The 56,569-nt window shown below is 70.7% G+C and carries 57 protein-coding genes, 4 tRNA genes and 1 pseudogene (1 of these 62 cut by a window edge); 56 read left to right on the forward strand and 6 right to left on the reverse strand.

Features of this window, described 5'->3' with window-relative positions; genetic code table 11:
- The first annotated feature begins 213 nt into the window (after positions 1-213).
- The 6 genes from AR3_RS12200 to htpX all read left to right on the forward strand — a co-directional run bounded on the left by AR3_RS12200 (position 214) and on the right by htpX (position 7,326).
- Positions 214-846 carry an NADH-quinone oxidoreductase subunit J family protein gene (locus tag AR3_RS12200; protein ID WP_067913226.1) on the forward strand — a complete coding sequence of 211 codons (633 nt, stop codon included), beginning with the start codon at positions 214-216 and terminating at the stop codon, positions 844-846.
- Positions 846-1,229 carry an NADH-quinone oxidoreductase subunit NuoK gene (nuoK, locus tag AR3_RS12205; RefSeq protein ID WP_067913229.1) on the forward strand — a complete coding sequence of 128 codons (384 nt, stop codon included), beginning with the start codon at positions 846-848 and terminating at the stop codon, positions 1,227-1,229. Before AR3_RS12200 ends, nuoK begins: the two co-directional genes overlap by 1 nt.
- Complete coding sequence (locus AR3_RS12210; RefSeq protein ID WP_067913232.1) at positions 1,226-3,217, forward strand: NADH-quinone oxidoreductase subunit 5 family protein; 1,992 nt, start codon at positions 1,226-1,228, stop codon at positions 3,215-3,217. The genes nuoK and AR3_RS12210 overlap by 4 nt, the downstream gene beginning before the upstream one ends.
- A gap of 11 nt (positions 3,218-3,228) precedes the next feature.
- Positions 3,229-4,830 (forward strand): complex I subunit 4 family protein, encoded by a 1,602-nt coding sequence (locus tag AR3_RS12215; RefSeq protein WP_067913369.1) that lies wholly within the window; start codon positions 3,229-3,231, stop codon positions 4,828-4,830.
- Positions 4,831-4,867: 37 nt separating this feature from the next.
- Positions 4,868-6,361, forward strand: a complete 1,494-nt coding sequence (locus tag AR3_RS12220; RefSeq protein ID WP_067913235.1) for an NADH-quinone oxidoreductase subunit N — start codon at positions 4,868-4,870, stop codon at positions 6,359-6,361.
- A 110-nt stretch (positions 6,362-6,471) separates the two neighbouring features.
- Positions 6,472-7,326 (forward strand): zinc metalloprotease HtpX, encoded by an 855-nt coding sequence (htpX, locus tag AR3_RS12225; protein WP_067913238.1) that lies wholly within the window; start codon positions 6,472-6,474, stop codon positions 7,324-7,326.
- Positions 7,327-7,336: 10 nt separating this feature from the next.
- Here the strand turns inward: htpX and map are convergent.
- A pseudogene (gene map, locus AR3_RS12230) lies at positions 7,337-8,103 on the reverse strand (type I methionyl aminopeptidase).
- 38 nt (positions 8,104-8,141) lie between these two features.
- Between map and AR3_RS12235 the strand changes: the two are divergent.
- The 6 genes from AR3_RS12235 (at position 8,142) to AR3_RS12260 (ending at position 13,833) form a co-directional block, all read left to right on the forward strand.
- On the forward strand, positions 8,142-8,408 hold the full coding sequence (locus AR3_RS12235; protein ID WP_067913241.1) for a helix-turn-helix domain-containing protein: 267 nt from the start codon (positions 8,142-8,144) through the stop codon (positions 8,406-8,408).
- 198 nt (positions 8,409-8,606) lie between these two features.
- Positions 8,607-9,824: a helix-turn-helix domain-containing protein gene (locus AR3_RS12240; RefSeq protein ID WP_067913244.1), complete on the forward strand. Its 1,218-nt coding sequence runs from the start codon at positions 8,607-8,609 to the stop codon at positions 9,822-9,824.
- A 145-nt stretch (positions 9,825-9,969) separates the two neighbouring features.
- Complete coding sequence (locus AR3_RS12245; protein WP_169803820.1) at positions 9,970-11,187, forward strand: helix-turn-helix domain-containing protein; 1,218 nt, start codon at positions 9,970-9,972, stop codon at positions 11,185-11,187.
- Positions 11,188-11,598: 411 nt separating this feature from the next.
- Positions 11,599-12,807, forward strand: coding sequence for a helix-turn-helix domain-containing protein (locus AR3_RS12250; protein WP_083951382.1), 1,209 nt, complete (start codon positions 11,599-11,601; stop codon positions 12,805-12,807).
- 74 nt (positions 12,808-12,881) lie between these two features.
- Positions 12,882-13,133 (forward strand): hypothetical protein, encoded by a 252-nt coding sequence (locus AR3_RS12255; RefSeq protein ID WP_067913253.1) that lies wholly within the window; start codon positions 12,882-12,884, stop codon positions 13,131-13,133.
- Between the two features lie 460 nt (positions 13,134-13,593).
- Positions 13,594-13,833 carry a hypothetical protein gene (locus AR3_RS12260; RefSeq protein WP_157406658.1) on the forward strand — a complete coding sequence of 80 codons (240 nt, stop codon included), beginning with the start codon at positions 13,594-13,596 and terminating at the stop codon, positions 13,831-13,833.
- A 912-nt stretch (positions 13,834-14,745) separates the two neighbouring features.
- Here the strand turns inward: AR3_RS12260 and AR3_RS12265 are convergent.
- Positions 14,746-15,237 (reverse strand): YajQ family cyclic di-GMP-binding protein, encoded by a 492-nt coding sequence (locus AR3_RS12265; protein WP_067913258.1) that lies wholly within the window; start codon positions 15,235-15,237, stop codon positions 14,746-14,748.
- Positions 15,238-15,580: 343 nt separating this feature from the next.
- Between AR3_RS12265 and AR3_RS12270 the strand changes: the two genes are divergently transcribed.
- From AR3_RS12270 to folP, 4 genes are all read left to right on the forward strand, one after another.
- Positions 15,581-16,003, forward strand: a complete 423-nt coding sequence (locus AR3_RS12270; protein WP_227023234.1) for a lamin tail domain-containing protein — start codon at positions 15,581-15,583, stop codon at positions 16,001-16,003.
- Positions 16,004-16,634: 631 nt separating this feature from the next.
- Positions 16,635-16,719: transfer RNA gene (locus AR3_RS12275), tRNA-Tyr, on the forward strand.
- 395 nt (positions 16,720-17,114) lie between these two features.
- A complete protein-coding gene (locus AR3_RS12280) occupies positions 17,115-18,110 on the forward strand; it encodes a hypothetical protein (protein ID WP_146150316.1) in 996 nt (331 codons plus the stop codon).
- Positions 18,111-18,200: 90 nt separating this feature from the next.
- On the forward strand, positions 18,201-19,106 hold the full coding sequence (folP, locus tag AR3_RS12285) for a dihydropteroate synthase (protein ID WP_067913267.1): 906 nt from the start codon (positions 18,201-18,203) through the stop codon (positions 19,104-19,106).
- A 1,103-nt stretch (positions 19,107-20,209) separates the two neighbouring features.
- Here the strand turns inward: folP and AR3_RS30485 are convergent.
- Both AR3_RS30485 and AR3_RS12300 read right to left on the reverse strand, forming a co-directional pair.
- Positions 20,210-20,521: a hypothetical protein gene (locus AR3_RS30485; protein WP_146150317.1), complete on the reverse strand. Its 312-nt coding sequence runs from the start codon at positions 20,519-20,521 to the stop codon at positions 20,210-20,212.
- Between the two features lie 96 nt (positions 20,522-20,617).
- Complete coding sequence (locus AR3_RS12300) at positions 20,618-21,358, reverse strand: GntR family transcriptional regulator (RefSeq protein WP_067913277.1); 741 nt, start codon at positions 21,356-21,358, stop codon at positions 20,618-20,620.
- A gap of 90 nt (positions 21,359-21,448) precedes the next feature.
- On the opposite strand from AR3_RS12300, the gene AR3_RS12305 reads away from it, so the two are divergent.
- From AR3_RS12305 to AR3_RS12395, 21 genes are all read left to right on the forward strand, one after another.
- Positions 21,449-21,817: an SCO3933 family regulatory protein gene (locus tag AR3_RS12305; protein ID WP_067913280.1), complete on the forward strand. Its 369-nt coding sequence runs from the start codon at positions 21,449-21,451 to the stop codon at positions 21,815-21,817.
- Between the two features lie 11 nt (positions 21,818-21,828).
- Positions 21,829-23,190 (forward strand): FtsK/SpoIIIE domain-containing protein, encoded by a 1,362-nt coding sequence (locus AR3_RS12310; protein WP_067913283.1) that lies wholly within the window; start codon positions 21,829-21,831, stop codon positions 23,188-23,190.
- An 88-nt stretch (positions 23,191-23,278) separates the two neighbouring features.
- On the forward strand, positions 23,279-23,560 hold the full coding sequence (locus tag AR3_RS12315) for a hypothetical protein (RefSeq protein WP_067913286.1): 282 nt from the start codon (positions 23,279-23,281) through the stop codon (positions 23,558-23,560).
- Positions 23,557-24,444, forward strand: a complete 888-nt coding sequence (locus tag AR3_RS12320; protein ID WP_067913288.1) for a DUF2637 domain-containing protein — start codon at positions 23,557-23,559, stop codon at positions 24,442-24,444. Before AR3_RS12315 ends, AR3_RS12320 begins: the two co-directional genes overlap by 4 nt.
- Positions 24,445-24,464: 20 nt before the next feature.
- Positions 24,465-24,974, forward strand: a complete 510-nt coding sequence (locus AR3_RS12325) for a hypothetical protein (protein ID WP_067913291.1) — start codon at positions 24,465-24,467, stop codon at positions 24,972-24,974.
- Positions 24,975-24,990: 16 nt separating this feature from the next.
- Positions 24,991-25,146: a hypothetical protein gene (locus AR3_RS31085; RefSeq protein ID WP_169803821.1), complete on the forward strand. Its 156-nt coding sequence runs from the start codon at positions 24,991-24,993 to the stop codon at positions 25,144-25,146.
- 152 nt (positions 25,147-25,298) lie between these two features.
- A complete protein-coding gene (locus AR3_RS12330; protein WP_067913372.1) occupies positions 25,299-26,639 on the forward strand; it encodes a replication initiator in 1,341 nt (446 codons plus the stop codon).
- A 56-nt stretch (positions 26,640-26,695) separates the two neighbouring features.
- Positions 26,696-26,905 carry a helix-turn-helix domain-containing protein gene (locus tag AR3_RS12335; protein WP_067913376.1) on the forward strand — a complete coding sequence of 70 codons (210 nt, stop codon included), beginning with the start codon at positions 26,696-26,698 and terminating at the stop codon, positions 26,903-26,905.
- Positions 26,906-27,000: 95 nt separating this feature from the next.
- Complete coding sequence (locus tag AR3_RS12340) at positions 27,001-28,068, forward strand: tyrosine-type recombinase/integrase (RefSeq protein WP_217998525.1); 1,068 nt, start codon at positions 27,001-27,003, stop codon at positions 28,066-28,068.
- 912 nt (positions 28,069-28,980) lie between these two features.
- Positions 28,981-29,274 carry a hypothetical protein gene (locus AR3_RS12345; RefSeq protein WP_067913296.1) on the forward strand — a complete coding sequence of 98 codons (294 nt, stop codon included), beginning with the start codon at positions 28,981-28,983 and terminating at the stop codon, positions 29,272-29,274.
- 809 nt (positions 29,275-30,083) lie between these two features.
- Complete coding sequence (locus AR3_RS30490; protein WP_146150318.1) at positions 30,084-30,380, forward strand: hypothetical protein; 297 nt, start codon at positions 30,084-30,086, stop codon at positions 30,378-30,380.
- A 112-nt stretch (positions 30,381-30,492) separates the two neighbouring features.
- Positions 30,493-31,233, forward strand: a complete 741-nt coding sequence (locus AR3_RS12350) for a protein phosphatase 2C domain-containing protein (RefSeq protein ID WP_067913298.1) — start codon at positions 30,493-30,495, stop codon at positions 31,231-31,233.
- A gap of 31 nt (positions 31,234-31,264) precedes the next feature.
- Positions 31,265-32,392, forward strand: coding sequence for an acyl-CoA dehydrogenase family protein (locus AR3_RS12355; protein WP_067913300.1), 1,128 nt, complete (start codon positions 31,265-31,267; stop codon positions 32,390-32,392).
- A gap of 128 nt (positions 32,393-32,520) precedes the next feature.
- Positions 32,521-32,596: transfer RNA gene (locus tag AR3_RS12360), tRNA-Thr, on the forward strand.
- Between the two features lie 272 nt (positions 32,597-32,868).
- Positions 32,869-32,942: transfer RNA gene (locus AR3_RS12365), tRNA-Met, on the forward strand.
- Positions 32,943-33,079: 137 nt separating this feature from the next.
- Positions 33,080-33,244, forward strand: coding sequence for a 50S ribosomal protein L33 (gene rpmG / locus AR3_RS12370; RefSeq protein ID WP_067913303.1), 165 nt, complete (start codon positions 33,080-33,082; stop codon positions 33,242-33,244).
- A 307-nt stretch (positions 33,245-33,551) separates the two neighbouring features.
- Positions 33,552-33,989 (forward strand): MaoC family dehydratase N-terminal domain-containing protein, encoded by a 438-nt coding sequence (locus AR3_RS12375; RefSeq protein WP_067913379.1) that lies wholly within the window; start codon positions 33,552-33,554, stop codon positions 33,987-33,989.
- Positions 33,989-34,414, forward strand: coding sequence for a MaoC family dehydratase (locus AR3_RS12380; RefSeq protein ID WP_067913305.1), 426 nt, complete (start codon positions 33,989-33,991; stop codon positions 34,412-34,414). Before AR3_RS12375 ends, AR3_RS12380 begins: the two co-directional genes overlap by 1 nt.
- A gap of 377 nt (positions 34,415-34,791) precedes the next feature.
- The gene (locus tag AR3_RS12385; RefSeq protein WP_067913309.1) at positions 34,792-35,874 is read left to right on the forward strand and encodes a UDP-N-acetylmuramate dehydrogenase; all 1,083 of its coding nucleotides are present in this window, start codon (positions 34,792-34,794) and stop codon (positions 35,872-35,874) included.
- Between the two features lie 231 nt (positions 35,875-36,105).
- Positions 36,106-36,690 (forward strand): TMEM165/GDT1 family protein, encoded by a 585-nt coding sequence (locus tag AR3_RS12390; RefSeq protein ID WP_067913313.1) that lies wholly within the window; start codon positions 36,106-36,108, stop codon positions 36,688-36,690.
- A 162-nt stretch (positions 36,691-36,852) separates the two neighbouring features.
- Positions 36,853-37,593 carry a GntR family transcriptional regulator gene (locus tag AR3_RS12395; RefSeq protein ID WP_217998526.1) on the forward strand — a complete coding sequence of 247 codons (741 nt, stop codon included), beginning with the start codon at positions 36,853-36,855 and terminating at the stop codon, positions 37,591-37,593.
- Positions 37,594-37,622: 29 nt separating this feature from the next.
- Here the strand turns inward: AR3_RS12395 and AR3_RS12400 are convergent, their stop codons facing one another.
- Entirely contained in the window at positions 37,623-38,702 is a 1,080-nt protein-coding gene (locus tag AR3_RS12400) for an adenosine deaminase (protein ID WP_067913316.1), read from the reverse strand.
- A gap of 230 nt (positions 38,703-38,932) precedes the next feature.
- Here AR3_RS12400 and AR3_RS12405 point away from each other — a divergent pair, with 230 nt between their 5' ends.
- The 3 genes from AR3_RS12405 to AR3_RS12415 all read left to right on the forward strand — a co-directional run bounded on the left by AR3_RS12405 (position 38,933) and on the right by AR3_RS12415 (position 41,314).
- Positions 38,933-39,964: a hypothetical protein gene (locus AR3_RS12405; protein WP_146150319.1), complete on the forward strand. Its 1,032-nt coding sequence runs from the start codon at positions 38,933-38,935 to the stop codon at positions 39,962-39,964.
- An 81-nt stretch (positions 39,965-40,045) separates the two neighbouring features.
- Positions 40,046-40,555 (forward strand): SigE family RNA polymerase sigma factor, encoded by a 510-nt coding sequence (locus tag AR3_RS12410; protein WP_067913322.1) that lies wholly within the window; start codon positions 40,046-40,048, stop codon positions 40,553-40,555.
- A 3-nt stretch (positions 40,556-40,558) separates the two neighbouring features.
- On the forward strand, positions 40,559-41,314 hold the full coding sequence (locus AR3_RS12415; protein WP_067913325.1) for a hypothetical protein: 756 nt from the start codon (positions 40,559-40,561) through the stop codon (positions 41,312-41,314).
- Positions 41,315-41,503: 189 nt separating this feature from the next.
- Here the strand turns inward: AR3_RS12415 and AR3_RS12420 are convergent, their stop codons facing one another.
- Entirely contained in the window at positions 41,504-42,715 is a 1,212-nt protein-coding gene (locus AR3_RS12420) for a pyridoxal phosphate-dependent aminotransferase (protein ID WP_067913327.1), read from the reverse strand.
- Positions 42,716-42,974: 259 nt separating this feature from the next.
- On the opposite strand from AR3_RS12420, the gene AR3_RS12425 reads away from it, so the two are divergent.
- The 16 genes from AR3_RS12425 to AR3_RS12500 form a co-directional block, all read left to right on the forward strand.
- A tRNA-Trp gene (locus AR3_RS12425) sits at positions 42,975-43,047 on the forward strand.
- A 111-nt stretch (positions 43,048-43,158) separates the two neighbouring features.
- The gene (gene secE, locus AR3_RS12430; protein ID WP_067913331.1) at positions 43,159-43,407 is read left to right on the forward strand and encodes a preprotein translocase subunit SecE; all 249 of its coding nucleotides are present in this window, start codon (positions 43,159-43,161) and stop codon (positions 43,405-43,407) included.
- 128 nt (positions 43,408-43,535) lie between these two features.
- A complete protein-coding gene (nusG, locus tag AR3_RS12435; protein ID WP_067913334.1) occupies positions 43,536-44,312 on the forward strand; it encodes a transcription termination/antitermination protein NusG in 777 nt (258 codons plus the stop codon).
- A gap of 319 nt (positions 44,313-44,631) precedes the next feature.
- Positions 44,632-45,060, forward strand: coding sequence for a 50S ribosomal protein L11 (gene rplK / locus AR3_RS12440; RefSeq protein WP_067913337.1), 429 nt, complete (start codon positions 44,632-44,634; stop codon positions 45,058-45,060).
- 84 nt (positions 45,061-45,144) lie between these two features.
- The gene (gene rplA / locus AR3_RS12445) at positions 45,145-45,861 is read left to right on the forward strand and encodes a 50S ribosomal protein L1 (RefSeq protein WP_067913340.1); all 717 of its coding nucleotides are present in this window, start codon (positions 45,145-45,147) and stop codon (positions 45,859-45,861) included.
- Between the two features lie 522 nt (positions 45,862-46,383).
- The gene (locus AR3_RS12450) at positions 46,384-46,932 is read left to right on the forward strand and encodes a hypothetical protein (RefSeq protein ID WP_146150320.1); all 549 of its coding nucleotides are present in this window, start codon (positions 46,384-46,386) and stop codon (positions 46,930-46,932) included.
- 166 nt (positions 46,933-47,098) lie between these two features.
- Entirely contained in the window at positions 47,099-47,947 is an 849-nt protein-coding gene (locus AR3_RS12455) for an SCO4651 family lipoprotein (protein ID WP_067913346.1), read from the forward strand.
- Between the two features lie 129 nt (positions 47,948-48,076).
- Entirely contained in the window at positions 48,077-48,964 is an 888-nt protein-coding gene (locus tag AR3_RS12460) for an SCO4651 family lipoprotein (protein ID WP_067913349.1), read from the forward strand.
- A 338-nt stretch (positions 48,965-49,302) separates the two neighbouring features.
- A complete protein-coding gene (rplJ, locus tag AR3_RS12465) occupies positions 49,303-49,878 on the forward strand; it encodes a 50S ribosomal protein L10 (protein WP_067913351.1) in 576 nt (191 codons plus the stop codon).
- A gap of 81 nt (positions 49,879-49,959) precedes the next feature.
- The gene (rplL, locus tag AR3_RS12470; RefSeq protein ID WP_067913354.1) at positions 49,960-50,355 is read left to right on the forward strand and encodes a 50S ribosomal protein L7/L12; all 396 of its coding nucleotides are present in this window, start codon (positions 49,960-49,962) and stop codon (positions 50,353-50,355) included.
- 399 nt (positions 50,356-50,754) lie between these two features.
- Positions 50,755-51,879 (forward strand): ABC transporter ATP-binding protein, encoded by a 1,125-nt coding sequence (locus tag AR3_RS12475; protein WP_083951389.1) that lies wholly within the window; start codon positions 50,755-50,757, stop codon positions 51,877-51,879.
- Positions 51,879-52,730 (forward strand): MlaE family ABC transporter permease, encoded by an 852-nt coding sequence (locus AR3_RS12480; RefSeq protein WP_067913382.1) that lies wholly within the window; start codon positions 51,879-51,881, stop codon positions 52,728-52,730. Before AR3_RS12475 ends, AR3_RS12480 begins: the two co-directional genes overlap by 1 nt.
- Before the next feature lie 80 nt (positions 52,731-52,810).
- The gene (locus AR3_RS12485) at positions 52,811-53,662 is read left to right on the forward strand and encodes an MlaE family ABC transporter permease (RefSeq protein WP_067913356.1); all 852 of its coding nucleotides are present in this window, start codon (positions 52,811-52,813) and stop codon (positions 53,660-53,662) included.
- Positions 53,663-53,669: 7 nt separating this feature from the next.
- Complete coding sequence (locus tag AR3_RS12490) at positions 53,670-55,028, forward strand: MCE family protein (protein WP_067913358.1); 1,359 nt, start codon at positions 53,670-53,672, stop codon at positions 55,026-55,028.
- Positions 55,029-55,058: 30 nt separating this feature from the next.
- On the forward strand, positions 55,059-56,114 hold the full coding sequence (locus tag AR3_RS12495; RefSeq protein ID WP_217998527.1) for an MCE family protein: 1,056 nt from the start codon (positions 55,059-55,061) through the stop codon (positions 56,112-56,114).
- On the forward strand, positions 56,115-56,569 hold the beginning of the coding sequence (locus tag AR3_RS12500) for an MCE family protein (RefSeq protein WP_067913362.1). 634 nt of this gene lie beyond the right edge of the window; only the first 455 of its 1,089 coding nucleotides appear in the window; its start codon is at positions 56,115-56,117; the stop codon falls past the right edge of the window.

A 56,569-nucleotide genomic window follows, 5' to 3' on the forward strand; every position in this document is an offset into this window, starting at 1 on the left:
CGGCGCGGCCAGGGCGACGGCGCGCGGACCCGCCGCCCGCAGCGCGCCCGGCGCCGGCGATGAGGGCGTGTCCGACCGTCCCCCGCCCGTCCGACGCGAACGCGGCCGAGGCGCGCCGGGGGACGGTGAAGGCGGCCGAACCGTAGACGGCCGTGACGCCCCCCGCCGAGGCGGGACGGGGCACGGCGGCGAGGATTCCGGCGGGAGAGACGCATGACCGGGCACGAATTGATCTTCACGCTGCTCGGCGTGGTCGCCGTCGGATCGGCCGTCCTGGTGGTCACCACGCGGCAGCTCGTGCACGCGGCGCTGTGGCTGGTGGTGTCGTTCGGCGCCCTCGCCGGCGGCTATCTGGTGCTGACCGCCGAGTTCGTGGCGTGGGTGCAGGTGCTCATCTACGTCGGCGCGGTGGTCGTGCTGCTGCTGTTCGGGATCATGCTGACCCGGGCGCCGATCGGCCGGTCGGCCGACCTGGACTCCGGCAACCGGTGGGTGGCGCTCGGCGTCGCCCTCGCCACGGCGGGCGTGCTCGTGTCGGTGCTGGTCGTGGGGTTCCGGGACGCGTACCTGCCGTTGCGGGAGGGCGGCGGATCGGCCGACGCGCTCGGCTCCGCCGTGTTCCGGACGTGGGTGCTGCCGTTCGAGGTGCTGTCGGTGCTGCTGCTCGCGGCGCTGGTCGGCGCGATCGTGCTGTCCCGCTCCGACGTCGGCGGGCCCGAGCAGGCGCCGCCGAAGCGGGCCGCGCAGGCGAAGGGCGCGCCGGAGAAGGGCGCGCCGGAGAAGGGCGCGCCGGAGAAGGACGCGCACGAGGAGAAGGAACTCACGACGAAGCGGGGCGAGGGCTGATGCATGCCGCATATCCCGCGGTCGTCGCGGCGCTGCTGTTCTCGGTGGGCGTGTACGGGGTGCTGGCCCGGCGCAACGCCATCCTGGTGTTGATGTCGGTGGAGCTGATGCTCAACGCCGTCAACCTCAACCTCGTCGCCTTCGACATGTGGTGGCGCGACCGGTTGCACGGCGGCCAGGTGCTGACCCTGTTCACCATCGTGATCGCCGCCGCGGAGGTGGGGCTGGGTCTGGCGATCGTCCTGCTGGTGTACCGGAACCGCAGGACGATCGACGTCGACCGGCTGCGGACGCTGGCCGAGGACGGCGCGTCCCGGACACGGCCGCCCGACGGCGACGACGCGGCGGCCGCCGTGCGCGGCGGCGAGGGGAGCGCCACGTGATCGCGTCGATCTCCGTCGTCATCCTGCTGCCGTTCGCCGCGGCGTTCGCCGGGATGCTGCTGGGCCCCCGGCTGTCCGACCGGCTGCGCCCGCGCCGGCCCGCCGGCGAGGCCGCCGAGACCCAGGCCGCCGCGGTGCCCGGCGGCGGCCCGCGCGCGACCGGACCGGCCTGGTGGCGGGCCGCCTTGGCGGCGGAGCGCTCGCCGCTGCGCAACGGGCCCGCGCTGATCGCCTGCCTGCCCGTCGCGGTCGCCGCCGTCCTCGCCGCCGTCGCGGCGTTCGCCGTCTGGCGCGCCCCCGGCACGCGGACCGGCACCCTCACCCTGATCGAGACGGGCTCGGCGCCGGTCGAGGTCGGCCTGCGGGTGGACGGCCTGTCGGCCGTGGTCGGGCTCATGGTGTGCTGCGTGGCCCTGGCGGTCCAGGTCTACTCGGTCGCCTACATGGCCAAGGACCCCCGCTACTCCTCCTACGCGGCGTTCATCTCCCTGTTCACCGCGGCGATGCTGCTCGTGGTGTACGCCGCCGACCTCCTGCTGCTCTACGTCGGTTGGGAGGTCATGGGGATCTGCTCGTACTTCCTGATCGGCCACCACTGGGAGAACCGGGCCAACTCGCGCGCCGCCGTCAAGGCGTTCCTGATCACCCGGCTCGGCGACGTCGGCTTCCTGTTCGGCGTCTTCGCCCTGGGGCTCGGCGCCCGCTCGTTCGAGATCGGCGAGGTGCTGGCGCGGGCCGGGACGCTGCCGGACGCGACCGTCACGGCGGCCGCGCTGCTGCTCCTGGCCGGGGTGGCGGGCAAGAGCGCGCAGTTCCCGCTGCACACCTGGCTGCCGGACGCGATGGCGGGCCCGACCCCGATCAGCGCGCTCATCCACGCGGCCACCATGGTGGCGGCGGGCGTGTACGTCGTGGCCCGCGTGTACGGGGTGTTCCTGGAGGCCCCGGCCGCGCTGACGCTGCTGGGCCTGCTGGCGGTGATCTCGATGCTGGGGTCGGCGCTGGCGGCGCTGGCGCAGGACGACATCAAGCGCGTCCTGGCGTACTCGACGATCAGCCAGCTGGCGGTGATGGCGGCCGGGCTGGCGGTCGGCGCGTGGAACGGCGCGGTCTTCCACCTGCTCACGCACGGGGCGTTCAAGGCGCTGCTGTTCCTGGCCGCCGGCTGCGTGATCATGACGGCCGGGTCCAACATGCTGCGCCACTACGGCGGACTGCGCACCGGGATGCCGCTGACGTTCTGGTCGATGACGGTCGGGCTGGCCGCGCTGGTCGGCGTGCCGCCCACGAGCGGCTGGTTCAGCAAGGACGCCGTCATCGAGGCCGCCCTCCACACCGCCGGCCACGGCGGCGACCTCGCCCCGGCGATCCCCGGCGCGCCGACGGCGCACATCCCGGCGGGGGCCGCCTGGCTGGTGTACGCGGGCCTGCTGCTGACGGTCGCGGTGACGGCGGCGTACGCCGCGCGCCTGTGGCTGATGACGTTCTTCGGCGAGCCGCGCGGCCGGTACGAGGTCCGCGAGGCGCCGAAGGCGATGTCGTGGACGGTGGCGGCGCTGGCCGTGCCGTCCGCCGTCCTCGGGTTCTTCGGGCTGGGGGCGGACGAACTGCGCCCGCACCTCGGGTCGGCCGTGCCGGCGCTGGTGCTCGCGGCGGCGGGCGCGGGCGCCGCGTACTACGTCTGGAACCGCGACCCGGCCGTCGACCCCGCGCGGGCGCTCGGCCCGGTCCGCGACCTGTTCGCCCGCGCGTTCCGCGTGGACGACCTGTACGCGGCGGCGGTCGTCCGCCCGGTGCGGGCCCTGGCGCGGCGGGTCGTCACGGTCGACGGGCGCGGCGTCGACGCGGCGGTGGTCGGCGCCGCCCGCGGCGCGCGGGAGCTCGCCGAACCGCTGCGGCTGCCGCAGAACGGCAACCCGCAGACCTATCTCACCGGCCTGATCGCCGGGATCGTCCTCCTCACGGCCGGGGCGGTGATCCTCCTGTGATCTTCGTACTGATGATCGCGATCCCGCTGGCGGGCGCGCTGGCGCTGCTGCTTCCGCCGGACCGGTTCCTGCCCGACGACGCCGCCGTGCGCCGCTACGGGGCCGCGGTGTCGGGCGCGACGCTGCTCGTCGCCCTGTCCGCGGCGGCGGCCTTCGACTACGGCGACCCGGCACGCGTCCAGCTGGCGGTCGACCGCGACTGGGCGCCCGCCATCGGCCTGCGCTTCCACCTCGGCGTCGACGGCATCTCGCTGCCGCTGGTGCTGCTGACCGCGCTGCTGTCGTTCCTGTGCTTCGTGCTCGTCGTGCGGCACCCCCCGTCCGCCGCGGACGGGGCGCGCGTCGCGCACTCGGACCGGCTGCTCGTCGGGCTGCTGCTGGTGCTGGAGGTCGGGCTGCTCGGCACGTTCACCGCGCTCGACCTGGTGCTGTTCTTCGTGTTCTTCGAGGTCGTGCTCATCCCGATGTACGCGGTGATCGCGCTGTGGGGCGGCCAGGGCCGCCGCGCCGCCGCGTACAAGTTCATCCTCTACACGCTGCTCGGGTCCGGGCTGCTGCTCGCCGGGATGCTGCTGATCGCGGTGAACGCCGGGACGCTCGACATGACCGAGCTGGCCCGCCGCCACGGCGCGGGCGTCGCGCACGGCGTGCAGGTCACCGCGTTCCTGCTGATGGCGCTGGGCTTCGGCATCAAGGCGCCGATGTGGCCGCTGCACACCTGGCTGCCCGACGCGCACACCGAGGCGCCCACGGTCGGGTCGGTGCTGCTCGCCGGGGTGCTGCTGAAGATGGGCACGTACGGCCTGATCCGGATCGCGCTGCCGCTCGCCCCGGACGGCGCCGTCTTCTGGGCGCCGTGGCTGGGCCTGCTCGCCGTCGTCGGCATCGTCTACGGCGCCCTGGCGTGCCTGGCGCAGCGCGAGCTGAAACGGATGATCGCGTACTCGTCCGTCGGGCACATGGGGTTCGTGCTGCTGGGCATCGCCACCCTCACCCCGGTCGGAGTGAACGCGGCGCTGTTCGGCAACATCGCCCACGGGCTGATCACCGGGCTGCTGTTCTTCCTCGTCGGGGCGGTCAAGGTCCGGTACGGCACCGGCGACCTGGACGCCCTCGGCGGCGGCATGCTGGCCGAGGCGCCGCGCCTGGCGTCCATCCTGACGTTCGCCTCGGTCGCCAGCCTGGGCCTGCCCGGCCTGGCCGGGTTCTGGGGCGAGATGCTCGCCCTGCTCGGCGCGTACCGGCCGAACGCCGACCTGCCCCGCGAGACGTTCACGACGTTCATGGTCGTCGGCGGCCTCGGCGCGGTGCTGACCGCGGCCTACTTCCTGCGCATGCTCGCCAAGATCACGCACGGGACGGTGCCGGACGACCGCCGCGCCGCCGCCCTCGCCGCCGACGCCGAACCGGCCGCCCCGCGGCCGGAGACGGCGGAGCCGCGGCAGGTCGCGACCAGGCCGCGCGCGGACGCGGCGGCCATCGCGCCGATCACCCGCTACGAGTACGCCGCCTGGACCCCGCTGATCGTCCTCACCCTGCTGGTCGGCCTGTGGCCCAAGACGCTGCTGGACGTGACCACCGCCCCCGTGCGCGCGCTCCTCGGAGGCGGCTGATGGCGGACCGACGCCCCATGCCGGAAGGGACGGCCGGATGATCATCCAGAGCATCGACTACGCCGCCGTCGCGCCCCCGCTGATCGTCGCGGTGGCGGCCGTCGCGCTGCTGCTCGGCGACGCGTTCGACGCGCCGCGCCGGGCGCTCGGCGGGGCGTCCTGCGCGGCGCTGGCCGCCGCGCTCCTCGCCGTCGTCGCGCTCGCGGCCGACGGCGACCGCCGCGCCACCTTCTGCGTCCCCGGCGGCCTGCGCGGCGACGGCCCGCCGTCCTGCTCGTACGTCGCGGACCAGTTCACGCTGCTGTTCCAGGGCGTGGTGCTGGCCGCCGGAGTGGTCGTCGTCCTGCTGTCCCTGGACGAGATCACCCGGGCGCGGATGCCCGCCGGGGAGTACCACTTCCTGCTGCTGGCCGCGACCACCGGCGCGCTCACCCTGGTCGCCGCGCGCGACCTGGTGCTGCTGGTCGCCGCGCTGGAGACGCTGTCGCTGCCGGTGTTCGCCCTCGTCGGCCTGCGCCGCTACGACGGGGCCGCCACCGAGGCCGCGCTGAAGCTGTTCCTGGTCTCGGTGATCTCCGCGGCGGTGATGCTGTTCGGCGTCAGCCTGCTGTACGGCGCCACCGGCGCCATGCACCTGGACCGGCTCGCCCCCGCCCTCGGCCGCCTGCCCGCCGACCTGGAGCCGGTCGCGGTGGCCGGGATCGTGCTGGTGCTGGCCGGGTTCGCGTTCAAGGTCGCGGCCGTGCCGTTCCACTTCTGGGCCCCGGACGTCTACCAGGGCGCCCCGCTGCCGGTCGCCGCGTTCCTCTCTGTGGTGTCGAAGGCGGCGGGCTTCGCCGGACTGGCGATCGTGCTGGCGCTCGGCCTGCCCGCGTACGGGCGCGTGTGGGGGCCGCTGATCGCCGTGGTCGCCGCCGTCACCATGACCGTCGGCAACGTGATGGCGCTGCGCCAGCGCACCGCGATCCGGCTGCTGGCCTGGTCGTCGGTCGCCCAGTCCGGGTACATGCTGGCGCCGCTGGCGGTCGGCGACCACCGGCTGCCCGAGGCCGTCGCCGCCACCACCGCCTACGTCGCCCTCTACGCGGTGATGAACATGGGCGCGTTCGCCGTGGTCGTCGCCGTCCAGCGCCGCGGCCCGCACTCGCGCTGGGACGGCCTGGACGACTTCCGCGGCCTGGCCCGCAGCAGCCCCGCCGTCGCCGCCGCGCTGGCGTTCTTCCTCATCTGCCTGGCCGGCCTGCCGCCGGGCGTCATGGGCCTGTTCGCCAAGGTCGTGGTGTTCCGCGCGGCCCTGGCCGGAGGGGTGACGTGGCTGGCGGTCGTCATGGCCGTCAACACCGTCATCGGGCTGTACTACTACCTGGTGTGGGCCGTGCGGCTGTTCGCCGCGCCGCCCGCCGGGGCCCGGCCGCCCGTGCCGGACGGCGGCGTTCCCGTCCGCGCCGCCATCGCCGCCGCGGCCGCCGGCGCCGTGGTGCTGTCGGCGGCGCCGCAGCTGGTGCTGCAGACGGTGTCGAACGTCACCTGACCGTCCCGGCACCACGGCCGCACCCCCCGGGGCGCGGCCGCCGCATGGGAACGTTTCGCCAGGTCACACCGTTTCACTGGCAGCGGTAGAGCAAGGGGAGGCGGACGAAAGTGCACCTCAACGGCGTCAAGACGGCCGCCCTCATCGCGGCCTTGTCGGCGTTGATGCTGGCCGTCGGCTGGGCGCTGGGACGCGGTGCCGGGTTGGCCGTCGCCCTGGTGATCGCCTTGGTCACCAACGGCGTGGCGTACTTCTTCAGCGACCGCATCGCGCTGCGCGCGATGCGCGCGCACCCGGTCGGGGAGGTCGAGGCGCCCGTCCTGTACCGGGTCGTCCGGGAGCTGGCGACGTCCGCGCGCCGGCCCATGCCGCGGCTGTACGTGTCCGAGACCATGCAGCCCAACGCGTTCGCCACCGGCCGCAACCCGCGCAACGCGGCGGTCTGCTGCACCCGCGGCCTGCTGCACATGCTGGATGAGCGGGAGCTGCGGGCCGTGCTCGGCCACGAGCTGTCCCACGTCTACAACCGCGACATCCTCATCTCCTCCGTGGCCGCCGCCATCGCCACGGTCATCACCTACCTGTCGTACCTGGCGGTGTTCCTGCCCGTCGGCCGGTCGGAGGACGACGACGGCCCCGGCGTCCTGGGCGCGCTGCTCATGCTGGTCCTCGGCCCGATCGCCGCCGCCGTGGTCCAGATGGCGATCAGCCGGACCCGCGAGTACCAGGCCGACGCGTCCGGCGCCCAGCTCACCGGCGACCCGCTGGCCCTCGCCAGCGCGCTGCGCAAGATCGACGCGGGCACCCGGGCCCGGCCGCTGCCGCAGGACCCCGAGCTGGCCACCGCCAGCTCCCTGATGATCGCCAACCCGTTCCGCGGCGCGGGCATCGGCCGCCTGTTCTCCACCCACCCGCCCATCGCCGACCGCATCGCCCGCCTGGAGCGCATGGCCGGCCTCCGCTGAGCCCCGGCCGCTAAGGGAGCGTCAGCACGACCGGACCGTCGGCCGTGATGGCGACGGTGTGCTCGAAATGCGCGGCGCGGCTGCCGTCCGCCGTGGCGATCGACCAGCCGTCCGGCAGCACCTCGGCCGCGTCGCGGCCGCCCTCGTGGAACATCGGCTCGATCGCGATCGTCAGACCCTCCTGGAGCAGCAGCCCGCGCCCGGGCCGCCCGACGTTCGGCACGTCCGGTGCCTCGTGCATCCGCGTCCCGATGCCGTGGCCGCCGCAGCCCTGCAGGATGCCGTACCCGGCCTCGCGGGCCGTGCGCATGACCGCGTACGAGATGTCGCCCATGCGGCCGCCCGGCCGGGCCTGTTCGATCGCCCGCTCCAGCGCCGTCCGCGTGACGTCCATCAGCCGCACGGCGTCGGCGTCGGCCTCCCCGACCGCGAACGTGATCGCGGCGTCCCCGTGATAGCCGCCCACCTCGGCGCCGCAGTCCACCGACACCACGTCGCCGTCCTTGAGCACCCGCCCGTCCGGGATGCCGTGCACCACCACCTCGTTCACCGAGACGCAGATCGTCGCCGGGTAGGGCGTCGGCGCCCAGTCGGGGTGGTAGTACAGGAACGACGGCCGGGCCCCGCCTCCTTGATGCACCGCGCCGCGACCGCGTCCAGTTCCGCCAGCGGCACCCCGGGCTCGGCCGCCTCCCGCACCTTCTCCAGCGTGCGGGCCACCACCCGGCCCGCCTCGCGCATGATCTCCCACTCCCGCGGGCTGCGATACGTCACCATGGATGAAGATAGTAATACCAGTATTAGAATCCTCCGCCATGGTGCGCACACCACTCACCTCAGAGCAGCGGGACCGCGGCAAGGCCCTCGGCCAGATCCTGCGGGCCGCCCGGGGGCCGCGCAGCGCCGCGGCCGTCGCCGCCGAGGCCGGCATCTCCCTGGACACCCTCCGCAAGATCGAACGCGGCGCCATCGCGGCGCCCGCGTTCTTCACCGTCGCGGCCCTCGCCCGCGTCCTCGACCTGGACCTGACCGCCCTCGCCCGCGAACTCGAACCGTTCGACGAATCCCGCCTCGCGGGCTGAACCTCAGGCGCGTCCCGACCATCTACACCTACGGGCGGCGGCGCCTTCAGCGGGGGAAGACGCCGCCGCCCCCTCCCACGCCACCAACACCATCCCTCCCGTTGTTGGTTTCGTGGTGTGACGGCCCGATTTCATTTCGCGTTGTGGCCTTGCGTTTTACTCTCGGATTGTCGAGCGGTTGTGGGAGGCGCGAGGCCGATGCATGACGAAACCTCCATCGGGGCCCGGCTCCAGGCGCTTCGCCGCTGGCGCGGCATGAGTCTGGATGAGCTCGCCGGATTGTCGGGTTTGAGCAAGAGCCATCTGTCTCGCGTCGAGCGTGGACTTCGCGCCCTGGACCGCCGCTCGCACATCGCCGCCATCGCCAACGCATTGCGCGTCTCCGAAACCGACCTGGTCGGCGGCCCGCACCTGACGAAGGACCCCGTCCAATCCGGCCCGCACGCAGCCATCCCGGCGCTGCGCGTCGCCATCCAGACCAATCGCCTCGGAGACGCGCTGGTCGACCGGGCGCACCCGCTGCCCGAACTCGTCGCCGAGGTGCGCGCCCTCGAAGAGACCTTCATCGCCTGCGACTACCTGGGACTCGGCGAGCGCCTGCCGGGCGTCATCGACGAGCTGCACCTTCACGTCTGCGCACCGACCGATGAGGCGGCGCAGCGGGCCGCGCTCGAGGCGCTCGTCGAGAGCTATATGTACGCGACGTTCCGGACCAGGGATCTCGGGTACCACGACCTCGCCCATCAGGCGGCATGGCAGGCGGAGCGTGCGGCGCAGATGCTCGCCGACCCCATCGTGATCGGGAAATCCGACTACTTGCGCGTGCAGTCCATGCCGCGTGAGAACAGCTGGGACCGTGCGCTGGTGGCCGCACAGCGCGCGGCGGAGAGACTTCAGCCGCACGCGACCCACCGCCGCGGCCTGGAGGTCCTCGGGATGCTGACCCTGTCGGCGTCCATGGCGGCCGCCGCCCAGCACAAGGTCGACACGGCCCGCCACTGGCTGGACGAGGCGCGCGACCTCGCGTTGCGTGTGCCGGATACGCCCGTCGAGAACTGGTCGTCGTTCTCGGCGACGAACACCCAGGTGTGGGCCGTCGCCATCGCGGTGGAGTGCAACGAATCCGCGGGCACCGTGCTCGACCTGGCGAGGCGGGTCGACGAGGAGAGGATCGCCGGCCGCCGCTCCCGCCATGCGTCCTTCCTCGCCGATGTCGGTCGAGGCCTTGCCCGGGAGCGGCGGTATCGGGAGGCGGCCGTGCAGTGGCTCAGCCGGGCGGAGAAGATCGCACCGCAGCGCATCCGCAACTCGCGGCCCGTGCAGGAATCGATTTCCGTGCTGCTCGCGCAGGCACAGCGAGAGGCCGTCGGCCGCGAACTGCGCGGCATGGCGGCGCGGATGGGCATCCCGCACTGACCGCCTCTGCAGATCAGCGCTGTCACTTGCCAACGTCGCCGATGACGACTGTTGGCGTCTTGGTGTGACCGTGCGATTTCATTTCGCGTTGTGGCCTCGGGTTTTACTCTCGGATTGTCGAGCGGTCATGCAAGGCGCGAGGTCGATGCATAGCGAGATCACCATCGGGGTCCGGCTTCGGACGCTGCGCCGTTGGCGCGGCATGAGTTTGGATGAGCTCGCCGGTCTGTCCGGTTTGAGCAAGAGCCATCTGTCCCGTGTCGAGCGTGGACTGCGCGCCCTGGACCGCCGCTCGCACATCGCCGCCATCGCCAACGCGTTGCGCGTCTCCGAAACCGACCTGGTCGGCGGCCCGCACCTGACCAAGGACCCCGTCCAATCCGGCCCGCATCTCGCGATCCCCGCGCTGCGTGTGGCGATCCAGGCGAACACGCTGACCGAGCCCGCCATCGACCGCGCACGTCCACTCGACGACCTGGCCAGACTCGTCAAGGACGAGCTGGAACCCTTGCGCCGCGCGTGCGACTACGCAGCCATCGGTCAGATCCTCCCCGGTGTTCTGGACGAATTGCACTGGCACGCCGCCCAACCCGCCGACGAAGCCGCCCATCGGCTCGCCCTCGAAACCCTCGTAGAGGCGTGCGTGTGCGCCACCTTCACGACGAAGAACCTCGGTTACCCGGACCTGGCGTACACGGCCGCGTCCCGTGCGGCCGAGGCGGCCGCCGTACTGGACGACCCAGCCGTGACGGGCAAAGCCGAGTTCCTGCGCCTCCAGACGTTGCCCAAGGCGGCACAGCGGCAGGCGCTCTTGGCCGCCGAGCGCGCCGCCGACCGGCTCGAACCCCACGCGTCCGCCACGCCCTGCGGCATAGAGGCGCTCGGCATGATCGTCCTCAGCGCGTCCCTCGCGGCGGCGACGCTGTACAAGACGGACAGCGCGGAACACTGGCTCGCCGAGGCGGCAAGGCTCGCCACGCAGGTGTCCGACGATCCGATGACCAACTGGCAGTCGTTCTCGGCGACGAACGTCCAAGTGTGGCGGGTCACGGTAGAGGTAGAACGCGGCCTCGCAGGCGGCGGCGTGCTCGAGCTTGCGCAAGACGTCAACGAGACGCGCCTCGGCCGATCCAGCCGACGGGCTGCGCTCTGCGTCGATGTCGCACGCGGCTTGGCGCGCGACGCGCGGACGCGGGACGAGGCTGTGAAATGGCTCAGCCGCGCCGAGAAGATCGCGCCGCAGCGGATCCGTAACAGCGCCACAGCACGCGACACCATCGCGGTGATGCTCGAGCAGGCGCGTATCGCGTCCCAGGCCCGGGAGCTGCGCGGCATGGCGGCGCGCATGGGCATTGCGCACTGAGAGCATCTGCAGATCAGCAAGTCTTTGTGCTGCGGCACGGCTGCTTGTAAGGAAGCGGGACGAGAGGGCCGCGTGGCTGTCGCAAGTGAAGAGGGTTGCTTCGCAAGGTTCGCGATTCGGCGGCTGTGGTCGAGATTGTCACGGTGATCCTGCGGCAGGCCAGGAGTGCTTTCGTCAGCCGGGAGCTGCGCGGTATGGCGGCGCGATGATCATTTCGCGCTGACGTCCTCTGCGGATCATCGCTGCGGGTCGTCAACGTCGCTCAGCCTGATCATGCGAAGGCCGCCGATCTGGGGAGCAGGCGTCGGTGTGGGGTGTCGGTGTCGTGGTGTGACCGCCTGATTTCATTTCGCGTTGTGGCCTTGCGTTTTACTCTCGGATTGTCGAGCGGTTGTGGGAGGCGCGAGGCCGATGCATGACGAAACCTCCATCGGGGCCCGGCTCCGGGCGCTGCGCCGTTGGCGCGGCATGAGTCTGGATGAGCTCGCTGGACTGTCCGGCCTGAGCAAGAGCCACCTGTCTCGCGTCGAGCGTGGATTGCGCGCCCTGGATCGCCGCTCGCACATCGCCGCACTCGCCAACGCGTTGCGCGTCTCAGAGAAGGACCTCGCCGGCGGGCCCCATTTGACCCCCGACCCGGTCCAGGCCGCGCCGCATGCCACCATCCCCGCCCTCCGCACGGCCCTGACCGTCAACACGCTCACCTCGCCCGCCGTCGACCGGGCCCGGCCGCTCGCCGAGCTGGTCGAAGAGATGGGCCGCATCGGCCGGTCGAAATACAAGCACGTCGAGGTCGGTGAGAAACTGCCCGACCTCATCGGCGAGCTGCACGTTCACGCCTGCGCACCCGCCGACGAAGCCGCCCACCGGCTCGCCCTCGAAACGCTGATCGAGGCGTTTCAGAGCGCCACGTTCATCAGCAGGGACCTCGGGCACGACGACCTGGCGTCCATCGCCGCGATCCGCGCAGCCGAGGTCGCGGCCTTGCTCGACGACCCCATCACCACCGGCAAGGCGGCGACTCTGCGGATCCACACCCTGCCCCCACAGGCGCGCGAGGTCGCACTGGCGTTCGCGGAGAAGACAGCCGACGCCCTGGAACCGCACGCCCGCCGCGGTCTCGGTGCCCAGGTGGCAGGCATGGTCACGCTCGCGGCGTCCATGACCGCGACTGTGCTGTACAAGTACGACCGTGCCGAGCACTGGATCGAGCAGGCCGACGACCTGGCCGACCGCGTCCCCGACACGCCCGGCGTGAATTGGGGAGCGTTCTCCAAGACCAACGTGGGCGTGTGGAAGGTGGCGCTGGCCACCGAACGCTCCGCCCCCAGTGGCGAAATCCTCCGCCTGGCCGAGGCCGTGGACGAGGAGCGGCTGACGTCGCGGCGCGGACGGCATGCCGCGTTCCTCGCCGACGTCGGCCGTGGTCTGGCGCGTGATCCGAGGACGCGGGACGAGGCGGCGGCGTGGCTGTTGCGAGCGGAGAAGACCGCCCCGCACAAGATCCGTAATTCGGCGGCTGTGGCCGAGACTGTCACGGTGATGCTGCAGCAGGCCAAGCGCGCCTCCGTGAGCCGGGAGCTGCGCGGCATGGCGGCGCGGATGGGCATCCCGCACTGACGGTCACTGCAGATCAACGGAACGTTGTCTTTCAGCAACTCTGCGTGTTTGGGTGTCGCTTACGGTCCTGCACCATGGACGCCACGGCTCACCTTGAGGCGCTGCGCGACGAGCTGATCCGCCGCCAGTGGAAGGCGCAGATCGGCGTGACCGGCAGCGGCTCCGTGCTGCGCGTACAGCACCCCGCGCAGCACCGGTTGAACGACGACATCGCCTGTGACGGCGCCGCGCTTCGCTGGGAGTGGGGCCAGGGCATCGCCCCGGCCACCGAAGTTCCCGATGCCGCCGACCGCATCCAAAGCGTGCTGCGCGAGGACGGCTCGTGAACGCACCACTGCCCTGGGAAGTGGGCCGTGGTCTCTCCGGGGAAGCCGCAGCCGGTGCGTATCCGCCGTGCATCGGTCGTGGGCTCAGGCACCGCACAGCCGCCCGCCTGGTACCGCGCGTGGAGACAGCCTCGCGCCAGGTGAGGGCTGTGCGAGCTGATCGTCCGGGCCGATGACCCGGACGCGCCGCGCGGGCAACTCCGCACCCGAGCTCGCGCGGCCCGCTGCGGGCGCTCGCACGTAGATGCGCTGCCCGCTTACCGCACGGCCCGCCTCGGAGCGGGCCGTGCACCCCTCGTACACAGGACGACCCCGGGCCGCTGAGGGCGCAGCGGGAGTCCCGGGGCCTTGCCGGACGTGGGAGGTCCGACTGATGACCGATCGTAGGGGAACCCCCGACACACACGACCCCCTTGCCGCACTAGCGGTACACCTGTCGGCCAGGCGGCTCGCGGTCACCATGACAGCGGACGGGCTGCGCGTGGTGAACAAAGACGTCCCCGGATGCTGCGACGGCAGCCGGCACGCATCGGACACGGTGTCGTGCCGACCGCGCCAGGACGACGGCGGGACACCGTGGTTCTTCACCTCCTGGGGTGAGCCGATCGCCCCGGCCGACCAGGTGGAGGACGCGGGCATGTACGTCCACGCCTACCTGTCACGCCGCCCCGAGCAGGCACGGCCAGAGGCGACGTCGTGACGGCGCCGATGGTGTCAGGGACATGGGCCGCTCAGGTCGACGTCGACGAGGCGCTGAAAGTGCTGCGGGCACGGTTCCCCTGGGCCATGGCCTGGCACGGCGAATACACCGGCAGCCTGTGGGCCGCGTGGCGCGACCGGTTCGGGCGCGTCCACATGGTCGAAGCAGCCGACCCGGCGGAACTCGGGCAGCGCCTGGAAGACGCCGCCTGGCCCTCACCGCATGCACCGGCCGGGGTACCGGGTGCAGGAGGGATGACAGCCGGACTGTGGTCCCCTCCCGCACCCGAACGGCGTCCAGCACCCCAACCGTCAGCCCCGCCACGCGGCACCCGCAAAACGCAACGCCGCCGGGGCCTGCTGGCACGTCTGCTGGCACGAGTGACCCACACCGACGACTGGGAGTGGTGACCTCAGGGGCGGTGCAGGTTGGTTGTCCCCCGAATCCCGCACCGTCGCCCTGTCCTTGAACGGCCTCATGACGGCGGCACGGGAAGCCGCTGCGCCGCCGTCCCGGACGAGTAGCAGTCATGAGCTCCGCATGCGTTGTCTCCCCGCAGCAGCGCTAAGGCGCTCACGGCGCTGCGCACAGGCCGCCGCGCCCCATCGACCCCCTTCGGGCGCGGCACGAAGCGGCGGGGTGGCCGGAAGGTGCGGACCCGGCCGCCCCGCCACCCGGCTGCGCTGGCCGGCGCGAACAGCGAACGCCCCCGCTCCCGGCCGACCGGGAGCGGGGGCGTCCAGGTGGAGGCGCATCGGCGCGAACGTGCGGGCGGCACAGCCGGCCCATCGACCAACGCGCACGTCAGGAGTGGTCGCAAGGCCCGCGCGTGCGCACGGCTCCTGGCTCGACGTGCCTTCCCGCCCCCCTGACGGCACGAAGCGCCAGGCAAGTGCGCTGGACGGCCTGGGACTACCTGTAGTTGACGAACTGCAGCGCCACGTCCAGGTCCTTGCTCTTGAGCAGGGCGATGACGGCCTGCAGGTCGTCCTTCTTCTTCGAGCTGACCCGCAGCTCGTCGCCCTGGATCTGGGCCTTCACGCCCTTGGGCCCCTCATCCCGGATGATCTTGCTGATCTTCTTGGCGTTCTCCTGGGAGATGCCCTCCTTCAGCGCCACGGCCAGCTTGAACAGCTTCCCGGACGCCTTGGGCTCCCCCGCGTCGATCGACTTCAGGGACACGCCCCGCTTGACCAGCTTGCTCTTGAACACGTCCAATACCGCGTTGGCCCGCTCCTCGGAGTTGGCCTGGATCTCGATGCCGTCCCCGGACCACCGGATGCCCGCGTCCACGCCCCGGAAGTCGAACCGGTTGGCGACCTCCTTGGCCGCCTGGTTGAGCGCGTTGTCGACCTCCTGTCGGTCGAGCTTCGACACGATGTCGAAAGAAGACTCTGAAGCCACGGCACTCAGCCCCTCTGACGTGCGAAAACAATCTGACTCAGGCTCTGGGGCGCTCCAGCGGGCAACGTCGGCGCCCGCCGCTCACACCCGGTGCGCCCTCAGTTCGCGGATCAGCGTAGCGACCGCGCCGGGCCGTCATCGCGCGTCCGCTCGCCGACGCCGCGGCGGGGCCCGGGCGGGGCACGTCGGTGCACCCCCGTCGCCCGAAGGCTCCTGAAAGTTGACAAGACCTCCAGAAGTGGCCACGGCGCGATATTGCTGATGCGTCGCTGATATACCAATTTTTCCAGTGGTCACAGAGGAGGACGACTGAATGAAGAGAATTCTGGCGACAGGGACTGCGGTGGTTGCTGCCGTGGCCACGATCGGGGTGACCGCAGTTCCGGCGGAGGCCGCGAGCACGGTGCAGATCTACCGCGTGTACTACGACTCGCCCGGAAAGGACACGGGGTCGAACAAGTCGCTGAACGGCGAATGGGTGCAGCTGTACAACCGGACGAAGAAGAGCGTCCAGCTGAAGGGCTACAAGCTGCGCGACAAGACCGGCTACACCTACACCTTCGGCAGCTTCAAGCTCGGCGGACGCAAGTCCGTGTACATCCACACCGGCAAGGGGAAGAACAGCTCCACGCACAGGTACTGGGGCCGTACCTGGTACGTGTGGAACAACACCGGTGACACCGCGTACCTGCGTTCCGCCAAGGGCACCCTGCTGGACAAGTGCAGCTGGAGCAAGAACCAGACCTCGAAGTACTGCCACAAGTAGTAGGAAGCCCCTCGGCCTCGGAAGTCTGACGCACGCCTTTCTCTGAGCGTCGGACACCGAAGCCGCTGCTCGATAGAACCGCCGCGCCCCCGACCCGAAAGTCCAATTAAAGGCAACGCCACAACGTCCTGTGGCCGAACTTCAGCCACAAGGGACTTCGGGCGGGGGACGGCTCCCCGATGAACGATCGTCGCTCGAAAGCCCGTCCTCCCAACGCCTCCGGCTCGCCGCGCGCCGAAGCCAACTCCAAGCTTGGCCGTACTCGTGGTGGAGCATCAGGCACAGATCCTCGGCGATAGCCCGTCATCGACCTGACGAGAGCATCGCGAGCACCCCCGTCGCCGTGCGCCACCCTCGCTCCAACGCCTGGGGCGAGCCCGTCAGTGAAGGTGAGACGGCACGGGCGTGACACAGGCCCGAGGCGCCGCCCCGCTGGCCGCACCGCACGGAGACCAGCTCGCCGACCGGGGGTACAGCGACGGACTGGGCGTCCGGCCCACCTGTGGTAGCCGTGCGCGTTGCCCCGCCGTCCCTGACTCGTCCGCGGGCCGCCTCCTCATGGGCGGCACCGATGTCACGACCAGTCTCTGGTTCCGCTATCCTTTCAGAGTCGCCGAGAGGACGACACCAGGGCGGGTTGCCCGAGTGGCCAATGGGAGCGGACTGTAAATCCGTCGGCTTCGCCTACCCAGGTTCGAATCCTGGACCCGCCACCAGCAGCCAAAGCGGCCCTTCACCAGGAACAACACCGGTGAAGGGCCGCTTTGCGTTGTTGCCGCGAGTCTCCGCCAGTGACCGTGACTCACCGCCCGTACGGGCACGCTTGGGGCACGCCCGGGGCACGCCCTCGACGCCGAGGTGATCCTTTCCTCACCTTGTCGTGTCCTCCGCTCGGCCTAGACTGCTGTCGGTCACATGGCGGACAACAGATAGGGGACTCATGGTTCAAGGTGCCATCCCTCCCCAACCGCAACACTCAGATGACGCCTTGAGAGTCTCCCGGCTCACGGAGCAGATGGCTACCGCCTCACAGTCCGAGCGGCCCGCCCTGCTAGTCGAGCTGCTCGCTCCGAAAACGTCCGCTGATCCTGCGGACTGGATCATTGATCTCGTGACTCTTGTCGAGGAACACGGGTTTTCCCTGAGCCAGATCCGGCTTGCGGCGACTGACCTCGCCTGGCTAGCGCGCACGAACGGTCAGCGGTACCCGAACGAGGATGATCGAGGGCGCGTCCTCGCCGCGTCTGATAGTCGTACGGCGCGGCTCTGCCTCGCGTACATCACGGGCCAGCGTCTACGCTTCGATTTCAAGTTCGAACAACTTCATCGTGCGTGCGTAGAATGGCTGCAAGAGTTCGGCGATGACGCCCTAGTGATTGCTCTCGCTGCGTTTGCAGCTCTCGGTTCGCGTGCATCGAACGGACTAAGTCTTTTTCAGCGTGCGGTTGACGCGCCGGATGCTGACGTCAAGAGCAACCAAGTAGCTCTGACAGGCATATGGTTCGCGGATCACCTGCCGGAGCAACCGCAACTTTTGCTGCGCCTCTCTGATGAGATGATGGCACGTGGCCAGGAAGACCCAATCGTCTACTATCGGCGGGCGACGGCGTATCGCAAGCTCCGGCGGTTCGATGACGCGCTTTACGAGATCGACCGCGCCATCGATGGTTTGGCCGTGGGGGATAACCTCGTTCACGAGCAGCTTGCTCAAGAGCGTCGGGCGATCATCCTCTCTCGCGACTTGCAGCGACAGATTGACGAGAGTGCGCAGATCCTTTCTGAGAGGATCACTGCTCGGATTGACGAGCGGATCTCTGAGGCGTCGGCAGAGATGGAGCAGCGCATTAACGAGGCTTCGGCGAGGCTCGCGCAACGCGTTGACGTGGCCCAGGAAATGGTGACCTCGGGCCTGCTTAAAATGGTGGAGATCCTCGGCCTCTTCGTCGCGCTCATTGGCTTTCTCGCTGGATCCGCTACGGTTGTACTCAAGGCGCGCGGCTTCGGCCAGCAGGCCGTCGCGATGGCGGTGGTCGTGGTTGGGACCCTCACCTTCTTCGGTCTGCTACGGCTCATCGTGGGGCTGAGGCGCCGGGCACGCTCTAGCTGAGGGGTAGCCGGCTACCTGTTCCCCCGGCCATGCTGTGTTGCCTGGTAGGGCTATGCTTGGGTGGTAGCTCTCGACGAAGGTGGGGCGACGGTGACGGAAGCCAATACCAAGATCTACCATCCGGAGATCATCTGCCCTCAGCGGACGATCGGTAGCCGGACGTTCGACTTCTCGCGCCAGGTTGCCGTCATGGCGATAATCAATCGCACCCCTGATTCCTTTCACGATCGGGGCCGTACCTTCGCCCTTGATGCCGCCGTGACGGCCGTCGAGAATGCGATCATCCATGGTGCCGACTGGCTCGACATCGGCGGCGTGCCGTTTGCTCCGGGACCTCCGGTAAGTGAGGCAGAGGAAATCGACCGCGTTGTTCCCGTCATTGAGGCAGCTCGTGCCCGTACCGACGCGGTGATCAGTGTCGAAACGTATCGCCCGGAAGTGGCTCGTGCCGCATTCGCTGCGGGCGCCAACGTCCTGAACAACACGAGTGGTCTGCATGACCCGGCTTTGGCTGACGTGGTTGCCGAGGCAGGTGCCGGTCTCATCATCACGCACAGTCTCGCCGAGCCTCGTACGCCTTACCCTCGTCCCACCTACAACGATGTGGTGACCGAGGTCGCCGAGTTTCTGAGAGCTCGCGTCGCTCTTGCGGAAAGTCGTGGCGTCCCCGCTGACCGCATCATCATCGATCCGGGGCATGACCTCAACAAGAACACATATCACTCGTTGGAGCTGACCCGACGCCTGCCCGAGATCGCTGAGATAGGCTACCCACTGCTAGTGGCGGTCTCTAACAAGGACTTCATTGGAGAGACGGTCAACCGTGAGCAGTTGGACCGCATAGAGGCAACAATCGCTACCGTTTCGGTCTGCATCATGCAGGGCGCGCGAATCGTCCGTGTGCATGACATCGCTGAATTGGTTTCTGCCGTCCGGATGGTTGAGTCGATCCTAGGTTGGCGCCCTCCGGAACTGGCCCGGCACAACCTGGTGTGACCACAAAGAAGAACGATCACCGACTACCGTGAGTTCGGGCCGGAGCGCTCATTCGCGCGAACGGCGCGCAAGGTGTGACAGACATTTTCGCGCGAATGAGCGCTCCGGGGCGCGGGGGTCTGGGGGCGGTGGAGCCCCCAGAGGCGCGCTCGCTCAACCATCGGGTAGTGCACTGATGAGGGTTCGGCGTCGTCATAGGCGTGCTGTCGTCAACGGACGACCGGCCCGGCGCGCCGGGATCGGACGGAACAGGCCGCACGCCCGGCGCGCCGGGGCGGGCGGCCGCTCGGCGGCGCGTAGCGCCGCCCTTGACCACGTAGAGAAAGTTCTCATCCGTGCGTTTCCACGAGGTTGTCGGGTCTCATGACCTGCGTGACAGCGTTTCCACGAGGTGTTGCGCACTGCTGAGTGCGCTGTCGTGAGTGCTCGCCTAGCTGGAGAATGACGCACGCCCCGCCTTCCTCCGCGCCGGGAAGACGGGGCGTGCATAGGGGCAGTAGCACCGCGCTAGGGCACTGTGCTACTGCCCTGGCTCACTGGTCGGAGATCCACATCAGACGGAACGCGGGCCGGAGCCAGACCCGGAGTCAGGCAGGAGAGTGGGACGCGCCGCGCGCCATCGGTCCGCGGCTGACTTGCTGTCCTGGATGTCTGCGTGCCAGCGCCGAGGGGCTGCGGAGATCAGGGCCTCAAGCGCGTCGTCGGCAATGGACTCGTCGTCGCCGTCGAGGGCGGCAACCAGCAATCCCCACAGCTCCCGCGTGATGGCGGTCGTTTCGTGTGTGTTCACTGTTCCCCCTAGGCAGTCTGGAGAGGGCCAAGCCTGCGTCGTTGGGGTTGAAGGATTGGCTGCTGTTCCTGTCGTTGGTGGGGCGGGTGTGGACGCATCCCAGCAGCGTCGAGACGACGTCCCAGCTCAGCGGGAGTTGCCGCCTCGATTAGGCGGTCTCCATCGTTGTCGCAGATGGCAGCCCACCAGTGCATGGTGTGCTTGCCGACCCAGACCATCACTCCGGGGAATCGGCGGCGTAGTTCGGAGAGGGCTCGCTCGCGGTCACGCTCGGAGATTTCCGCCGGCTGCTGCGGAAGCGGTGTGGTCACGGTCATTCCTCCACCCCCGCATCCCGTGGGTGACGGCTGAGATAGCCGACGATGTACATCGCCGCGTCGTCCAGCTCATCGGCGGGGGCGATGGGGTCCTGCCATGAGGTGAAGAACCAGCGCTTGCCGCCGTCCTCCGTCCGGCGTCGGCACGTGATCGTGTCGGACGGATGTGCGGTCATGGCGCAGCATCCACGCACGTTCGGGTTGACGACTGTGAGGCCACGATCGGTGAGTTCGATCTTGAAGCCACGCGCAGACAGGCGGACCCCCAGAGCGGCTAGGGGGTTCGTTTCGCTCGTATGATCGTGCACGGGTAGGAAGCTCCTTCCACCTACTGCTCGGCAGCGGGGCAATCGCTGGCCGGGCTACTCCTGGGCGGGGCCGTGGCCTCGGCTCCGCCCAGGTCGTCAGATCGTCTGGCGGTTTCGTAGTACGAAGCTGTCGCCGCGCATGACGATCTCTGCCGTCTCCACGGGCAGCTCGCCAGCGAGGTGCGTACGCGTGATGTGGAAGACCGGAGTGCCGTCCGTGAGCTTGAGTACGCGAGCCTCGTCGGGAGTGGGCATGCGCGTGCGTATGTCCTCCTGAATCTCTGTGACGTTGATTCCGATGGACCGGTACCGCGAGATCACGTCGGGCTGTCCGCGCTCACCCGACGCGGGCGTCTCGATCGGGGTGCCGCCCGTCAGCGCTAGCGGCTCCCACTGGGTGCTCACCATGACGGGCTCTCCGTCGAGGTGCCAGGTGTAGACGGCTTCGCTGCACTTGTCGCCCGGCTGGATCTTGAGCCGTGCAGCTACACCGGGTGACGCCTCGACCTGGCGACGCTCGGCGTCGACGTCGAGAAAGATGCCACTGTCTTCCTCTTCCTGAAGGTTGGGCGGACGGCCGTGGCCGTACCGGCCGCCCGTGTAGCGCAAGATTTCGCGCCTCTCCCGGACGAAGACGCCTTTCCCCTGCTTGGCGTATACGAGCCCTTCCCCCCGGAGTTGAGCGATCGCGCTCTTCGCGGTCTGAACGGAGATGTCGAACATCCGGCACAGCTCGTGAGTGCTGGGCAGTAGGTCCCCCGGCTGGTACGCGCCCTCCTTGATGCGCTTGCGCAGTACGTCGGCGACCTCCGCGTAGCGCGGTGGTGTGGGTGGCATCACACTCTCCTTTCTTAATGGCCATAGTAGACCATGAGTACTTAGCATGTTAACCTGCCAAGCACGTCAAGCGACCCGTGGAGGATCACGATGCGTAACATCCCGGTGGACACAAGCGCCCTGACGTTCGTGTGCGTCTCCCCGCCCCGTCCCAAGGTGATCAACCAGGACACGGGGGAAGTGAGGGTGGACCGTGATGGCAACACCGTGTTCACGGTGGGGCTGTCGGCGGCCGATGAGTCCGGGCGGGTCGAGCTGCTGAACGTGGCGGTGTCGGGTGCTCCCGAGATCACGGTGGGGCAGGTGGTTCGGCCGGTCGGTCTGGTCGGGTCGCCGTGGGAACGGGAGTTCAACGGGCGGCTTCGGTGGGGGATCGCCTACCGGGCCGCGCAGATCGTCGCCGCGGCTCCTGCAGCTGTCCCGGAGCCGGGTGACGGGTCGGTGTCGGCGGCGGCCTGAGGCAGGGCGCGGTGTACGACACGCTGATTCTGGTGGTCGGGGGCCTGGTCGCTGCGGCGGCCGGGCTCTTGGCCTGGCGCCGCTGGCATCCCGCCTCGTTCTGGTACGGCGTCGGGTTCCCGGCCCGTGCGGTGCTGGTGTATCTGACCTGGCGTCATGTGGCCGCAGGGTGCGGGCTGACGCGGCGCCGGCGGCGGTGGCGGTGGACCATGGACGCCGTCCCCGTCGTCGGCCCGGCCGCCCGTGGTGCCGCGACCGTGGTCGAACAGAAGCGGCGTATGCGTCGTGTCGATGTGGAACGCGCGCCCCGTCTCGGCGTGCTGCGGCCCACGGCGTTGGGGTGGCGGCTGCGGGTCCGTCTGCATGACGGCCAGGTGCCCGCCGACTATGAGCGTGCGGCTGAGGGGATCGCGCACGCGTGGCGGGTGCACTCGGTGCGGGTGGTGGATGTGCGGCCGGGTGTGGTGACGCTGTGGGCGACCATGCGCGATCCCCTCACCGACGTCGCCGTCTCCCCGGTGACGGGGGAGTTGTTGACGGTGCGGCCGGGGAAGCTGGAGAACGGCGCCGACTGGGTGATCGACCTGCGCACCGTGCCGCACTGGCTGATCGCCGGGGCGACGCAGTCGGGCAAGTCCAACCTCGCCAACGCCATCATCAAAGGCCTCGCACCGCAACCGGTCGCGCTGGTCGGGTTCGATCTGAAGGGTGGGGTGGAGTTCACTCCGTATTCGCCGCGGTTGTCGGCGCTGGCCACCACCCGCGCCGAATGCGTCGAACTGCTCGGCGACCTGGTGGCCGAGCTGGAGGCGCGCATGGCGTTGTGCCGCGAGCACGGGGCGCGCAACGTGTGGACGCTCCCCGAGGGTTTGCGGCCGGTGCCGGTCGTGGTGCTGGTGGATGAGGTGGCCGAGCTGTTCCTGATGGCCGACAAGAGCGAAAAGGACGAGGTCGCCAAGACCTCGACCGCCTTGTTGCGGGTGGCGCAGCTGGGCCGGGCGTTCGCCGTCCACCTCATCGTGTGCGGGCAGCGCATCGGCTCCGACCTCGGCCCCGGTGTGACCGCACTGCGCTCGCAGTTGTCCGGGCGGGTGTGCCACCGGGTCAACGACCCGGAGACGGCGACCATGACGCTGGGGGACATGGACCCGGCCGCCCTGGATGCGGCCCGGGCGATCCCGGCGGAGACGCCCGGGGTGTGCGTGGTGGCCGGGCAGGACGGCTCTTGGCACCGCGCCCGGTCGGTGTATGTGAGCGAGACCGACGCCGAACACGCCGCCCGCGACCACGCCCACCTGACGCCGAAGTGGGCCGAGGTGACCGGCTCATCTGCGGTCACTGACCTGCGACCGGACATGCCCGACGCGGCATAACCCCTTCTCACACCCCTGTGGCTCGGCGTGAGCCCTGATCGCGCCAGGTCCCTACCCGACCCATGCCCAAAACCGTGGAGGCTGCCCGATGACCACACGCCTGGCCGTCCTTCGTCCCCGGGCCGCGCGGTCGTCCCGTCCCTGCCGGGCGGTCCGTCCCGTCCCGTCCTTCCGGCCGTCCTCGTCCTGGGCGCCGGTGACGGTGGAGTGGGACGCCGTTCCGGGCCTGCACGTCGCCCGGTGCGTCCGGTGCGCCGACTCCTTCACCTCTCCCCGCATCGACCAGGTCGAGGACTGGGCCGCCACGCATCGGTGTGACGCGGAACTGGCGGCGCTGCTGGCCGCTGTCACCGGAGGGCGGGCGGCATGAGTCGGCTTCTGGGCGCGGTGGCGGACTCCGGCCCGGTGATCGTGCTTGCCGGGATCGCGGCGGCCGGGTCGTTCACCCACATCCGCGACACGGCCATCGAACACGGGCAAGGCGGGTGGATGGCCTGGGCGGTGGCCGTGTGCATCGATCTCACCTGCGTCATGGCCGCGCGGGAGCGTCAGCGGGACAAGCGCACCGGCCGCCGCACGGGGCGGCTGTCGTGGCCGACTGTGGTGCTGGTCGGCGGGATTCTGCTGTCGTTGGCGGCGAACCTGGCGCAGGCCGAACCGTCCGCGTGGGGGTGGATCACGGCGGCCACTCCGGCCGGGGCCTTCCTGGTGGCGGTGTCCATGCTCGAACGCCGCGCCGCCGGGGCCGGCGCGGGGTCTCGGTCGGCGGTTCTGTCCGTCCTGTCGGCCCCGCCGTCCTTCGGCCACCCGTCCTCGTCCGCCCCGTCCTCGTCCGGCGCGTCGTCGTCCGGCGCGTCGTCGGAACCGTCCGCGCTGTCCCAGTCCGTGTCGTCCTCGGCGCCGTCGGTGCCATCGTCCTCGTCCCTGGAGTCAGTGGGGAACGGCGCTGCTCGTCCTGGACTAGCGGTCGTCGACGCGCCTCGTCCCCATCACGACGACCAGGACGGCGACGCGGACGGCGACCACGGCGGCGGGCAGACGGCGCTTCCGGTGCCTGCTCCCGGTGGCCGTCCTCGCGGGTCGTCTCAGGCGGGGCCGCTGCTGGAGTTCGCCCGGCAGGTGGCGGCCGAACACCAGGCCACGCACGGGCGGCCGATCACCCGTGACGCGCTGCGCGCCCGGCTGGGCGTGTCCAACCAGCTCGCCTCGGACCTGCTCCGCCAGATCCGTAACCAGCCCCAGAACGCCGCGTGACATCGACGGAGGACGTCACCATGACCAACCAGACCGACTCGACCAGCCCGGCGGCGGCGCCGTCGGTGCGGCGGCAGATCATCGATGGCCTGCGCGCGCTGGCCGATCTGCTGGAAACCGATCCGGCGCTGCCGGTCAACGACGCCCAGATGGTGGTCTTCCCACCGCCCGGCACGAGTGACGCGGCGGCGGTCGCCATGGTGGACCAGGTCGCCGAACGCCTCGGCGTCACCGTGAGCGACGACCGGCCGTGGGGCGGTCACTACGACGCTTGCAAACACTTCGGCGGCGGGTGGGTCACCTACAGCTTCGTGCACATCCCCGCCCGCGTGGCGGCCGAACACCGGGCACGCGACAGCTACCACGACAACATCATCGTCACCCACAAGGACACCCCGACCGACCACGACGACCAGCGGGCGGCCCTGGCGCCGCCGGTGCAGCGGTGGCGGTGCTGCCACTGCGGCGGAACCGGTGTCACCTCCGACGGCGCCACCTGCCCCCACTGCGACGGCCTCGGCCACAGCTGACAGGAGACAACCCACCGTGTTCCTACGCCGCTGCGCCTTCGTCACCTGCCTGCTGGTCCTGGCGCTGTTCGTCCTGCGCCACCCCGGCCAAGCCGCCGACGTGACCGGCGCCATCGCTCACGCCCTGGCCGTGCTCGCCGACGCCGTCGCCCTCGTCACCTCGGCCCTCTGAACCGGCCGCCCCGGGGCGTGGCCGCACAGCCGCCAAGCACACGCGCGCCACGTCCCGGGGCCATCCCCTCACCCCGTCCTGCAACGGGAAGGAGACGCGCCCCCATCGTGCCCGACACACCCGCGTGGTTGACGCCGCTCGCCGTCCGCGACATGGCGGCCAAGCTCAACCGGCCCGACTTCCGCCAGTGGGCCGCCCGCGCCCGAGCGACCGGCGGATGCGCACAGCCGATCCACCTGCGCGGTTCGGTCGAGTACCGCGCCCGAGCGACCGGCGAGCTGCTGCACCGCTACTCCACGGCTCGTGAGCCGGGCGGGGTGCTGCGGGTGGCGTGCAAGACCCGCCGCGCCTCGCGCTGCCCGGCCTGCGCCGAGACCTACCGCGCCGACACCTACCAACTCGTGCGCGCAGGCCTGGCGGGTGGGAAAGGCGTGCCGGAGTCGGTGGCGGGGCATCCGGCGGCGTTCGTCACCCTCACCGCACCCTCCTTCGGCCCCGTCCACGCCCACCGCCCCACACCCAGCGGGACCGTGGCGCCCTGCCACCCTCGACGCGACGCGCCCCAATGCCCGCACGGCCGCACGCTGTCGTGCACCACCCGGCACGCGCCCGACGACCCGTGCCTGGGTGAACCGCTGTGCTGGGAGTGTTACGACTACGCCGGTTCGGTGCTGTTCAACGCGCTCGCGCCGGAGCTGTGGCGGCGGTTCACCATGGCGCTGCGGCGCAGGATCGCCAAGACTGCGGGTCTCACCCTGCGGGAGCTGGGCGAGACACTGACCGTCTCGTTCGCCAAGGTGGCCGAGTATCAGCGGCGGGGTGTGGTGCACTTCCACGCCGTCATCCGCCTCGACGGCCCCCAGGGGCCGGCCACACCCCCGCCCGCCTGGGCCACCTACGAGGTCCTGGCGGACGCCGTCCACCAGGCCGCCCGCGCGGTCACCGTGACCACCCCAGCAGCGCCCGGCGTGCCGTCCCGGTCGCTGGCCTGGGGTGCGCAACTGGACATCCGCCCCATCACCACCACGGGGGACCTGACCGATACGGCCGTGGCGGGCTACATCGCCAAGTACGCCACCAAAGCCGCCGAATGCACCGGCACCCTCGACCGCCGCATCCGCGCGACCGATGACCTGGACGCGCTCCCGGTCTCCGCGCACGCCCGGCGGCTGATCGCCGCATGCCTGCACCTGGGGCGCATGCCGGAGATGGCCGACCTTCGGCTTGCCGAGTGGGCGCACATGCTCGGCTTTCGCGGCCACTTCTCCACCAAATCCCGCCGCTACTCCACCACCCTCGGTGCGTTGCGGCAGGCCCGCATCGACCACAACAAGCACAAACAGGAGATCGTGACGGGTCGGCTTCTTGATGACGAGGAAATCCTCGTCGTCGCGCACTGGAGGTATGTGGGCCAAGGGCTGACGCCGGGAGAGGTGCTCATAACGGCTGCACTCACAGGGACGCCGCTGCCTTCTCTGGGCTTTCCACCCTGATATTCGGCCGGGTGTCCTGTAGCTGACTCCCTGTCTTGTCTCTGGAGGTCTGTACGTTGGCCAAATATCTGACCTGCGCTCAAGTCGCCGAAATTCTCAACACCTCGGAGCGCTTTGTTCGCAGACTCGTCGAGGAAAGGAGGATTGAGTTCTACCACTTCGGCAGGCATGTGCGCATTTCTGATGTGGCGCTTGAGGCGTATATCCAAGCGTCGCGCGTCGAACCGATTGCGCTTGACTGTGGCATCGAGAGGATGGCTGCCTGATGGAAAGGCGGCGGTTTGGAAGTAGTCGTAAACTTCCCTCGGGGCGCTGGCAGGCGCGTTATTACGGGCCGGACGGAGTACGTCGCAACGCCCCTATGACCTTCAGGACCAAGAAAGATGCCGAGCGGTGGCTGACGCTCAAAGAGGCGGAAATTGCAAAGGGTGAATGGGTGAACCCCGATGCTGGGAAGGTCACCGTGGCGGAATGGGGTAATCGGTGGCTAGACTCAGTTCGGCCGAGTCTCAAGCCCAAGACCCATGCCTCATACGTCTCGCTGTTCCGGACTCAAATTGAACCGCGCTTTGGTGCGATGGCCCTTGCGGCGGTCCGGCCAATCAGCGTGAGTGAGTGGGTGGCCGACATGCACTCGCGCGGCCTCAGCGCCTCCAGGATCCGACAGGCTCACGTCGTCCTCGCCTTGATGATGGAGGCGGCGGTGACCAACGAACTCATTCGCGTCTCACCCTGCATCGGAACCAAGCTGCCCCGCCTCGTAGTGCGCGATCCGGTCATTCTCACTCGGGACCAGGTCGAGAAGCTGGTCAAGGCGGCGGCCCCTCCGCATGACCTCCTCATCGAGATCATGGCCTACGCGGGGCTGCGTGTCGGCGAGGCGTTCGCGCTGCGGCGCAAGAGCATCGATCTCGATGCGGGGGCCATCCGCGTCACTGAGACCCTGGTTGAGATCTCGGGTAAGACCTCCTTCGGCACCCCCAAGAGTCACCAAGTCCGCGATGTACAACTTCCGGCTTTCCTGCTGCGTCGCCTCCGGGCGCACCTTGACGAGATGGCGGACAAGTCGCCAGACGCCCTCCTGTTTGTGAATAAGCGGGGAAAGCCTCTGCACTACAACGCGTGGCGTACTTGGAAGTTCGACCCGGCGGTAGAGAAGGCCGGATTGGACGGCGTGACACCCCACGACCTGAGGGCAACTCACGCGTCGTGGGTGGCCGACGCGTTCGGCGTCCTTGCGGCTGGGCGTCGACTGGGGCACTCCAATACCACGATCACGACCCGGCACTACGCGCGTAGGCTGGAAGGCAAGGACAACGATGTCGCGCGAGGCCTGGACGCGTTCCGAGACGGCAAGATCGGGCCTGGGGCACGTTCGGGGCACGAGCAGGACGACGACGCCTCTCCGGGCGCTATGAATTCGGCGTGACCTGCGGCGAAACCGTATACGGTCACAGAACGAGCGTAGAACTGTAAATCCGTCGGCTTCGCCTACCCAGGTTCGAATCCTGGACCCGCCACTCTTGAAAGGCGCCCCCTGGCCTGGGAGGACAGGTCGGGGGGCGCTTTTTCATGTTGTCCGGCTGTGTTCGGCTCGGGTCGATCGCTGCGGCTGTCTGACTGCTCGTTGAGCGTCTATCTGCTCCAGCTGCGGAACAGCAGGGGGTTGCAGAGCAGCAGGCGTTCCGGCACAGCGAACGCGAAGACGTTGAACAGCGTGGCGCGTCGCCATGCTGCGACTGCGCACGAGGCCGGCCGTCGAGCCGCCGGCCCGAGGTGCGCCAGGACGGTCCCCAGTCGGTCTGGACGGCTCAGCGTGCAAGACCCAGGCCAGTGTTCCTCCAGCCAAGTGATCACTGTGGCCTGCGCTCGGGGGATCCGGCCCCACCGGCTCCGATCGAACTCCCATGAGGTCAGCGCCGCGCTCCGTCCCGCTGGCACGTGGGTTCGCCTGCGAGACAGCCATGCGCGTCCGACGTCCGCTCTCCAAGCATCCGCCATGCCAGGCGCCTACTTGCCGAGCGCATCTCAATCCGCTCGTTCGCGCCATCCTGCTGCCCGTCGATCAGATCCGGGCAGAGCTCTGACGTTGTGCCTCGTGCGTCCGCCAGGGGCAGGGGACCGATGCGCGATGCCCTCTGGCTGCTGGTCCTTGCCGCCGCCTTGTCTCATTGGTTGATCTGCACCCGCGTCCTTGCCCGCGCCGGCCGTTAGCGCGCCTCCGGGGTGTTCAATGCCGCAATCCGTGCGGCGATGGACGTCGCCGCCATGCGATCATCAGCCATGAGCTACGACATGGTGGTTCTGGGAAGGTGAGCGCCCTTCCAACGCCGAGGAGGCGTTGGAGACCCATATTGCGCTTTGCGAGAAGTACGTCGAGAGCGAAGCCGACATCCCCCCGACGCCGCTCATCGAGCAGTTCGTCCAGCGCCTGCTCGCCCGCTATCCCGAGCTGGACGAGGGCGTCGACACAGCTTGGGCGGCCGCCCCTCTCCTCGGTGAAGCGGCCGGCCCCTACATCTGCCTCCCGATCACGCCGAGTTACGCAGAGGAAGCATCAGCCTTCGTGGCGGATGTAGCGAACGAGCTCGGGCTGGTCTGCTACGACCCCCAGCAAGATTGTCTCCGCGCCTGATCCTGCGGGCTCTACATGTCAGCGACCGGCCCTAACACGCCTCCGTGGGCGGAGGTCTCTGTCTCCGGGAAGAGGCACGTGTGACCCGGTCGCCGATGGCTGACGTGGAAGCCTGACTTCCCGCCTATCGGGGTTCTGCGCGACGGCGGGCCGCCCCCTCGAGCTCAGGGCTTCATTTCTGGTTCCGGCTGGATCGCTTCATGGCCGAGGGGGCGGTCCTGCGGGGTTGGCAGCGTTTTCTTCGTGACGGCATCCTGTGCGTCATCCACCTTTATTGCCAACCACGTGCATTAAGGTGCGCTACTGATCGTGCTTATCAGTACGTTTTGTTGGGGACATGAATCTCGCCGGGACGGCCTACTTGGTTGGCGGTGAGAGTGCCCTCTGGCTGCCACTGTTTGCAGTGTGGCCCCCTAAGTGCGGCATGCCTGCTGACTGCTCGGTAGCGTCGGGAGATTTAGTGTGTTTCGTGCATACCGAAACAAAGGTGTGCGTGTTTGACGGAGCTCGCATCTCAGTAGGCGGGGGCAGGGTGTGGGTGACTGCATGGTCAGCCGTCTGAGCTGGGGCGTCATGGCTGGTCGGAGCAGGTGTCGTTGGGGGACGGGAGGGTGACGGTCAGGGTTCGTGTGTGCGGTTCGGAGGTCTATGGGGTGGGTGGCTGACCGTGCTTTGAGGGGATCGATTCTCTTTCCTTGCGTCGGTTCGTGGATGGTCATGTGGGTTGCGGTGAGAACGGAGGAGAGCGAGGCATTGGGCGTTAGCAGCAGAGAGGGGCTGTCGCGAGGATGGCGCGTTGGGGTGTCGGAGTGCGTTATGTGACGGCTGTCGCGGTCATGGTGGCGGGCGCGTCGGCCGGCTCGGCGATCGGGTCGGTGGCGCCTGCGGTGCACGCCGCGACAGGTGTCCCCGTCGACGACAAGAAGGGCACTAAAAAGAAGGTGAATTACCAAGAGAAAAAGCTCGTCCTCAACAGGAGCCACCACTCGACGGAAGTCAATAACGTGAGCGAGTCGGCGTCCGCCTCGGCGGGCCCCAGGCCGGCCAATGCCTCCCAGCCGAGGGCGACGGTTGAAGACATGCCGGACGTCTGGTGGCCTTGGTGACGATCCCGGGGCGCAACTGACCGGAGGGCGGGCCCCTCGGCGAAGCGGAGCTTGGCAGCGGCGACCGGTCAGGCTTTGTGCCTCCTGGTGAATGGGACGGTAGACAGGCTGCGTGCGGATCACTTACGCAACTGAGGCGACGCCGGGGCGGCAGAACGAGGACTACGTCGTCGCCGGTCCGGAGTGGGTCGTGGTGTTGGACGGGGCCACGGCGAAGCCCGGCGTGGACAGCGGATGCGTGCACGGCCCCGGGTGGCTCGTGCGGCAGCTGGCCGGTGTGCTGGCGGAACGGCTGGGGGTTGAGGACGAGGCGCCGCTGCCGGACCTGCTTGCGGAGGCCATCAAGGCGACCGGGGAGGCCCACGCCGACACCTGCGACCTGAACAACCCCGACAGCCCGTCGGCCACCGTGGCGATGCTGCGGCGCCGTGGCGGCGTCCTGGACTGGCTGGTGCTGGCCGATGCGGCGGTAGTGCTGCAGACGGACGACCAGGTGCGGGCCGTCATCGACGACCGGGTCGACAGACTGCCCGCCTACACGGTCGAGGCCGTGCGTGCGGCTCGCAACAGCCCCGGCGGGTTTTGGGTGGCGGGGAACCGTCCCGAGGCCGCCTACGAGTCGCTGACGGGCGAGCTGCCGGCGGAGCGGGTGCGTCGCGCCGCGGTGCTGAGCGACGGGGCCGCCCGGCTGGTGCGGCCGTTCGGGCTGACCGATTGGGAGGGGCTGCTGGACGCGCTGGACGAAGCCGGGCCCGCCGAGGTGATCCGGCGGACGCGGGAGGCCGAGCGGACCGCGGAGCTCGAGAGGGGCAAGCGCCACGACGACGCGACGGCGGTGTTCGCCCGCCCCTAGGAATCCTGGAACGGAATTCTAGAATGGGGTCATGGACCCTCAGGACTTCGCCGATGTGCTGGCCGCCGTGCGCGCCTTCGTCCGCGAGCAGGTGATCCCCCGCGAGGAGGAGATCGAGGAGACCGACGCGATCCCCGACGATCTGCGCCGCGCAGCCCGCGACATGGGCCTGTTCGGGTACGCGCTCCCGCAGGAGTACGGGGGCCTCGGCCTCTCGCTCAGCGAGGAGGTGCGCCTGGCGTTCGAGCTCGGCTACGCCAGCCCCGCGTTCCGGTCGATGTTCGGCACCAGCAACGGCATCGCCGGGCAGGTGCTGGTGAACGCGGGCAGCGAGGAGCAGAAGCGGGAGTGGCTGCCGCGGCTGGCGTCCGGCGAGGTCGTCGGGGCGTTCGCGCTGACCGAGGCGGAGGCCGGCTCCGACCCCAGCACCCTGACCACGCGCGCGGTCAAGGACGGCGACGAGTACGTCATCGACGGCGCCAAGCGGTTCATCACCAACGCCCCCGAGGCGGACGTGTTCATGGTGTTCGCCCGCACGGGCGGCCCCGGCTCGCGCGGCATCTCCACGTTCCTGGTGAGCAAGGACGCGCCGGGCCTCAAGGTCGGCCCCCCGGACGCCAAGATGGGGCACCGCGGCGCGCACACGGCGGAGGTGTTCTTCGACGGCGTGCGCGTGCCCGCGTCCGCGATGGTCGGCCCCGAGGGGACGGGCTTCCGCACGGCCATGGCCTCCCTCGCGCACGGGCGGCTGAGCATCGCGGCCGTCTGCGTCGGGCTCGCCCAGCGGATCCTGGACGAGGCCGTCGCCTACGCCAAGGAGCGCACCCAGGGCGGCCGCAAGATCGGCGAATACCAGCTCGTGCAGGCGCTCATCGCCGACTCCCAGGCCGAGCTGTACGCGGGACGGTCCATGGTGCTGGAGGCGGCGCGCGCGTACGACGCGGGGGAGGACACCAAGCTCGGCCCGTCCTGCGCCAAGTACTTCTGCTCGGAGATGGTGGGACGCGTCGCCGACCGGGCCGTCCAGGTCTTCGGCGGGATGGGGTACATGCGCGGCGTCCCCGTCGAGCGCTTCTACCGGGACGTGCGGCTGTTCCGGATCTACGAGGGCACCAGCCAGATCCAGCAGCTGGTCATCGGGCGTCATCTGCTGCGCTGAGCTGCGGAGACGCCCGGCGGGCGCGCTCGTCCGGGGCTTGGAGGCGGGCGTCGGACGAGCGGATCGCCTAATCGATTTCGTATCTGGCCCGAGAGCCGTGTATGGTTACAGCGCGTCGAAGGACGCAGGCCCCTTTAGCTCAGTCGGCAGAGCGTCTCCATGGTAAGGAGAAGGTCTACGGTTCGATTCCGTAAAGGGGCTCCACAGTGAGAGGGAGTGGTGGTCCTGCGAGAGGGCAGGGCGCCGCTCCTTCGTCGTGTTCGGGGGCGGAGGGCACCCTCTCCCGCCCCCGCGAGCCCGGCCCCGGCGGCCCCGATCGGCCGAAGCCGGATGTTCAAGGCATTGATCGGGCCGGGTATCCTAGGGGTGGTGGTGGCACCGGAAACGCGCTTACCGGATGCCCGTGCCGGGTCCGGCGTTCACAGGCGCCGATGAACATCCGGTATCCTTGCTTTCCGGTCGACACCGACCATCGTGGCGGGGTAGCTCAGTCAGGCAGAGCAAGCGGCTCATAATCGCTGTGTCGCCGGTTCGAGTCCGGCCCTCGCTACTACCCGAGCGGTTCTCGCCCCCATCGCGGGGGCGGGACCGCGCTTGGGTTCCCAGAGGCCGCATCGGCCGCTCGCACGGGCGCCGCGCGGCTCAACGCACGAACGTCCTGTCCCCAGCTCAGAAAGGCACTCCAACGTGGCTGCCACCGACGTCCGGCCGAAGATCACGCTGGCCTGCCAGGAGTGCAAGCACCGCAACTACATCACCCGCAAGAACCGGCGGAACGACCCGGACCGCCTGGAGCTCAAGAAGTACTGCCCGAACTGCCGGGCCCACCGTCCGCACCGCGAGACCCGCTGATCGGTCTCGCCGAGGGGACGTACCGCCCGAGCGCCGTCCGGCCCGGGCCGCCCGGTCGACGGACGCGGCCCGTCCGCGGCATCCGATCCGCTGACCGGCCGCGACGCGCCCGGCGGCGCCGATCGCGGCGGCCGCCGAGAACCCGCGGATCCACGCGACGCTTGCCCAACCGTTCAGCCCGTCCCGTCCACCTGACGGGGGCGGGCTGAACGTCGTTTTGTTACCGTCCCGTGCGAGACCGCAAGGAACGGGCCTGGTGGCGCCCCACGGGCCGGCGCCCCCGTTCGACCTGGAGGGAGCGGATCGCATGGCGATCAACCGTGATTTCATCGGGCGGACGTTCCCGCCCACCGAACCGTACGAGGTCAGCCGGGTGAAGATCCGCGAGTTCGCGGACGCGATCGGCGACCCCAACCCGCTCTACCGGGACGCCGAGGCCGCCAAGGCCGCGGGCTACCCCGACGTGATCGCCCCGCCGACCTTCCCGATCGTGGTCTCCCTCGGCAACCCGGCGCTGGCCGACCCCGAGCTCGGCATCGACTTCGCCATGGTGGTGCACGGCGAGCAGCGCTTCGAATACACCCGTCCCATGCGCGCCGGGGACGTGGTGACCTGCACGTCGACCATCACCGACATCAAGTCGATCGGCAGGAACGAGAAGCTGACGGTGGAGACCGAGATCGCCACCGTCGAGGGCGAACTGATCTGCAAGACCTACAACACGCTGGTGGAACGGGGGGCCTGATGACCGCGCGCGTGAAGTACGACGACGTCGAGGTCGGCACCGAGATCCCGGCGCAGACCTACCACATCGACCGGGCCAACCTGGTGATGTACGCGGGCGCCTCCGGCGACTTCAACCCCATCCACTGGCGGGAGAGCTTCGCCAAGGCGGTGGGCCTGCCGGACGTCATCGCGCACGGCATGTACACCATGGCGCAGGCCGGCCGCTTCGTCACCGACTGGGCGGGCGACCCCGGCGCCGTGGTCGACTACGGCGTGCGCTTCTCGGCCCCGGTGGTGGTGCCGGACGAGGGCGGCGCGACCCTGGAGGTCAGCGGCAAGATCGAGGAGAAGCTCGAGGACAACAAGGTGGTGGTGGCGCTGACCGCCCGCGCCGCCGACCAGAAGGTCCTGACCCGCGCCAAGGCCGTCGTCCGCCTGGCCTGACGTCACGACCCCAACGCGGCCTCGCCCGCCGGACGTCCATCGCCGCGTCCGGCGGGCTCGCTTTCTCTAGGGCGGGCCGCCCGGTCGAACCCTGGCGCCGGCGCGCTTGTCGAGCGGGTGCGACGGGCGGTCTGGTGCGCCGTTGAGCCGGGTGCGGGCATTGACGAATGTTCCGCCCGTTTGCTGCGTGACGGCACGTGGCATGAGGTACACCGCAGCCCCGGTGTGCATCAGGTCCGTAGTCGTCCGGAAACGGACGGGTCAGATCGAACGTACGTTTGAACGGCCGGGGATGGCACGCTGGAGCGCGGACGGCCTGTCCGCGGCGCTGAGCGCGGGCGGGCGGTGGCGGCGGAACGCACGGGAGGGGAGACCGCGTGGCGGTGTTCGCTGAAGAAGTGAACCTGGCCGGATACACCACGCTGCGGCTGGGCGGCCCGGCGCGCCGGTTCGTCGAGGCGACGACCGAGGACGACCTGGTGTCCGTCGTGCGCGGGGCCGACCGGGACGGCGAGCCGGTCCTGGTGCTCGGCGGCGGCAGCAACCTGGTGGTCAGCGACGACGGCTTCCCCGGCACCGTGGTCCACGTCGGGACGCGCGGCGTCCAGCAGATCGCCGACGAGCCCGGACGGGTGCTGGTGCGCGTCCAGGCGGGCGAGGAGTGGGACCCGTTCGTGGCCCGCTGCGTCGCCGACGGCCTGGCCGGGGTGGAGTGCCTGGCGGGGATCCCCGGGCGTGTCGGCGCCACCCCGATCCAGAACGTCGGCGCCTATGGCCAGGACGTCAGCGAGACGATCGTCGAGGTGCGCGCCTACGACCGCACCACCGGCACGATCGTCAAGCTGGACGCGGCCGCCTGCCGCTTCTCCTACCGCAACAGCGTCTTCAAGGGCAGCGACCGGTACGTGGTCCTCGAGGTGACCTACTCGTTGCGCGAGGCCGAGGAGTCGCAGCCGATCGCCTACGCGGAGCTGGCGCGGACCCTCGGCGTCGAGCTCGGCGCCCGCGTCCCGCTCAAGGAGGCCCGCGACGCCGTCCTGGAGCTGCGGCGCGCCAAGGGCATGGTGCTCGACCCGTCCGACCCCGACACCCGCAGCGCCGGCTCGTTCTTCACCAACCCGATCCTCGACCCCGAGCAGCTCGCGGAGCTGGAACGCCGCGTCGCCGAGCGGCTCGGCCCGGACGTCGACTTCCCCCGCTACCCCGAGAGCCCGGGCCCGGACGGGGCGCCGCGCGTCAAGACGTCCGCGGCGTGGCTGATCGACCGGGCGGGGTTCGCCAAGGGGTACGCGCTGGGGCCGGTCCGCATCTCCAGCAAGCACACCCTCGCGCTCACGAACCCGAACGGGGCGAGGACGGCCGACCTGCTCGCGCTCGCCCGCCGCGTCCGCGACGGCGTCCGCGACGCCTTCGGCGTCGAGCTGGTCAACGAACCGGTGTTCGTCGGCGTCCGCCTGTGACCCGCGCGTCCCCGGCGTCCCTCGCGCCCGCGCGGGGTTGGTACGGTGGGGGACGTCGAGGGGGAGTAGTCCCAATCGCGTGATCGACAGACTGGCGTCACGGCGCCCGGTCACGCGGGCCCGCGCCCCGGCGGGCGGACGAGACCTTCGGCCAGGCAGTCATGCCGGGCCGAGGTCGCGCGTCCGCGGAGCCCGTTCCTCGCCCGGCCAGGTCCGAGCGAGAGGAACGCGGTGTCCGCCCTCATCATCAGCCTGATCGTCATCTTCGCGGCCGAGCTGGGCGACAAGAGCCAGCTCATGGCGATGACCTTCGCCGCGCGGTTCCGGGCCCTGCCCGTGCTGGTCGGCATCACCGCCGCCACCGCTTTGACGCACCTGCTCAGCGTGGCGGCCGGGGCGGCCCTCGGCGCCGCGCTGCCGTCCGGGCCGATCTCCATCCTCGCGGGCGCGGCGTTCCTCGGGTTCGCCGCCTGGACGCTGCGCGGCGACGAGCTCGACGAGGACGAGGGCGGCCGGGCGCGGCGCGCCACCGGCTCGGCGATCCTGGCGGTCGCCACGGCGTTCTTCCTCGCCGAGCTCGGCGACAAGACGATGCTCGCCACGGTCACGCTCGCCGCCGAGCACGCCGGCCTGGCGGGCATGGTCGGCGTCTGGGCGGGCTCCACGATCGGCATGGTCGCCGCCGACGCCCTGGCCATCGTCGTCGGCCGGCAGCTGGGCAAGCGGCTGCCCGAGCGGTTCATCCGCTACGCCGCAGCGGCCGGATTCGCGGTCTTCGCCGTCCTCTTGATCGCCGAGGGCGTCGCCGAGCTGTGACGGAGCCCACGCCGCGCCGGGCCCGGGCGTAAGGTGTCGGGCCGTTCGCCGGGAGGGCGCCACCGGTTCCGCATGGGCGCGGTCGCGCGCATCATGAGATTCTCAGGCCCTTGGCTCCCGCAACCCCCGACGCGGGAGGGCCTCGACGGGCGGAGTTGAACGGTGGCGAGTCTGCGACCCCAACGGGGACTCGGCCTGCGCCCTCAGCTCAGCGACGAGGTGGCGGCGCGGATCCGCGAGCTGATCCTGGACGGACGGGTGCGGCCCGGGGAGTTCCTCCGGTTGGAACGTCTGGCGTTGGAATTCGGCATCAGCGTGACCCCTGTCCGCGAGGCGCTGCAGTCGCTGCGCAGCGAGGGTTTCGTGCAGCTGGAGCCGCGCCGCGGCTTCGTCGTGGCGCCGCTGTCCCCGCGGGACGTCACGGACCTGTTCTGGGTGCAGGCCGTGATCGGCGCCGAGCTGGCCGAGCGCGCCGCCGACCGCATGGGGCCCGACCTGCTGCGCCGGCTGACCGCGCTGCAGCGGGCGCTGGAGCAGGCCGTGGACGCCGGGCGCCTCGACCTGGTCGAGGAGTACAACCACGCCTTCCATCGGACGATCAACCTGACCGCCGACTCGGCCAAGCTCGTCTGGACGCTCGGCTCGGTGGTGCGGTACGTGCCGCGCGGGATGTGGACCCGCCTGCCCGCCTGGCCGGAACTGGCCATGGAGGACCATCGGCGGATCCTGCAGGCGCTGCGCCGCAAGGACGGCCCCGCGGCCGGCGCCGCCATGCGGCAGCACGTCACCCGCTCCGGCGAGCTGCTGGTCGCCCATCTGGAACGGCAGGGGCTGTGGCGGCCCGACCTCGCCGATGTCGGCGACCAGGCGGAGGACGACGGCCGCGGAGACGTCGGCGACTGAGGACGGCGGGGGCGGGACGAGGGGGGCGGTCAGCGGCAGGCGGCCGGGGCCTCGCGGCTCTCGCGGGCGTCGGCGGCGGGCAGGCGCAGCCACTCGTCGATGCCCTCCAGCAGCCGTTTGCGGATGTGCTCGGGCGCCGCCGAGGCGTGCACCGACTGGCGGGCCAGCTCGGCCAGCTCGGCGTCGGAGAACCCGTGGTGGGACCGCGCGAGCTCGTACTGCCGCGCCAGCCGCGACCCGAACAGCAGCGGGTCGTCGGCGCCCAGGGCGATGCGCGCGCCCGCGTCGAACAGGGTCCGCACCGGGACGTCCCTGGGCGTCGCCGCCACGCCGAGCCCCACGTTGGACGTCGGGCACACCTCCAGCGTCACCTGGCGCTCCGCGATCTCGTCCAGCAGCCGCCGGTCCTCCACCGCCCGGACCCCGTGGCCGATGCGGTCGGCCCGCAGCATCTCCAGGCACTCGCGCACGCTCTGCGGCCCGAGCAGCTCCCCGCCGTGCGGGGTCGCCAGCAGCCCGCCGCGCCGCGCGATGCGGAACGCCCCCTCGAAGTCGTACGCCCGGCCGCGCCGCTCGTCGTTGGACAGCCCGAACCCCACGACCCCCTGGTCGGTGTAGCGGACGGCCAGCCGCGCCAGCGTCTTGGCGTCCAGCGGATGCCGGGTGCGGTTCGCGGCGATCACCACGCCGATGCCCACGCCGGTCGCGGCGGACGCCTCGCGCGCGGCGTCCAGCACCAGCTCCACGGTCGGCGTCAGCCCGCCGAACCGCGCCGCGTAGCCGCTCGGGTCCACCTGGATCTCCAGCCAGCCGGACCCCTCGGCGGCCTCGTCCTCGGCCGTCTCGTGCAGCAGCCGCCGCATGTCCTCGGGCGTGCGCAGCACCGAACGCGCGATGTCGTACAGCCGCTGGAACCGGAACCAGCCGCGCTCGTCGGTGGCGTGCAGCTGCGGCGGCCACTCCTCGACCAGGGCGTCCGGCAAGTGCACGCCGTGCCGCGCGGCCAGCTCCACCAGAGTGGAGTGGCGCATCGAACCGGTGAAGTGCAGATGCAGGTGCGCCTTGGGGAGGGCGCGAATCGGACGCTCTGAAACGGGATGGGGCTCCATGCACAAATGTTGCCCGATCAACGGCGTGCCCGTTGCACAGAAGCCCCCCGCATCCCCGCGAGACCACCCGGCGCGGTCATGCCGCATGGCCCCAAAGGACCACGTCCGACCACCCCTCACCTGCCTCTTCGGGGCGCCGGAAAAATTTCTGAGATCCCGTGCAACCCCTCTCCGTGGCCGGGCGTATACGAGGGGCGCCAGAGGCCAATGGGGCAGAAGGGATCAACTCCATGCTTTCTGTGAAGGTCGCCGCGATCGCGGCATCCGCGGTGGGCGCCGTCGCCGTCGGCGGGGTCGCCTGGGCCTCCGTCGCCCAGCCGGACGCCGACCTGCGCTCCGGGCACTCGGCGGTGGCCGACGGGGCCGAGCGGGCCAAGGCCGCCGCCCCGTCCGCCGTCCCCACGCCCACCTGCGTGCCCGTCCGCACGCCGAAGGCGCCGGACGCGCCGAAGGCGCCCGCCCTGCCGAAGACGCCGGACGTCAAGGTTCCGGACGTCAAGGTTCCGGACGTCAAGGCGCCCGACAGCAAGGTCCCGGCCGTCAAGGCCCCGGACGTCAAGGCGCCCGGCGTCGAGGTCCCGGGCGTCAAGGTCCCGGCGGCGCCCAAGCCCGGCGACGCCAAGGCCGTCGTCGACGGCACCCTCGCCAAGGTCACGCCGCCGACCACGCTGCCCGACTGCGGACCCGCGGCGCCGAAGGCGCCGGGCGTCCCCGCTCCGTCCGGCGCCAAGGCCGCGTCCAAGGCCACCGCCCCCGGGACGCCCGCCGCCTGCACGGGCCTCAAGCCGGCCGTCCCGGTGGGCGGCGCCATCGAGCGCGCCGTCATGCTGCCGAAGGGCCTGAAGCACGTCGCCAGCACCACCGGCGCCAAGAAGCTGGGCGCCTCGACGATCTGCACCGTCACCCAGAAGTGGGTCGGCGAGGCCGGGCAGTGGATCACCGTCGAGCGGATCCAGAGCGAGACCGCGATGACCCGGAGCGCGCTGCGCCGGACGCTGGGCCTGCCCGGCGACGCCCGCAAGGTGGACCTGGGCGGCGCGGTCGGCTGGCAGAGCCCCGCGGGCGGCGGCGTCCTCGTCGTCGACCCGGCCGGCCAGTCGGCGCTGCTGGTCAACGGCAGCCCGGTGTTCGCGGCCGGCCTGAAGGACATCGCCGGCGACCTTGCCGGCGACATCGCCGCCGGCAAGGCCGAGATCGGCCGGAAGGCGGGCGAGCAGATCGGCGACGGGGACCTCGCCGGCAGGGTGCGCCCGATCCAGTGAGCCCCGGGCGGACGGCCCCGAGGCGCGCGGGGCCGTCCGTCACCGGACAACCGAATCGAAACCAGAGCCGGACGGAGCACCGTGGGGCGTCGAGACGAGGAGTCGTTCGCCGAGTTCGTGGCGACGCGTGGCACCGCCCTGTTGCGGACCGCCACGCTCCTGTGCGGGGCCAAGCAGGACGCCGAGGACCTGCTGCAGACCGCGCTGGAGAGGGCCTACCGGCACTGGGGCCGATTGGACGCCGACGCCGATCCCGAGCCCTACGTGCGCCGCATCCTGGTCAATCTGGTGATCAGCCGGGCGCGGCGGTGGAAGGTGCTCAAGGAGATCCACATGTCCCGGCTGCCCGAGCGCGCCACCGGCTCGCCCGCGCACGCCGTCGAGCTGCGCGGCGCGCTGATCGACGAGCTGCGCCGGCTCGGCCCCCGGCAGCGGGCGGTGCTGGTCCTGCGCTACTGGGAGGACCTGTCGGAGGCCGAGACGGCGCGGATCCTCGGCTGTTCGGTCGGCACGGTCAAGAGCCAGGCGTCCCGGGCGCTCGCCAAGCTCCGGGAACGCCTCGACAAGCACGCGGCACCACTGGGGAGTTGAGCGATGGACCTGGAGAGCGAACTGCGCGCGGCCATGGCCGAGCACACGGCCGGGACGACGGCGCCGCCATCGCTCGCCGCGGCGGTGCGCCGCCGGCACCGCCGCCGGGTCGTGCGGATCCGGGTGACGGTCGGCACCGCCGCGGCCGCCGCCGCGGCCGCGTTCGTGGTGACGCCGGCCTACCACTCGATGACCCGCGTCGATTCCGCCGGCGTGCACACGACTCCGGCCGGTTCGCCGGCGTCGCCGGACCGGTCGGCATCGCCCCCCGCTCCGGGCCTGCCTGCTTCGCCCCCGTCCGGAGACAGGCCCGGAGCGGGGTCCTCCAAACGGCCCGCGGCCCGGCCCACGGGGCCGGCGATGAAGGGCGACGGGCCGGACGGAGGCCCGGCGCGGATCAGGCGCGTCGGCTGGGTGACGTACCTCCCGCCGGGGCTGGCCGCGGAGCAGCCGTGCGTCGAGCACGACGAGCGCGGCGGGCGGACGACGACGTGCCGCTGGAGCGGACCGCCCGGATGGGTGGAGATCCGCGTCGTCCGCGGCACGGGCCTGTCCGGCCCGGAGGACCTGTACCGCGGCGACCCCGCCGTGCCCCAATACACCTCGGTGCGCGGGGTGCGGGCGGCCGTCACCGACCGTCCCGACTCTGGACGGCAGGTCGCCTGGATGGCCCGTCCCGGTGTCGGCGCGGTCGTGGCGGCGGGCGGCGGTTCCGTCCGCGACCAGCTCATGCGGATCGCCGAGGGCGTCCGCCTCTGACCCCCGGGGGCGTTCGGCCCCCCGGGGGACCCGCCCCGGCGCGGGGCCTCACTCCGGCGAAAGCGCGGCCGCCGGAGGGCCCCGCCGGGGCGCCGGCCTTCGCGAACCGGCGCCCCGCAAACCCGCGACCGGGTGCGCGGCCCGGTGGTTCAGTGCGCCTGATCAGAGCGCCTGATCAGAGCGCCTGCTTCAGTGCGCCTCGGCCAGCAGCTTGGCGACCCGGGAGACGCCCTCCACCAGGTCGTCGTCGCCGAGCGCGTACGACAGCCGGAAGTAGCCCGGCGTGCCGAACGCCTCGCCCGGCACCAGCGCCACCTCGGCCTCCTCCAGGATCAGCGAGGCCAGCTCCACCGACGTCTGCGGGCGGCGCCCCCGGATCTCCTTGCCGATCAGCTCCTTGACCGACGGGTAGGCGTAGAACGCGCCCTCCGGCTCCGGGCACACCACGCCGGGGATCTCGTTGAGCATCCGCACCATGGTCCGGCGGCGCCGGTCGAACGCGGTGCGCATCTGCGCCACGGCCGACAGGTCGCCGGTCACCGCGGCCAGCGCGGCGGCCTGCGCCACGTTCGCGACGTTGGACGTGGCGTGCGACTGCAGGTTGGCGGCGGCCTTCACCACGTCCTGCGGGCCGATCAGCCAGCCCACCCGCCAGCCGGTCATCGCGTAGGTCTTGGCGACCCCGTTGAGCACCAGCGTCCGGTCGGCGAGCTCGGGCACCACCACCGGCATGGAGTGGAACTCGGCCTGCCCGTACACCAGGTGCTCGTAGATCTCGTCGGTGATCACCCACAGGCCGTGCTCGGCCGCCCAGCGGCCGATCTCCTCGATCTGGTCGCGGGCGTAGACGGCGCCGGTCGGGTTGGACGGCGACACGAACAGCAGCACCTTGGTGCGCTCGGTGCGCGCCGCCTCCAGCTGGTCGACGGTCACCCGGTAGCCGGTGGTCTCGTCGGCCACCACGGTCACCGGCACGCCCCCGGCCAGCTTGATCGCCTCGGGGTAGGTGGTCCAGTACGGCGTCGGCACGAGCACCTCGTCGCCCGGATCCAGCAGCGCCGCGAACGCCTCGTACACCGCCTGCTTGCCGCCGTTGGTGACCAGCACCTGCGACGGCTCGACCTTCAGGCCGGAGTCGCGGGCGGTCTTCTCGGCGATGGCCGCGCGCAGCTCGGGCAGCCCCGCGGCGGGCGTGTACTTGTGGAACCGCGGCTCCCGGCACGCGGCGACCGCGGCCTCGACGATGTAGTCGGGGGTCGGGAAGTCCGGTTCGCCCGCACCGAACCCGATGACCGGGCGGCCCGCCGCCTTCAGCGCCTTGGCCTTGGCGTCGACGGCCAGCGTGGCGGACTCGGAGATGGCGGCGATGCGCTTGGACAGGCGAGGACGATCGATGCTCATGCCCCTATCGTTACAGACGGGCGGCGATGACTTCAGCGGTATATCGCCGCCGGTAGGACGGGGTCTCGGGGGATGAGACGGGCCGCCCGCGCGACATGTCCCGGCGGTCCGGTTCGACGCGGACGGCTCGGGGACGTAGACTCACCGTGCTAGTGGCGGCTCGCGGCATACGGTCTCGCCCTTGGAAGGCCGTAAGCTATGTTCCGTCACGACCCGGTCGGAGACGACCGGGGTGTCTCCTTGCATGGAGAACAGGTGAAGGGCAGTGGCTCAATTGGTAGAGCTCCGGTCTCCAAAACCGGCGGTTGGGGGTTCGAGTCCCTCCTGCCCTGCGAGGTGCGGTGCGCGCACCCGTGCCGGCCAGTCGATGGCACGCCGCACGGTGAGCGGGCGACACAACCACTGGGTGGTTGGTCACGACCAATGAGGTGAACGGCGGCACAATGGCGACTGAGACGCGCGGCGAGGCCGCGGCCAAGGACGAAGGCAAGGGGAAGGCTCCGCGCAAGCGGACGTCCCCGGCTCTCTTCGTGCGCCAGGTGGTCGCCGAACTGCGCAAGGTCATCTGGCCTACCCGGCGTGAGCTGATCACCTACACGACCGCGGCGCTGGTGTTCGTGCTGATCATGGTCGCTCTGGTGGCCGGGCTCGACTGGGTTCTGCAGCGGGGCGTCTTCTGGGTCTTCGGCTGAGCATCGGCCGCCCGGCGGGCGCGCCGCCGTCGGCGTTCCGCCGAGGCCCGTCGGGACCGCCGCGAGGGCGTCCGCCCGCACCGCCCGAAACTCCATTCACCACCGATCCGTAGAGGGAAAGAGTCGCCGTGTCCGAGTCCTCACAGCCCAACGACGAGGCCGCCGAACTGGCCCGGTCCGCTGAGGCTGCTGCGGCCGAGCCGTCGGGTGAGCCCGCCGCGGCGGACGAGCCCGCCGTCGGCGCCGAGCCGGCGGACACGGAGACCGAGGGCGACGCCGCCGCCGACGCCGACGAGGCGGCCGAGGCCGAGCCCCCGGCGGACCCGTACGCCGAGTTCAAGGCGCAGCTGCGGCTGCTGCCGGGCGAGTGGTACGTCGTGCACTCCTACGCGGGGTACGAGAACCGGGTCAAGGCCAACATCGAGACCCGCACGCAGACCCTCAACATGGAGGACTACATCTTCCAGATCGAGGTCCCCCAGCACGAGGTGACCGAGATCAAGGGGGGCAAGCGGCAGAAGGTCAACGAGAAGGTCCTGCCCGGCTACATCCTCGTCCGCATGGAGCTGACCGACGAGTCGTGGGCGGCCGTCCGCAACACGCCCGGCGTCACCGGCTTCGTCGGCCTGTCCAACAAGCCGTCGCCGCTCAGCCTGGACGAGGTCGCCGCCCTGCTCGCGCCGGAGCCGGAGGAGCCCGCCAAGGCCAAGGAGCAGACCAAGGTCGCGCCGGCGGTGGACTTCGAGATCGGCGAGTCGGTCACCGTCATGGACGGCCCGTTCGCCACCCTCCCCGCCACCGTCAACGAGATCAACGTCGAGCAGCAGAAGCTGAAGGTCCTGGTCTCGATCTTCGGCCGGGAGACGCCGGTCGAGCTGTCGTTCAACCAGGTCTCCAAGATCTGACGAGGCCGCCGCGGCCGACGACGCGTATCCTGGGACGGTCGTCCCCGCCTGAGCTGGGACGACGCGCCCCCGCCGTCGGCGGTCGGCCTCGGGTCCGCGGGACGGAGCGCCGTCCGTGCCGGTCGTCCTGAAGCGGGACGCCGACCAGCCCCGCGCACGCGGGGCGCTCCGGTCGCATCCGGTCGGGTCGCGTCGGCGCGGCGCCCGCGCCCGCGGGACGGCGCACAGCGGTTCCTACGTCGCGGTTGAGTCCCGGCCGCGACGTTGCCCGGGAATCCGGGACCCGGAACCGAAGCAAAACGGGACATAGGGGTTGTCGATGCCTCCGAAGAAGAAGGTCGCCGCGGTCGTCAAGGTGCAGCTCCAGGCGGGGCAGGCCACTCCGGCGCCGCCGGTCGGTACCGCGCTCGGTCCGCACGGCGTCAACATCATGGAATTCTGCAAGCAGTACAACGCTGCTACGGAATCCCAGCGCGGCAACGTCGTCCCCGTAGAGATCACCATCTACGAGGACCGCTCGTTCACCTTCGTCACCAAGACCCCGCCCGCCGCGCAGCTGATCCTCAAGGCCGCGGGCGTGGAGAAGGGCAGCGGCGAGCCGCACAAGACCAAGGTCGGCTCGGTCACCCGCGACCAGATCCGGGAGATCGCCAAGACCAAGATGCCCGACCTGAACGCCAAGGACCTCGACGCCGCCGAGAAGATCATCGCCGGCACCGCCCGCTCCATGGGCATCGAGGTCAAGTAAGACCCCGTACGGGGCGTCCGTACGAACGTGGAAGGGCCTGGCGCGGCCCGTACCACGACCTCCTCTCACAGCAGGGAGACAGACATGAAGCGCAGCAAGGCGTACCGCGCCGCGGCCGAGAAGATCGACCGCGACCGGCTCTACAGCCCGGCCGAGGCCATGCGCCTGGCCAAGGAGACCAGCGTCACCAAGTTCGACGCGACCGTGGAGGTCGCGCTGCGGCTCGGCGTCGACCCGCGCAAGGCCGACCAGATGGTGCGCGGCACGGTCAACCTGCCGCACGGCACCGGTAAGACCGCCCGCGTGCTGGTGTTCGCGGCCGGCGCCAAGGCGGAGGAGGCCCGCGGGGCCGGGGCCGACTACGTCGGGTCCGACGACCTGATCGAGAAGATCCAGGGCGGCTTCCTGGACTTCGACGCCGTGGTCGCCACCCCCGACCAGATGGGCAAGGTCGGTCGGCTGGGCCGGGTGCTGGGTCCGCGCGGCCTGATGCCGAACCCGAAGACCGGCACGGTCACCATGGACGTGGCCAAGGCCGTGTCCGACATCAAGGGCGGGAAGATCGAGTTCCGGGTGGACCGGCACGGGAACCTGCACTTCATCGTCGGCAAGGCGTCGTTCAGCGAGCGGCAGCTGGTGGAGAACTACGCGGCCGCGCTGGACGAGGTGCAGCGGCTCAAGCCGTCGGCGGCCAAGGGCCGGTACATCAAGAAGGCCGCGGTGTCGACGTCGATGGGCCCGAGCATCCCGATCGACCCGAACGCGACGCGGAACCTGACCGCCGAGCTCGACCAGAACTGAGCTCGACCAGAACTGAGCTCGTCCGAGCGTTCTCGGTGACAGGGCGCCCCCTTGCGGGGGCGCCCTTTCGCTGTGCACGAAGGTCCGAAAAGCGGTGTCTGTGGTGCCCGCGGGGCCTTTGGTGTTGAATCGGTCCTCACCCGCGCAGGCCCGTCGGCGCTCCGGGACGGAGGACCCGTGAATCGTCGTGCCGAACACCTGACCGCGGCGGCCGCGGCCGCCGCCGCAGCCGTGGTGACCGTCGCCGTGGCGGCCGCCGTCACGGCGGGCCCCGACGACAAGTCCCCGGACGCCTCGCGGACGCCTGTGGCAGCCGTCCAGGGCGCCTCTGCCCCCGCTTCGGCCCCGCAGACCCCTGGAGCGTCGAACAGGCCGCTCCCGCGGCATGCGGCGTCCCCGCAAAGCACGCCCCCGGCCCTGCCCTCCGCTCCGGCCCAGACCTCCCGTGCCGGCGATGCGGGCGCCCCGGCGTCCCCCTCGACGCGCCAGGGCTCCACGCGAGAAGTGCGGTCGTACGTCCGCGTGACCGAGGTGCGCCTGTCCGGGGCGGCGAACGGGGACTACGAGCACGCCACCGAAACCGCCCGCTTCACCCTGTCGCCGCGGTTCTCGATGGACGCCACCGGCGTGCGGACGAGCGTGCGCGACGGCCGGACGACCACCGTCACCCAGAAGGCGATCATCAAGGGCCGGACGGTGGCGGGCTTCGACGGCGCGCGGTGGAGCCGCACGACGCTCACCGACACCCAGCTCGCCGGGCTGCGGACCGGCTCCGACCCGCGCGCGTTCACGCGGCTGATCCGCTCGGTGCCCGGCGTCACCCGGTCGGCGCCGGACCGGTCCGGCTCGGTGCGCTACACCGCCGGCGTGTCGCTCGGCGAGCTGCTCGTGCTGCTGCCGCCCGCGTCGAGCGCCACCGTGCGGCAGGCGCTCGGCACGGTGCCCGCCGGCGTCGGCGTCACCGTCGACCTGCAGGCCGACGCCGACGACCGTCCCACGTGGATCGGGCTGCGCGCCGCGGTCCCGGGCGTCCGGTACAGCGGGTCGATGACCTTCCGCGACTACCGCTGAGACGCGACAACCGCTGAGAACGGCCCGGCGCGTCCGCACTGCCGAACGACCTACGTCCTGGGTCGTACCGCAGGGGGTGGGCTTCGTACCACCGGGGGATGCCCGCCTCGCGCATGCCGGATCAGACTGAGGGCATCGGTAAGACAACCAGGGAGGCTCAATCCTTATGAGAGGCCGATTCGCCGCGGCCGCGGGCGGCGCCGCCGTGGGCGCCGCGCTGCTGCTGTCCGGCTGCTCCGGCGACGGTTCGCAGAGCGTGTCCACCGGCGCGATGAAGCTGAGCGCCGCCGAGGCCGTCCTGCAGTCGTCGCAGAAGACCGCCAAGGCCCAGTCGTTCAAGGCCGACCTGACCGTCACCGACGCCCAGGAGGGCGTCCAGGTGGAGGCCACCGGGCGCTTCCGGCTCCAGCCGGAGCTGACCTTCAGCGCGCAGCTGAAGAAGGTCAGCCACCGCGGGCAGAGCCTGGAGAACATGGGCGGGCAGGCGATCTACACCGGCGACGTGCTGTACGCCCGGCTCCCGGAGGCCGCCCGGTCCGTGGTCGGCGGCAAGCCGTGGGTGAAGGTGGACGTCGCGCAGGTGGGCCGGCGGACCGGGTTCGACCTGAGCGGCCTCGTCGACCAGGTGCGCAAGGTCGACCCGGCCGAGCAGACCAAGATGTTCACCGGCTCCAAGGACGTGCGCCGGGTCGGCGAGGAGACCGTCGACGGGGTGCGCACCGTCCACTACACCGGGACGGTGACCGCCCGGGACGCGCTGAACCGCCTCGACCCGCAGGTGCGGCAGCGGGTGAGCGAGTGGTTCCGGGGGGACGCGCCCGACGAGAAGATCAGCTTCGACCTGTGGGTCGACAAGGACCAGCTGCCCCGCAAGATCGTCACGAAGGGCATCGACGGCGGGACCGGCTCGGTGACCGTGCGCTACAGCGACTACGGCACGTCGTTCCGCGTGAACCCGCCGCCCGCGGACCAGGTCGGCGACCTTCCGCTGAACGGCATCCTCGGCCGCAACTGACGCCCCCGAGTCGGAGGGTGTGATCCGTCACGAGCCGTGAACCCTCCGTCCCTCCTCGACGTCTGATCATCTGTGCGCTCGCGGATGTCCGCGGCGACACGTCCGATCGAGAGACGAGGAGTGGAGCAAATGATTCGTCGCTTCGCCACGGGCGCGGCGGTGGCCACCGGCCTTGTCCTGTCCCTGACCGGCTGCCTCGGCCTGGGTGGGGCGGACAAGGCCGGGGAGGCCGTCAAGCTCACCGCGGCGCAGGTGCTCGGCAAGGCCGCCGAGAAGACCGGGCAGACCGCGACGTTCAAGGCGACGCTGTCGATGCGGATGAACGACCCGCAGGCCGGGCAGGTCAGCGCGGACGGCGAGATGCAGTACCGCACCAAGCCGGACGTCGCCTTCGCCCTGAAGTTCAGCCGGATGACGGTCGGCGGCCAGTCCCTGGGCGGCATGGAGCAGGTGCTCATCGACCGCACGATGTACATGAAGATGCCGATGCTCAGCCAGATGGCGGGGCAGGGCGGCGCCGCGGGGCGGCTGGCCGCCAAGCCCTGGCTGAAGATCTCGCTGTCCGAGCTCGGCCAGAAGTCGGGCGTCAACATCGAGCAGTTCCTGGAGCAGTCGCGGCAGCTCGACCCGGTCCAGAACACCAAGATGCTCACCGCCTCCCAGGACGTCCGCGAAGTGGGCAAGGAGACGGTGGACGGCGTGGAGACCACGCACTACACCGGCACCTACCGGATGTCGGACGCGGTGGCCAAGCTGCCGCCGGAGACGCAGGAGGCGTACCGCAAGGCGCTGGCCGACACCGGCATGGAGACGATGGCCTTCGACCTGTGGGTCGACAAGGACCAGCTGCCGCGCAAGATGACGATGAAGAGCGCGCAGGGCGGCCGTGACATGACCATCACCACCACGTACCGGGACTACGGCCAGCCGGTGCAGATCGCGGCGCCGCCCGCCGACCAGGTCACCGACTTCGGCGCGCTGCTGGGCGCGCTGCCCGGCGCCGCCACCGGGAGCTGACGCCGCCGACCGCTCCGCGGAGCGTCACGGGGCCCGCGCCCTCTCCTCCGGGTGCGGGCCCCGCCGCGTGCGAAGGCACGGGCGGACGGATTTGGTGTGCGGCCGTGCGAGCACGTAGTCTGGACCACTGCCGAAGACCGCCGGTCGTCGCCCCGTCCGGGGCGGCCGAAGGACCCGGCGCCCGCAGCGGCACCGGGCGGCCCGCGTAGGCGAGACGAGAGCTTCCGTGCGACCTTCGCGTCGTGCTCACGCCCCGTGCGCCTACGCCGGGGCGTTTCTGCGTTCTGCAGGGCCTTTCGCCCCGGCGGCTTCCACCCCAGGTAATCGGAAGGAGGCCCATGGCAAAGGCCGACAAGGCCGCGGCGATCGCCGAGCTCAAGGAGGAGTTCCAGAGCTCCAGCGGCGCCGTGCTGACCGAGTACCGCGGGTTGACGGTGGCGCAGATGAAGGAGCTGCGCACCACGCTCGGCGAGCACGCCAGGTTCGCCGTGGTGAAGAACACGCTGACCAAGATCGCCGCGACCGACGCGGGCCTGGACGACGAGTTCAAGAGCCTGCTGCAGGGTCCGTCCGCGATCGCCTTCGTCAAGGGCGACGTGGTGGAGGCGGCCAAGGGGCTGCGGGACTTCGCCAAGGCCAACCCGATGCTGGTGATCAAGGGCGGCTACATCGACGGCAAGTCGATGAACGCCGAAGAGGTCACCAAGCTCGCCGATCTGGAGTCTCGCGAGGTGCTCCTCGCGAAGCTGGCCGGCGCGATGAAGGGCTCCATGGCCAACGCGGCCGCCCTGTTCAACGCGCTGCCGACCCAGGCCGCCCAGCTCGCCGAGGCGCTGCGCGCCAAGCGCGAGGAGGCCGGCGAGACCGCCGACGCCCCGGCCGCCGAGGCCGCGGCGGAGGCACCGGCCGAGTGACCCGGGTCCCTCCCGGACCGACCACCACCCGCGGTCGCATCGACGACCCGTCTGCCAAGCCCTAGCGGAGGAAGAAACACCATGGCGAAGCTCAGCACCGAGGAGCTGCTCGACGCGTTCAAGGAGATGACCCTCCTGGAGCTGTCGGAGTTCGTCAAGCAGTTCGAGGAGACCTTCGACGTCAAGGCCGCCGCCCCGGTGGCCGCCGTCGCCGCCCCGGGCGCCCCGGCCGCCGGCGGCGGTGAGGCCGCGGCCGAGGAGGCCAAGGACGAGTTCGACGTCATCCTCGAGGCCGCCGGCGACAAGAAGATCCAGGTCATCAAGGAGGTCCGCGCCCTGACGAGCCTCGGCCTGAAGGAGGCCAAGGACCTGGTCGACAGCGCGCCCAAGCCGCTGCTGGAGAAGGTCAACAAGGAGACGGCCGACAAGGCCAAGGAGGCCCTGGAGAAGGCCGGCGCGACGGTCACCGTCAAGTAAGGCTTCTCCGGTCCTTCTCGAGGCGCTCGCGCTTCGTGCGAGGCGGTCATCCCACGGCCGTGGGGTGGCCGCCTCGTCGCGTTCCGGCGCCGGGACGGAGGTGTGCCCAAGGGGTGAGATCTTCCAGTGGGGTCCTTGAGACGGAACATCCCGGACCACTAGTCTCACCGGGCGCGTAAGTAACGATTGTCTTACGACGTCACTGGACACCGGGTCCAATGGGGCGCTCCCCCTTCCATTTCCGCGCCGGGCCGCTACGGTAGTGACACCCGCCACAGCTACCCGGCGGTAGCTATCGGGGGCGGCGCACACGGTGACGACGACGCACGGAGTGCCACGACAACACAGCTGCTCGGTCTTTGGTTCCGGAATCCCCCCGGCCTGGACGAAAGGTGACGAGTGGGCGTCGAGATCAGAGTCGAGGGACTGACCAAGTCCTTCGGCCGCCAGGTCATCTGGCAGGACGTATCGCTAACGCTGCCCGCGGGAGAGATCAACGTGCTCCTCGGGCCCTCCGGTACGGGCAAGTCGGTGTTCCTCAAGTCGCTCGTCGGGCTGCTCAAGCCGGATCGCGGCCACATCTGGATCGGCGACCGGGACCTGCCGCGCCTGCCGGAGTCGCAGCTGTACGAGACCCGCAAGCTCTTCGGGGTCCTGTTCCAGGACGGCGCGCTGTTCGGGTCGATGAACATCTACGACAACATCGCCTTCCCGCTGCGCGAGCACACCAAGAAGACCGAGGCGGAGATCCGCCGGATCGTCATGGAGAAGATGGAGATGGTCGGCCTCCTCGGGGCCGAGCACAAGCTCCCCGGTGAGATCTCCGGCGGGATGAAGAAGCGGGCGGGGCTGGCCCGGGCGCTGGTGCTGGAGCCGGAGATCCTGCTGGTGGACGAGCCCGACTCGGGCCTGGACCCGGTCCGCACCGCCTACCTCAACCAGCTGATCGTCGACCTGAACGCGCAGACCGACGCGACCTTCCTCATCGTCACCCACGACATCAACACCGCACGGACCGTGCCGGACAACATCGGGCTGCTGTTCCGTCGCGAGCTGGTGATGTTCGGACCCCGCGAGATGCTGCTGTCCAGCGAGGAGCCGGTCGTCCGGCAGTTCCTCAACGCCCGCCGGGTCGGCCCGATCGGCATGTCGGAGGAGAAGGACGTCTCCGAGCTGGAGGCCGAGGCCAGGATGGGCCACGACCCGGGCAAGCTCCCGCCGATCCCGCCGCAGCTGATGCCCAGCGACGGGCGGCTGCGCAGGGGGCAGCATCCCCCGGGCGCCTGGTGCGCCGCCAACGGCGTCACGCCGCCGCCCGGGTCGTTCATCGACGACCTCGGCCGCAACTGGGTGGAGGAGTGGCCGCGATACGTCGCGGCCCAGACGGGCGCGCCCGCGCCCCACGGCGCGCCGTCCGCGCCGCCCCCGCACGGCGGACCGCCCGGCGCGGGTCCGCAGCCGCCGCCCGGGGCTCCCGGGGCCTGGCCGCCGCCCTCCTCGCCGCCTCCTGGGGGCCGGCGCTGATGTCGTCCCCCGGTACCGACGCGAACGCGCGGACGGGCGACCGGGACGGCGGCGCGGCCGACGTGCTCCGCAAGATCGGGGCCGGCGCGGCCAACGTCGCCGTCAAGGAACCCGGCCGCTTCTTCGCCCTCTGCCTGGACACGTGCCGGGCGATGTTCATGTGGCCGTTCCAGTGGCGGGAGTTCATCCAGCAGGCCTGGTTCATCGTCTCGGTCACCGTGATCCCGACGATGCTGGTCGCCATCCCCTTCGGCGGCATCCTGTCGCTGCAGGTCGGCGGGCTGATCCGGCAGCTGGGCGCCCAGTCGTTCACCGGCGCGACCGCGGTGGTGGCGATCGTGCGGGAGGCCAGCCCGCTGGTCACCTCGCTGCTGGTGGCGGGCGCGGCGGGCTCGGCCATGTGCGCCGACATCGGCTCCCGCAAGATCCGCGAGGAGATCGACGCGATGGAGGTGCTCGGCATCAACCCGCTGCACCGCCTCGTGGTGCCGCGCATGCTGGCCTGCGCGTTCGTGGCGCTGTTCCTCAACGGGCTGGTGTCGGTGGTCGGCCTGGTCGGCGGCTACACGTTCAACGTGCTGCTGCAGGACGGCACGCCGGGCGCCTACCTCGCCTCGTTCAACGCCATCGCGCAGCTGCCCGACCTGGTCCAGGCCGAGGTCAAGGCGTTCGTGTTCGGCGTCACCGCCGGGCTGGTCGCCGCGTACAAGGGGCTGAACGCCAAGGGCGGCCCGAAGGGCGTGGGCGACGCGGTCAACCAGACCGTCGTGATCACGTTCATGCTGCTGTTCCTGGAGAACTTCCTGATCTCCACCCTGTACTTCCAGTTCGTCCCGCAGAAGGGCATGTGAGGCATGGCGAACGAGCGTGCGGGCGCCGGACTGCGAAGCGCGACGAGCCCGGCCCGTGAGCAGCGCGACGGAGCGCAGCCATGAGCGCCGCGCCGGGCAGGACGGGGCGGGCCGTCGTCCGGGTGGTCAACCGCCCGCTGGAGCGGCTGGACGACTTCGGACACCAGCTGTCGTTCTACGCGCGGGCGTTCGCGTGGGTGTTCCGGGTGCTGCGCCGCTACCGCACCGAGGTGCTGCGGCTGCTCGCCGAGGTCAGCCTCGGCACCGGCGGACTCGCGGTGATCGGCGGCAGCGTGGTGATCGTCGGCTTCATGACGTTCTTCACCGGCAGCCAGGTCGGCCTGCAGGGCTACAACTCGCTGAACCAGATCGGCACCGCCGCGTTCACCGGGTTCGTCGCGTCCTACTTCAACACGCGCGAGATCGCCCCGCTGGTGTCGGCGCTGGCGCTGTCGGCGACGGTGGGCTGCGGGTTCACCGCCCAGCTCGGCGCGATGCGGATCTCCGACGAGATCGACGCGCTGGAGGTCATGGCCGTCCCGTCGATGCCGTTCCTGGTGACGACGCGGCTGCTGGCCGGGATGATCGCGGTGATCCCGCTGTACATCGTGGGCCTGCTGGCCTCCTACGGCGCCACCCGGCTGATCGTGACGCTGTTCTACGAGCAGTCCACCGGCACCTACGACCACTATTTCCACTTGTTCCTGCCGCCGTACGACATCCTGTGGTCGTTCGGCAAAGTGATCATCTTCGCGATGCTGGTGATGCTGATCCACTGCTACTACGGCTACAACGCCAGCGGTGGTCCGGCCGGCGTCGGCGTGGCGGTGGGCCGCGCCGTGCGCACGAGCATCGTCGTCATCAACGTGGCGGACCTGCTGCTCGGCATGGCGATCTGGGGCGCCACCACGACCGTGCGGATCGCGGGGTGAGGCGGCGATGACGAACCTTCCGCAGAGCCCGTCGCGCCCGTTCGGCGGCCTGTCGCAAAAGATCCGCCACCGGCTGCTCGGGCTGTCCATGGTGCTGGTGATCGCCCTGCTGGTGGCGCTGACCGTGGCGCTGTTCAACAAGGCGCTCACCCCCGTCGTCCGGGTGAAGGTGGACGCCGAGCGGGCCGGGCTGCAGCTGCTGCCCCGCTCCGACGTCAAGGTCCGCGGGCTGATCGTGGGAGAGGTGCGCGGCACCCGCGCCACCGCCGACGGCGCGATCCTCGACCTGGCGATCGACCCGGACAAGGCGAAGCTGATCCCGCGCAACGTGCAGGCGCGGCTGCTGCCCAAGACGCTGTTCGGCGAGAAGTACGTCGACCTGCAGATCCCGGCGCAGCCGGGGCCGATGGGGCTGCGGCCCGGCCAGGTGATCCCGCAGGACCGCTCGCAGGCGGCGGTGGAGATCGACCAGGTGCTCGACAACCTGCTGCCGCTGCTGGAGGCGGTGCCGCCGGCCAAGCTCAACGCCGCGCTGAACGCGCTGGCGACCGCGCTGCAGGGCCGCGGCGACCAGATCGGCCGCAACCTGGAGCAGGCCGACGCGCTGCTCAAGAAGATCAACCCGGAGCTCGGCACGCTGGTGTACGACCTGCGGGCCCTGGCCGACACCGCCGACGTCTACGACCAGGCCGCGCCGGACCTGCTGCGGACGCTGCGCAACCTCAACGTCACCAGCGACACGGTCACCGAGAAGCGGGCCACGATCGAGGACCTGATCCCGCAGATCACCGGGTTCGCCGACAAGGGCGACCGGTTCATGCGCGTCAACGGCCCCAAGATCATCGGGGTCAACATCGCCAACCGGGACGGGCTGGCGCTGATCGCCCGGTACTCGCCCGAGCTGCCGTGCGTGACCGAGGGGCTCATGAAGCTCCAGCCGCGGGCCGAGGAGGCGGGCGGCGGCCGCACCCCGACGTTCAACCTCACCATCGAGATCGTCAAGCCGCGGCCCGCGTACAAGTACCCGCTGGACCTGCCGGAGGCCAAGGACTACCGGGGGCCGCGCTGCTACGGCCTGCCCAACCCCAAGGTCCCGTTCCCCGACTACATGGCGCTGGACGGCACCCAGGACGACCTGTGGTGGAAGGACGCCCACGACCCGAACGAGCCGCTGCCGCCGGGCCACGGCAGCCGCGGCCGGGCCGTCTCGGGCGTGCTGGTCGACCCGGGCACGCGGATGAGCGGCACCGAGCAGGTCAAGGCCGTGGTGGGCCCGCTCACCCGGACCCCGTCCGACCAGGTCCCCGACGTGGCCGCGCTGCTGTTCGGGCCGCTGCTGGACGGATCGGTGGTGGAGGTCAAGTGAGCGCCGTGGAACGCGGAGGAGGGCGTGGCCGTGGGTAAGACGACCAGCGCCGCGATCAAGCTGGGGATCTTCGTGGTCCTCACCTCCCTGGCGACCGGCGTGCTGGCGATGACGATCGCCAACGTGCGGTTCGGCGACACCCGCACCTACAAGGCGGTGTTCTCGGACGCGACCGGGCTGCTGGCCAACGACGACGTGCGGATCGCCGGGGTGCGCGTCGGACAGGTCGAGGACGTCCGGCTGTACCACGACCGCCTGGACGGCGGGAAGACGAAGGCGCTCGTCACGTTCAGCGTGCAGCGCGAGGGCCCGCTGCGGGCCGGGCTGCCGGAGTCGACCGGGGTGCAGCTGCGCTACCGCAACCTGATGGGGCAGCGGTACCTGTCGCTCAGCCAGGAGCAGCCGGGCCAGGTGAACGGCTACCTGCGGCCGGGCGCGATCATCCCCGACAGCAGGACCGAGGAGGCCCTCGACCTGACCGCGCTGTTCAACGGGTTCCGCCCGCTGTTCCGCGCGCTGGAGCCGCAGGACGTCAACAAGCTGGCGTTCGAGATCGTCCAGGTCCTGCAGGGCGAGGCCGGCACCGTCAACAGCCTGCTGGCGCACCTGGCGTCCCTGACCGACACGCTGGCCGACCGGGACCGCGTGATCGGCGAAGTGATCACCAACCTGAACAACGTGCTGGGCGCCGTCGAGTCCCGGCACACCGAGATCAACAAGCTGATCGTCGACCTGCGCGCGCTGGTCGGCGGGGTGGCGTCGGACCGCGAGGCGATCTTCGAGTCGGTGGAGGCGCTCAACGGGCTGAGCGAGACCACCGCGGCGCTGCTCAAGGACGCGCGCCCCGACGTGCGCGACGACATCGCCGGGCTGCGCCGGCTGACCGCGACCCTCTACGCCAACGAGAAGGACCTGGACAAGGCGCTCAAGCGGACCCCGGACCGGATGGAGAAGCTGGTCCACATCTCCTCCTACGGGTCCTGGTTCAACATGTACCTCTGCGGCCTCGACGCGCGGGTGCGGCTGCCGGGCGGCCCGGTCTACCAGACCCCGGCGATCGTGAACGAGAACGCGAGGTGCAAGTAGATGAGGATCCCGTTCCGGGAGCGCAACCCGGTCCCCATCGCGCTCACCGCGTTCGCGGCCATCGCCGGCGCGCTGCTGGTGGCGCTGAACCTGGAGAACCTGCCGCTGGTCAACGGGCAGCGCACCTACACCGCGGACTTCGCCGAGGCGGCCGGGCTCAAGGCGGACGAGGAGGTGCGCATCGCCGGGGTCAAGGTCGGCAAGGTGACCGGGCTGGAGCTGGCCGGCGACCACGTCAAGGTCACCTTCCGGGTGGACGACGAGGTGCGCCTGGGCTGGAAGACCCAGGCCGCCATCAAGATCAAGACGGTGCTGGGCGCGCACTACCTGGAGCTGAAGCCGGACGGCGGCGGGCGGCTGAAGCACATCCCGCGCGAGCGCACCAGCACCCCGTTCGAGGTCGTCCCGGCGATCGGCGAGCTGAGCCGGCGCGTCGAGCAGATCGACACGGCCCA

The sequence above is a fragment of the Actinomadura rubrobrunea NBRC 15275 genome (assembly GCF_001552235.1).
Classification (GTDB): Bacteria; Actinomycetota; Actinomycetes; order Streptosporangiales; family Streptosporangiaceae; genus Spirillospora; species Spirillospora viridilutea.

Excerpts from the sequence above, each read along its gene's own strand:
- AR3_RS12355 (WP_067913300.1), top strand. The coding sequence starts at position 31,265 with ATGGACCCTCAGGACTTCGCCGATGTGCTGGCCGCCGTGCGCGCCTTC.
- AR3_RS12220 (WP_067913235.1), top strand. The coding sequence starts at position 4,868 with ATGATCATCCAGAGCATCGACTACGCCGCCGTCGCGCCCCCGCTGATC.
- AR3_RS12460 (WP_067913349.1), top strand. The coding sequence starts at position 48,077 with ATGATTCGTCGCTTCGCCACGGGCGCGGCGGTGGCCACCGGCCTTGTC.
- AR3_RS12420 (WP_067913327.1), bottom strand. The coding sequence starts at position 42,715 with ATGAGCATCGATCGTCCTCGCCTGTCCAAGCGCATCGCCGCCATCTCC.
- AR3_RS12250 (WP_083951382.1), top strand. The coding sequence starts at position 11,599 with ATGCATGACGAAACCTCCATCGGGGCCCGGCTCCGGGCGCTGCGCCGT.
- AR3_RS12240 (WP_067913244.1), top strand. The coding sequence starts at position 8,607 with ATGCATGACGAAACCTCCATCGGGGCCCGGCTCCAGGCGCTTCGCCGC.
- AR3_RS12260 (WP_157406658.1), top strand. The coding sequence starts at position 13,594 with ATGACAGCGGACGGGCTGCGCGTGGTGAACAAAGACGTCCCCGGATGC.
- rplA (WP_067913340.1), top strand. The coding sequence starts at position 45,145 with ATGAAGCGCAGCAAGGCGTACCGCGCCGCGGCCGAGAAGATCGACCGC.
- secE (WP_067913331.1), top strand. The coding sequence starts at position 43,159 with ATGGCGACTGAGACGCGCGGCGAGGCCGCGGCCAAGGACGAAGGCAAG.
- rplJ (WP_067913351.1), top strand. The coding sequence starts at position 49,303 with ATGGCAAAGGCCGACAAGGCCGCGGCGATCGCCGAGCTCAAGGAGGAG.
- nuoK (WP_067913229.1), top strand. The coding sequence starts at position 846 with ATGCATGCCGCATATCCCGCGGTCGTCGCGGCGCTGCTGTTCTCGGTG.
- AR3_RS12330 (WP_067913372.1), top strand. The coding sequence starts at position 25,299 with ATGGCGGCCAAGCTCAACCGGCCCGACTTCCGCCAGTGGGCCGCCCGC.
- AR3_RS12315 (WP_067913286.1), top strand. The coding sequence starts at position 23,279 with ATGACCACACGCCTGGCCGTCCTTCGTCCCCGGGCCGCGCGGTCGTCC.
- AR3_RS12455 (WP_067913346.1), top strand. The coding sequence starts at position 47,099 with ATGAGAGGCCGATTCGCCGCGGCCGCGGGCGGCGCCGCCGTGGGCGCC.
- AR3_RS12305 (WP_067913280.1), top strand. The coding sequence starts at position 21,449 with ATGCGTAACATCCCGGTGGACACAAGCGCCCTGACGTTCGTGTGCGTC.
- AR3_RS12235 (WP_067913241.1), top strand. The coding sequence starts at position 8,142 with ATGGTGCGCACACCACTCACCTCAGAGCAGCGGGACCGCGGCAAGGCC.
- AR3_RS12245 (WP_169803820.1), top strand. The coding sequence starts at position 9,970 with ATGCATAGCGAGATCACCATCGGGGTCCGGCTTCGGACGCTGCGCCGT.
- AR3_RS12480 (WP_067913382.1), top strand. The coding sequence starts at position 51,879 with ATGTCGTCCCCCGGTACCGACGCGAACGCGCGGACGGGCGACCGGGAC.
- AR3_RS12490 (WP_067913358.1), top strand. The coding sequence starts at position 53,670 with ATGACGAACCTTCCGCAGAGCCCGTCGCGCCCGTTCGGCGGCCTGTCG.
- AR3_RS12255 (WP_067913253.1), top strand. The coding sequence starts at position 12,882 with ATGGACGCCACGGCTCACCTTGAGGCGCTGCGCGACGAGCTGATCCGC.
- AR3_RS12400 (WP_067913316.1), bottom strand. The coding sequence starts at position 38,702 with ATGGAGCCCCATCCCGTTTCAGAGCGTCCGATTCGCGCCCTCCCCAAG.
- AR3_RS12380 (WP_067913305.1), top strand. The coding sequence starts at position 33,989 with ATGACCGCGCGCGTGAAGTACGACGACGTCGAGGTCGGCACCGAGATC.
- AR3_RS12320 (WP_067913288.1), top strand. The coding sequence starts at position 23,557 with ATGAGTCGGCTTCTGGGCGCGGTGGCGGACTCCGGCCCGGTGATCGTG.
- AR3_RS12415 (WP_067913325.1), top strand. The coding sequence starts at position 40,559 with ATGGACCTGGAGAGCGAACTGCGCGCGGCCATGGCCGAGCACACGGCC.
- AR3_RS12325 (WP_067913291.1), top strand. The coding sequence starts at position 24,465 with ATGACCAACCAGACCGACTCGACCAGCCCGGCGGCGGCGCCGTCGGTG.
- AR3_RS12485 (WP_067913356.1), top strand. The coding sequence starts at position 52,811 with ATGAGCGCCGCGCCGGGCAGGACGGGGCGGGCCGTCGTCCGGGTGGTC.
- AR3_RS12405 (WP_146150319.1), top strand. The coding sequence starts at position 38,933 with ATGCTTTCTGTGAAGGTCGCCGCGATCGCGGCATCCGCGGTGGGCGCC.
- AR3_RS12375 (WP_067913379.1), top strand. The coding sequence starts at position 33,552 with ATGGCGATCAACCGTGATTTCATCGGGCGGACGTTCCCGCCCACCGAA.
- AR3_RS12200 (WP_067913226.1), top strand. The coding sequence starts at position 214 with ATGACCGGGCACGAATTGATCTTCACGCTGCTCGGCGTGGTCGCCGTC.
- AR3_RS12215 (WP_067913369.1), top strand. The coding sequence starts at position 3,229 with ATGATCGCGATCCCGCTGGCGGGCGCGCTGGCGCTGCTGCTTCCGCCG.
- AR3_RS12300 (WP_067913277.1), bottom strand. The coding sequence starts at position 21,358 with ATGCCACCCACACCACCGCGCTACGCGGAGGTCGCCGACGTACTGCGC.
- rplK (WP_067913337.1), top strand. The coding sequence starts at position 44,632 with ATGCCTCCGAAGAAGAAGGTCGCCGCGGTCGTCAAGGTGCAGCTCCAG.
- AR3_RS12340 (WP_217998525.1), top strand. The coding sequence starts at position 27,001 with ATGACCTTCAGGACCAAGAAAGATGCCGAGCGGTGGCTGACGCTCAAA.
- rplL (WP_067913354.1), top strand. The coding sequence starts at position 49,960 with ATGGCGAAGCTCAGCACCGAGGAGCTGCTCGACGCGTTCAAGGAGATG.